The sequence below is a fragment of the Streptococcus sp. 3.1 genome, assembly GCF_016648915.1.
GTDB classification, from domain to species: Bacteria; Bacillota; Bacilli; order Lactobacillales; family Streptococcaceae; genus Streptococcus; species Streptococcus salivarius_E.
Map to the genome: position 1 here is coordinate 1 of NZ_JACLQV010000008.1, position 57671 is coordinate 57671.

Here is a 57671-nt window from a genome sequence, read left to right on the forward strand (position 1 = left end):
GGCTCAATTGATATTTAATGACAGAAATAAATATTTTAGGAAAGATCCATAGTTCAAATGAAAACTAATCACCTATGTTGTTTTCATTAAGAAATTAAGAGATGTTATAGCCATTTCCTAATCAAACATAATTAGATTGTATTTATTATAGATAGAAAACTGGACATATTTAACCACTTATCAAGCGGTCTTGATTCCACTTTTGAAATAGTAAAAAATGAAAAAATACTATTATGATAGAAATAACAAATATAATCATAAGTGGAGTGATATCTATTTTTTGTTGGTTGAATAGTGTATCTGATACTCTCAAAAACCATGCCCATGGGATTAGAAACCATACCTTATCACCGAGACTCGTTTCACAAAACGCAGCAATAATGACTCCCATCATTGAAATACCTAGTGCCACACCTGTGCTAAATAAATAACTAATAATCTGATTAAGCATATATGCTATATAGGCCAAAATGATATAAAATAAACTAATCAAAATAAGTAATCTTAGAGATACAACTATACCAATAGTTTTCAACAAAAAGATAAATATAGTAATTGAAACTATTAAAACTATACAATAACATAACCACAAAAATACCAATTCAGCAAAAAATGGCTTATAATTCGATTGTGAATACCCCAACAAATATTTAAATTTCCCAGATGATTCCTCCAAATTTTTTAGTTGAATATTCACAATACTAGAAGCAAAAGGAAGAAGTACTCCTACTATTTGAAAGTAAGAAAATAATACCGTCCTGCTTTGTAACCCTCCACGTTGATTCCAATATAGGAACAAAAGTAGTGGAAATAATAATGCGGCTAAAATGTGTACTAGCAAATAAGAAGTGTTTTTTATTTTTAAAAAACTAGAGCATATATATAATTTCATGACTATTTCACCTGTCTTTTGAAAGAGATAGCAGATAGTTCGACCAATAAAATGAAAAAAGTAATCCCTAAGAAAAATGAAACGAAAATCAGTGAATAATCAGGAATATATTCAGATCCAATAGGTATACCATTTATTCTCATTTTTGTCATTGGTTCAAGCAGCTTCAATGACCAATCATAAGGAAACAAATACCATGTATCTAAGAGAGAAAAACTTGTACCAATAATTAGTGGTGATATTGTATTAATAATCATAGCAAAATACAAATTAGTTTTTCTTGATAGCCATAAAATAAATGGAATTTGCCATAATGTTGTCAACCAAATCAATAAAATAGTTAATAGCATCCTACATATACTAATAAGACTTGGTGTGGGTAAAATTAAACCCATTAAGATAAGTATTAGGCTTAAAATCACACTAATTATTAAGTTTAAAAAAGCTACCAATATGATTCTTGCGTATTCTACCTTTTTTAAATTAACATTCCTTGATAAATAAACAGAATACTTATTTGAATCTAATTCCAACTTATTTAACAAAGCTGAATTTACAGCTATAATTACATTAATCCAAATAACCCCCCACTGATTCACGGTAGTTTCTGCAGTTAGACTTAATACTTCCTTACCACCCAATGATGAAAACAATAAAGAAAGAATAACACAAATGAAAGGGAAAATAAAAATTAACTTAAAAATACTCGTATTCTTTATTTTAATTAAATTTGATAAAAAAACTTGTTTCATAATCTCCTCCCTTTTTCATATATAATTTGATTATTAAATAACTCCTCAAGATTCTCAGAACCATCATATTCCTTCTCCAGTACAATCTTTCCTTCATAAATAAAACCAATAAAATCAGCTAGATGTTCGACCTCTGAAAGAATATGACTTGAAATCATGACTGTCATCCCATCTGATTTAAATGACTCTATAATTTCCCTTAATTCTTGAATTCCAATAGGATCCAAGCCGTTGGTAGGCTCGTCCAATATAAGTAATTTAGGTGAATTTATTAAAGCGATAGCTATTCCTAACCTTTGCTTCATCCCTAGAGAAAATTGCTTTACTGGTCTCCTATCAATGTTTCCTAAACCTACTTTATTTAATAGCGGAAGTATTGTACTATTTGAAATACCAAGCATTGTTGTAACTACTTTCATATTATCGTATGCGCTCAAATTCTTGTAAAGTGGTGGTTCTTCAATAATACTTCCAATTTTCTGCAAATCTCGACGTGACCATTCTCTACCTTCAAAAGTGATAGAACCACTGGTTTTATTAATTAAACCAGTCAAAATTTTCATAATAGTTGATTTTCCAGCACCATTTGGACCTATTAAAGCATATACTTTTCCCTTAGGAATATTCATATTGACATTATCTAGTACCGTTCTCTTACCATAAGATTTTCTTAAGTTTTGTATTTTTAACATATTGATTACTCCTATTCTATATACTGTTGGGCATTTAGATATTTCCTCTCTTATTTATATGTCCGATATATTTACGATGTCATTATTTCATCTTAAGTTCAGAATCTGTTCAGAAAAAAAGCATTTGGACAGAAAATTTCTTACAATTTTCTGTCCAAATGCTTTAAATTATATCTATTTCTTCTTAATGGATAAAATTGCACTTGCTCCCCCTCTTGCTGGGTTTACCAACTGAAGGTGCCCTCCATGCTTAATAGCAACACCATTAACAAAAGCTAATCCAATTCCGTAATGCTTATTTCCTCTACTATTATCTTCTGTGTAAAACAATTTAGTGCCATTTTTCAAAGTACTATCATTAAACTGGGGACCATTGTTCCATACTTCAAAATAAATGAGAGTTCCCGATTCAGATAATATGAGCTCTATTTTCTTATTTGAAGAGGGTGTAAATCTAATTGCATTAACTAGAAGATTGGATATTGCCCGTATCAAATTTTCTTCTTCTCCATAAAAAGAACTGCTTACAAGGTAATTCCCAATAGAAAATTCAACATCGTTTATATTCAAAAGATCATCAACCTCAAAATGTAACTCACTTAGCAGTTCTTCAACAACTATCAACTTTGCTCCTCTATCTTCTGAAAGCATCCGAGTATAGGAAATCAATGAGTCGAAATAGCTCTCAAAAACAGAAATACTATTATCCATTGAAAGAACATAACTTTGTTGACTAGTTGTTAAGGACGTTAATTCTAATAACTCAAGGTTCCCTTTTAAAACAGTTAAAGGTGTCTTTATATCATGAGAGAGAGCAGATATTTGAAATGATAAATCTTGTTTCTCTAATTTTTCTCGATCAATCAAATTTTTCAAACCATCTCCCTTTGTATATAGGGTTGCCAGGATATCATCAAATTCCGTTATTTTAGAAAAGTTTTCTTGTTTAGATAATCTTTCTATCCCCATTTTATTTGCTATTTTCTTTATTTCTTTAAAATTCGAAGAAATTTCTTTCACAAACCTTGTTGAAGCAACCACAATACTAGTTATTATTCCTAACCCTAGAAAATAAAAAGTCAACATATTATATGGAACATCCCTAAACTTAGGATTAGAAAATTCTGGCATCTCATTATATCTGATAACAATACTATAATCACCATTGTTATAAAAGTCATAATGCACTGTATCCAAAATTAAGTTATCTTTTTCTTCTACAACTTTTCTGAATAAAGAAAATTCTTTAGGTATGTATTTCCCCTTAATGATTTTATTTACCTTATTATCTAAAATAACATAATCTAATCCCAAAGATTCCGCATAGTTTGTCAGTTGTTTTATTGTTTTTTTATCTTCAAAATGATATTCCTCTCCAATATTATGGGACGTCACTATATTTAGCCTTAAGAAAGAAAATGAAATTATATAGATTATTAGAATTGTAATAAAAAAACCAGCACAAACTTCAAAAACTACTAACCAAACTCTTTTTTTTATTGAATATTTTTTAGACATCCCACTTATAACCAATTCCACGTACTGTTTTTATTGGATTAATTCCAAAGCTTGCAAATTTCATTCTAATTTGATAAATATACTCTGAAATGGAGTGAAATAATGCTGACGCCTCCTCGTCATAGACCTGTTCATATATCTCTTCTTTTGTAAATACTTTATGGGGATAACGAGATAATAATTCCAAAATATCATATTCCCTAGAAGTTAAAGTTAAAGGGATCTTATCGATGTATAGCATACGTTCCTCTAGATAAATTTCTAGAGGAGGAAAGCTCCTTTTATCTTTTTCAATCTTTAACCTTGCTCTTTCTTCTCTCTTCAAATGAGAATTAACCTTAGCTATAAATTGTTTCAAACTAAACGGTTTAACAATAAAATCATCTCCTCCTACGGTTAAAGCTTGGATAATTTCATCGTCATGAGATAAGGCACTAACAAAAATAATTGGAGAGCATACCTCTTCACGAATTTTATAACAAAATTCTATTCCATTTATATTAGGCATCAGAATATCTAATAGAATTAAATCATACCCCTTAAATTTATCAAAAACTATTGGTACTTGTATTTCTTGTAAAGTTGTGACTTGATAATTCTCAATCTCTAAAGCTGTCTTTATAAGTTTTAGAATTTCTTCGTCATCATCAATGGCTAAAATCTTATTCATCATTACTCCTATAATACTATAAGTAACACACAAATTAGTGAGTAACAGCAAAAATTCGATATAAAAGATAAAAACGATTTTCTTTTATATTGTACCATAATTACTTTTTTAATACCTTATTTTTAGAATTTTCAATTAAATATTTCTCAATACCGTTATCAAATTTCTATTATAATATTGGTAAAGTTATAATGTCATGAATCTAATGGCTTTTTCTGATTGTCACATAAATCATCAATAATATATGACCAACCACTTTATCATCATACTTTCAAATAACTATCCAAGAAGGCACATATCTTGTATATAAGAGGACTCTACTATTTAATTAGTGAGCATTTTTACGATACCAAATTTCTCTCAGTTCCAATTAAACAAGTACAATGTTTTAGAATATAATTACTGACTGGAATTAATGAAGGTGCTGTCAAATATTCCCAAGGTTATGCAAGCCCTGTTTTGATGCTATCAATAATTATGTGTAAAAACTCAAGCAGATTAAACTGTACCCCAAAAGTTAGACAGAAAAAATTAATTTTTGAGGGTGTTTTTTATGATGAAAATATCCTATCAACAGTTCAATCAATCATAACTATCCCCATCTTTCATGTAAATATAAGGGTCTATGGTACAATGATAGTGATATACAAGGAGGTATGCCATGACTCTTGATGTAAATGAAGAAGAATTAACAATTTTAGGAATTTCTTTTGATAATTATTCAGATTTTGATGCCGTTTGGTATGCTATTGGATCTTCAATGATTGAAAATTATGAGCCTACTGTTCAGGATGTAATTGATTTAAAAACTTATGTCACCAATAGACGAAAGGAATTGAACATTGGTTAAGAATCAATATGAAGGATATAAGTACATTGACCCTAATAACCAATATACCTATCCAGATTCTACGGTCTTAGTCAATAAACAAAATATTACAAATATCGAAGAAGCTTACCGAAATGAACACTTATTCGTTACTAGAAGGCTTGCAGACTTGCGTTTAGAGCCCATTCAAGTTTATTCCATGAGCGATATTCTAGCCATTCACAACTATTTATTTCAAGATGTTTACGCTTGGGCTGGATAATATCGTAAGGTAAATATCTCTAAAAGCGGTAATCCTTTTATGCCAATACAGTCATTTAATACAGCTGAAACTCATATGATGATTCATTCCTATCATCAAACTGCCAACTCCAAAGATGAAATCATTATGCATTTAACAGGAATTCTTGATAATCTTAATTATTTTCATCCCTTTCGAGAGGGTAATGGACGAACTCAACGAGAGGTTATTCGTGCTTTAGCTCTATCAAAAGGTTACTCTGCACAGATACGAGTGGAACAAGACGATGAAGTTTATAATCTCTATATGGACGGGACAGTCCATGAAGACTTAGAAAAGTTAAAAGAATTATTGATCAGAATACTGAGTAAATTGTGAGTTACTTTACTATCTTTCAGTACTACCTTGCCTCTCAAATTAATTCTATATGAACATATGTAATATATTTCTGCCTGAGTTTATAAATCAGGGCCACCCTTTCTCATATAGGGCTAAAGTAAAGACAAACATTCTTTTGATGTTTGTTTTTTTGGCTCTTTTCTACCAAAAAACACCACCCTCAAAAGAGAGTGATGTTACAACTCTTAAGCAATGTCCACATAGCGTCTTGCACCACTATAGGTTACATAAGACAACCAAGTATGGCCATCAGCTGTTAGGACCTTGTCATAGCGAACGGACATGCCTTTATCATAGTAGGCTAACTCTGGGCTAGCAACACTTGGTTGTGCCTTGATAGAGCTAGGTTTGGTAAAGGTATAGGTGCCAGTTGCTGCTAGGCTTGGGCTTTTTGGTTGAGCAACTGCTGTTGCCTTACCATCAATAGCAATGTAACGACGGTTGCCTCCATGGCTAACATAAGAGAGCCATGTACGACCATCTGCAGTCACCAATCTGTCATAGTTAACGGACATACCAGCATCATAGTAGGCCAACTCTGGACTTGCAACACTTGGTTCTGCTTTAATGCTAGAGCGTTCCTTGAAAGTATAGGTACCAGAAGATGGTGTACTTGGTTGAACTGGTTGTTCTACTGGTTTAGTCACACTTGTTGGTGCGATAGCCACATAGAAACGATGTCCTGAATAGCTGAGATAAGAAAGCCATGTATAGCCATCATTATTGACAACCTTGTCATAGTTGACTGACATACCAGCATCGTAGTAGCTAACATCTGGGTTGGCTACCAAAGGTTGAGTCTTAATGCCAGAACGAGCAGTAAAGGTGTATGAACCTGAAGCTGTAAGGTTGTGGCGGGTTGCATTTTGAACTGGAACAGTTGTGCTAGTGCCTCCGATACCTACCATCTTACCATCTTGGACATAATAGAGATGGACAATGTATTCGCCTGCTTCAGCCTTATGGTCACTAACATTGATACGAACCTTGTAGCTACCATCACTTTGTCTGTTAGCTTGGTGCCATACAAGATCGTCTTGGCCGTCTTTAGCTGTCCATACTGGAACACTTACGCTTTGGATAGCCTTGTCACCACCAGAAACATTAGTGATATGAACGTCAAAACCAAGGTTAGAGAGATTTTCAATATTGATAGTACCGCTTGGTTTGCTTTCTTGTTGAGCAAGTTTAGACACGGCTACATAACGGCGGTTGCCATTGTAGCTGAGGTAAGAAAGCCATTGGTAACCATCACCACTGACAATCTTGTCGTAGTTGACTGACATGCCAGCATCGTAGTAGGCCAACTCTGGACTTGCCACACGAGGTTCTGCCTTAATGCCAGTACGAGCGGTAAAGGTGTATGAACCTGAAGCTGGAAGATTGTGGCGAGTTGCATTTTGAACTGGAACAGTTGTGCTAGTGCCTCCGATACCTACCATCTTACCATCTTGGACATAATAGAGATGGACAATGTATTCGCCTGCTTCAGCCTTATGGTCACTAACATTGATACGAACCTTGTAGCTACCATCACTTTGTCTGTTAGCTTGGTGCCATACAAGATCGTCTTGGCCGTCTTTAGCTGTCCATACTGGAACACTTACGCTTTGGATAGCCTTGTCACCACCAGAAACATTAGTGATATGAACGTCAAAACCAAGGTTAGAGAGATTTTCAATATTGATAGTACCGCTTGGTTTGCTTTCTTGTTGAGCAAGTTTAGCCACGGCTACATAACGGCGGTTGCCATTGTAGCTGAGGTAAGAAAGCCATTCATAACCATCACCACTGACAATCTTGTCATAGTTGACTGACATGCCTGCATCGTAGTAAGCCAACTCTGGACTTGCCACACGAGGTTCTGCCTTAATGCCAGTGCGTTCTTTGAAGGTGTAAGTTCCTGAGTCAGGAAGGCTATAGCTAGTTGTTGTATGAGTTTCTTCAACCTTGGCAGGAACTGTGTAAGTTGTGCCACCCACACCAACTAATTTACCATTAGTTTCAACATAGTAAAGATGAACATTATAGAGGCCACGTTCATTCTTGTGGTCAGTTAGACTGACGTTAACCTTGTAGTTACCATTGTTAAGACGAGTCGCATTGTACCAGATAATGTCATCTTGACCATTCTTTTCAGACCAGATTGGAACAGACACTCCGAGGACACCGTTTTGATCTGATACATTACTGATAACCACGCTAAAGTCACCATTGTTATGACTTTCAATAGAAATGTCGCCTCTTGGTTTAGCTACAGCCTCTGCAACAGCACCTAGGTCGACATAACGACGAGTACCACTGTACGAAGTGTAAGAAATCCAACGGTGGTTGTCCGCAAGCAAAGATCTATCGTAGTTGACTGACATGCCTGGATCAAAATTGAACTCAGTCTTGGCAGTCAAGCTAGGTTGGTTCTTCACATCTGCAGGTTTAGTGAAGTAATAAGTACCACGTTCAGGGATGGTTTCATCTCTAGTCGCTTCAGTGTTGCTACTAGTATTTTCAGCCTTCAATGCTGCGATATCAGCGTAGTAGCGTTCATAGTCATAACCAATATAAGAAATCCATTGATGATTGTCTCTCTTCAAGACCTTATCATAGATAACATGGTCGCCTGCACTAAAGACAAATGTAGGTTTGATATCCATGACTGGAGCTGTACGAATTTCAGTTGTGCGACGGAAATAATAGGTACCGTTTGATGGGATATCAAGAGAACCATCAGCAGTCACAGGACCATCTACACCTGGCTGACTAGCATTAGTTAAGACAGTACGAAGACTAGTATCGACAGCTTCACGGTCAGTAACTCTAGCTTCTGCTACTTCTGAAGTTGCTGAACGGTTAATCTCACTAACTACTTCAGAGCTAGCTACTGATGACACTTCATAACGTGGACTAGCCACCTCTGAGCTCGCAACAGAAGCGACAGCAGATGCAGATTGAGCAACCTCTGCTGGTACTTCCAAAGAAGCAGCCTCGCTGACCACTACACTACTAGCTTCAGAGGAAGCAACTTCACTGCTGGCAAGCTTAGGTCTTGGCGCTTCAGATCTTGAAGCTGGTTCATTGAGAACCTCGGTAACAGCTTCTGAAGTTGCTTGGTCAATTTGGGGTGCTTCAGAATTATTTACAGTAACTTCATAGTCCGTGATAGAACCTGTGCTATTGGCTTGTTCCTGAGCCAAAGCATGCCCACCAAGCATCAAGCTCGCACCAATCAAGACTGATGCAGCTCCAAAAGAATATTTACGAATTGAGTAACGTTGACGTTCCTTAAAAACATATGCCTTTCTCATTTTGATCACTCTCACTTTCTAGGCTGTTTCATAAAATAATGGAACCGTTTTTACGCCTATAGTATACTTCTTTTAAAAATATTTTACAAGTATTTCATTAATATTACTAAACTTTATTTTGTAGAAAATTGATCGATAATTTTTTCGATAACTATTACCTATTATAATGAAGAAAAGTCCTTAGATATATCTAAGGACTTTTCAAACATCTAATTTCTTGACACATTAAGCAAATCTGAACAGATTAATCAATTTATTCTGAGTTAAATTGACTATAGATATCATTCTAGTCTAAGTCTGATTCATCATAGATGTATTCCTCTAAATGTTCAGTCACTGTAATCTCATCACAGGAGCTAACATTTTGAAAATCCTTAATGTAAACAATTTTATATTGATTTGGTAGAAGTAATGGAAAGGCAAATGGCTTACCATTCTTACACACGCGAAACATCTGAAAGTTATCTGTTACATTACTAATAAAGACAAACGGAAACAAATGAGGACTGGGAGAATTCAAATAGTGATAGGTACCCTTTAAGGTGCCACTAGTACTTCTCACTTCTCCATGTTCTTTTTGAGACATTTTTAAAGTGTGCTCCTTCTACTACTTGTGATTTCCTTTTCTTAAGTACTGAGGGACAATACCATCAATCTACTTTATTGTAAACATGCATCCGACCATATATCGCATCAGAACCAAAACGAATCTGTCCGTTACTATCAAAGAAAATTGGGTCACTGGTTGGTCCATCATTATGAGCAAAACCTGCTACATAACCGCCATCTTGAGCAAAACCATTAAAGAGCTGACTACTTGTATCACTATAACCACTTTCAGCGCCAACACGAGTTACACTACCGGATGGGGATACTGTAATTGTATCTCCTAAGTCATTTTGATAGGTACCAGCAACACTAGAGAAATCACCATTAGCCATTGCCGTAGCATCAACTACTGTGGTAGCTGGTGTTTGTTCCGCTGAAGCAGCTGGTTGTTCTGTAGGAGTTCCTTGATTTACTCCAGCTGTTTCTTCATTAGGATTTGTTGGGGCAACTTCTTGTTGAGCAGATCCAGCAACATTTCCGGCTGATGGTTGTGAAGCCTTTTCTCCAGAGGTTTCTTTTGAGACTTCTTCTGAACTAGAAGATTTTGTCTTTTTCTCAGACTTCTTCGCTTTTTCTTTTGAGGATGGTTTTGTCGATTTCACTTTCTGACTAACCTTACTAGAGCTCGATGTTAATGTGGCTTCCTTCTTGTTATTACCACATGCACCAAGTAATAGAACGGAAGTTAAAGCGAGTGCGGTTAAAGTTGTGAAACGTTTTGTAGTAGGCTTCATAATAATTCTCCTTAATTAATAGCAATATAACGGCGATTTCCACTATAACTGAGATAAGAAATCCAAGTGTGTCCCTCATTAGTCAATACTCTATCATAATTAACCGTATTACCAGCGTCATAATAAGCTAATTCAGGGCTTGACATACTAGGTTCTGACTTTATACTGACTCGTTGTGTGAAACGATAAACACCACTTGATGGGATAGTATAGGTATCCTGATTCTTTTGCACATTAACAGTAGTCCCACCAACACCAACAAGTTTACCGCTATTTTCAACATAATACAAGTGAACATTATAAACTCCTGTTGAATTTTTATGATCACTTACGTTTACATGTTGACGATATGTTCCATCAGATTGACGAGTAGCAGTGTACCAAATAATATCATCTTGTCCATCAATTTCAGACCATGTTGGGAGCGATACTTTTTGAACTCCGTTAACGTCTGAAACATTGGAAACGATAATATCAAATGTTCCTGTCTCAGAATCATTATTTACAATTCTTATAGTACCCGTTGGACTACTAGTCACATTTACAATTTCACGAATAGGGATATAACGACGATTTCCAGCGTAAGATAGATAAGAAATCCACTCATGACCATCTGCAATCAATTTACGATCATAGTTTACACTTTGACCTGCGTCATAGTACGCAAGTTCTGGGCTTGACATTTTAGGTTCTGATTTTATACTAGCACGTCCTTTGAAATAATAGACACCACTTTCTGGAACTTCTTGGTCTACTGAAGGTGATGGGTGATTTGAAGAATCGTCCACCACTCTATTAATATCCTTAAAGTGAATAAATCCTGTTACAGTATTTTTATTAACTACCTGTCTATGATAAATATGATCATCATGCCAGTTATACTCTTCTAATTCAATGTAATCCCCCATGACATTAGATACCCATGCAACATGTTGATATTGATTATCATACCAAGCCACTGAACCCAATGCTGGAGTATTATCTACCCTGTAACCTTCACTACGTGCTCGATATCCCCATTTTCCTGCGTCACCATAAGCATAAGGAATTGTAAATCCATTTACTGTACTTAGGCGATAAGCTACAAATGATGTACATTCCCTAACATATTGTCCCCAATCATCTGCATCTACCCAAATTCTACCATTCTTGAATCTTTGAGGGTAGTCATCACCACGTGCGATTGAACCACCACCTGCTGAAAACAAAACAACATCTCCAGATGAAACATTATTAACATTTGTTGAATGAATGTACTTACCATCTTTTTTGGTGGCTCGAATCCGTGTTTCATCATTAACAATGGAGGTCTTTGGCTTGTCAATATTCGCAGCAGCATACCCAACTGTTTTCTTGCCTTCTGGGTTAGTAGGATCTACTTGTTCAATTGTATCAGCTTGTTTATCCTCAGCAACCACTTTGGGTGTCTCTTTTTCATCCTTTGTCTCTAACACAGGTGTAGTACTGTTTTCTGAGACTTTATTACTTGTGTCTAACTCGGAAATACTTAACTCAGATTTTTCGATTGTATCAGATTTTACTTCATCCCTCGTTTCATTTGGGCTTCCTAAAGGAACTTCTGGAGTATTAACTTGTACTACTTCTGTAGATTTTCCAATTTCTGTATTTGTAGAAGCCACTGCAGCATCTGATTTTTCTGTAACAAGACTTGATGGGGCGACAGCGCTCGCTTCTGTCACTTGATCGGCAGATACTGATACTCCCATAAAGAAAAATCCTATTAGAACAGATGCTACACCAATAGAATATTTTCGAATTGAAAAGCGGGCTAGTTTGTTATTTGAGTATTTCATAATAAATCTCCTTTGTGTATTTTAAATAAATTTTATGACAAGTGTAAATTCCTAAAATCCCCAAAGAAAATAATGCACTCAAATTTCTATTCTTCAATTCGCTTTATGAATATAATATACTGCATTTTAGAAAAAAAGAACAGGACACGTATGTCCTGCTCTATTCTTTCATGGCATCTCTCATTTTCTCTGACATGATGTCAGCTAAAGAGGTATCTCCTAATAATCTAGCCAAGATTATCCCTTCTTGATAAGCCTTTTTAGCCTCAAAAATATCATTCTTTACAACATATAGATACTGTCCCTCTAGCATTCTCAAAATTGGTTTTTTCTGATAATCTTGAGTTTCCTCCATAATGTGATGCAGTTGATTGAATGCTACTTCCGATAAATGAAACTTTTTTCGTTCATATTCAACTATTGGAACCATTAATAAGGCATCCCTAAGTAAAAATAGATACTCCGTGGGAATACTATCATAACTATTTATAAGATTCCTACAAATGGTATAAAAGGTCCCTTCACTAAACCCATCTGACCGCATACTATCACCATCTCCTAACGAGATTTGATATAGTTCTATAAGTAGTAGGTCATTGATAGTGTATACCCTTTTCTCACATAATGAAGGTAAACTCTTCTCCAATATGCTCATGCCAAATTTTTGGTGTGTCTTTGAAGTATATGAGTAAAGTTTTGACTGTAAAATATCAACGACCCTCTGTTCATCAACTGGCAAATCATCATAATAGATATCAATAATTTTACCCAGCTTTTCGTCTAGTTTCATTAGGTTATTTGGCTTATCTAGACTAGTCGCATGCATCAATTGATATTTGAGATTGAGGTATTCTACCGGCAACTTTGAGCCTATAGCTCTCTCTCCAAGCAATTCCGATAAAGATATATTCAGACGTCTTGCCAAGTGCTCTAAGGTCTCTAATTTAGGTTGAGACTTCCCTGTTTCTATACGTGTCAATTGCCGTACTGATAAAACCTCATCCCCTTCACAAAATTTTTCTTTAGTGAATCCTTGTGCTAATCTCAACTCTCTTAACCGATGACCAAAGTCTTGTCCAAACATCGCTAGCTCCCTTTTACTTGAAACTATTATAATTTTTATGATTTGTAATAGTATACCACCCAGTATTCACTATTTCAATTATGAAACGAAAATAATCATTACTTTCAATACCACTTACAAAGAAAAAAAGATAGGATTTTCATCCTATCTTTTCAAGTTACTTTTATTGTATCACATCTTAGAGCTGTTCTGCTACTGCTGAAAGAAGATCTTGGATACCATTGGCATCGCTACCACCGGCCATGGCCATATCTGGTTTACCACCACCACGACCTGATACGATTGGTGCGAGAACCTTGATAACATTACCTGCGTGAACATCTTTAGACTTGCTTGCTACAAGAACATTAACTTTTTCGCCAATGTGAGCTGCAAGGACAAGGACGTCAGAGTAGTCTGCTTGTTTCCATTGGTCCGCGAAGGTACGAAGGGCACCTGCATCAGAAACTTCTACTTGGCTAGCAATGTAACGAACACCGTTAGCTTCTTTAACATCTTTGAAGACGTCACCAGCTGCAGCTGCAGCTGCCTTTTCTTTAAGCGCAGCATTTTCTTTTTGAAGGGCATGCAATTGCTCTTGAAGGCTAGCAACCTTGTTAGGCACTTCTTTCAATTGTGGTGCTTTAAGTGTTGCTGCGATTGCTTTGAGGGCATCTTCTTCTTCACGGTAAGCAAGGTAAGCTTCACGTGATGTCACTGCCAAGATACGACGTGTTCCTGAACCGATACCTTCTTCTTTGACAATCTTGAACATACCGATTTCAGCAGTGTTGGCAACGTGCGTACCACCACAAAGCTCAACAGAGTAATCACCGATTGAAACGACACGAACATTCTTACCATATTTTTCACCAAAAAGGGCCATAGCTCCCATTGATTTAGCAGTGTCAATGTCTGTTTCAATAGTTGTTACTGGAGTGGCTTTCCAGATTTCTTCGTTGACTTGTTCTTCGATAGCACGCAATTCTTCTGGAGTTACAGCCTCAAAGTGAGTGAAGTCGAAACGCAAGAATTCTTGTTCATTAAGAGAACCAGCTTGAACAGCATGATCACCAACGATATTATGAAGGGCAGCATGCAAGAGGTGAGTCGCTGTGTGGTTCTTCATAACACGGTGACGACGTGTGTGGTCAATTTCAAGTTTGTAGTTAGCACCTACAACAAGTTCACCTTCAACCTCAACAGTGTGAAGGGCTTGTCCATTTGGTGCACGTTGAACATCAACCACACGCGCAACAACAGTACCAGCTGCATCTGAGATCGTACCGTGGTCTGCTACTTGTCCACCCATTTCAGCATAGAATGGTGTTTGTTCAAAGACAAGGAGTGCTTGACCAGAGTTAACACTATCATGACGAGCATCATCAGCAACGATAACGCTCAAACGGCTTTCAGCTGTTTCAGCTTCATACAAGAACTCAGATGGTTCAGTGATGTTGGCGAGGGTTTCATTTTGCATACCCATAGAACCACCTTTAACCACGCTAGCACGCGCACGTTCTTGTTGTTCTTTCATGGCAGCTTTAAAACCTTCATGGTCAATCTTGAAGCCTTCATCTTCAGCCAACTCTTCTGTCAATTCCACTGGGAATCCATAAGTATCGTAAAGTTTAAAGATGTCTTTACCTTCAAGCGTATCTTTACCAGATTTCTTAAGGTTAGCAAGAAGCTCGTCAAGCATGCTTGAACCTGCATCGATGGTACGTGCAAAGGTTTCTTCTTCACGTTTAACGATTTTTTCGATAAAGTCTTTCTTCTCAAGAACTTCTGGGTAATAGCTTTCCATGATTTGACCAACAGTTGGAACAAGTTTGTACAAGAAAGCATCAGAAATGCCGAGACGACGGCCGTGCATTACGGCACGACGGAGAAGACGACGAAGGACATAACCACGACCTTCATTACCTGGAAGGGCACCATCACCAATGGCAAATGCCAATGAACGGATGTGGTCAGCAATAACCTTGAAGCTCATTGTGTCACCATCTGGATCATAAGTTTTACCAGACATTTTTTCGATTTCACGAATGATAGGCATGAAGAGGTCTGTTTCAAAGTTTGTTTTAGCCCCTTGCATCACGGCTACAAGACGTTCAAGACCTGCGCCCGTATCAATGTTTTTATTAGGAAGTTCCTTGTATTCTGAACGTGGAACAGCTGGGTCTGCATTGAATTGTGACAAAACGATGTTCCAAATTTCAATGTAACGGTCGTTTTCAATATCTTCTTCAAGCAAACGGATACCAATATTGTCAGGGTCAAAGTCTTCGCCACGGTCAAAGAAGATTTCAGTATCTGGTCCTGAAGGTCCAGCACCGATTTCCCAGAAGTTATCTTCAATTGGAATCAAATGACTAGGTTCAACACCACAAGCAATCCAGCGGTTGTATGAATCTTTATCATCTGGATAGTAAGTCATGTAAAGTTTGTCTTTTGGAAAATCAAACCACTCTGGGCTTGTCAAAAGCTCATAACCCCATTCGATAGCTTCATCACGGAAGTAATCACCAACTGAGAAGTTACCAAGCATTTCAAACATAGTGTGGTGACGAGCTGTCTTACCAACGTTTTCGATATCGTTGGTACGGATAGCTTTTTGTGAGTTAGTGATACGTGGATTTTCAGGAATTACTGAGCCATCAAAGTATTTTTTCAAAGTGGCAACCCCTGAGTTAATCCAAAGAAGGGTTGGATCGTTAACTGGAACCAAGTTAGCTGATGGTTCAACAGCGTGACCTTTTGATTTCCAGAAATCAAGCCACATTTGACGAATTTGTGCTGAAGTAAGTTGTTTCATTGTTTCTCCTTAATCAATTGTTTCTTATTTTGAGCTATTCTCGAGCATTTCCACATAGTCAATAGCGACACATAGGGAAATGGCTAAATCGGCATAAGTATTTTCATAAACGGTAACAGTATAGGTCGATGTTAGATGGAAGAGTTCCTTTTGAATCCTAGCAACTACCTGATCTTGACTATTAAGCAGTTGAAAATCCAGGTCCCAAATATTCCCCTCTATTCGCAAGTCAAGATTATCGACATCATACTTATCACGAAGAAAGGTTAATTTTTTACGAATGTAAAAACTCGAACCATCCTGTAAATCCACCGTAAATTTGGGTAAGAGACTAATAGGCTCCTTGGTGATATGACTGATCTCACGACCATCCTCGCCAAAAATCGTAAAGGTCTTTGGAATCTTAAAAAAGGATCCTTCGACCTGGTAGGCAACTCTACCTTGATCATCCTTGATATCAAATCGTTCACCGCCCAATCGAAACTTCTGTTTGACAAAATAGGTTTTCATACGCCACCTCCAATAATGTCATACATTGCATTCAGAAAATACCCAAAGAATAAAAGACAAGACCACTAAACGAAGGGCGACGTGAACCGCGGTACCACCTTCATTCAATGAACTTGTCATTCTTATTTGTCTTTAATTGTAAACTTTGAGTAGCAAGTAATCAGATTCGTCCGTGGCTCGCAGCGACCGCCATTTTTCTGTATCAGAAGCAATGATTACCAATCTCAAAGGGAAGGCTAAAAATGTCATGATATTAGAACTTTCAGCCACTCTCCATTTTAACGTGTTTTAGGTCTTAGGTCAAGCTGATAATAGCATTATCAACTCTATCTTGTGATTTATTTGCTAGAGCTTGATGATGAACTTGATGAAGCCCCAGAACCAGTCACATACTGGTCAAGAATTGCGCTGAAGGCCTTGTCTACAACTTTAACATTGTATTTCTTAAGGACCTTAGCAATCACTGAGTTAGTGAAGTTAGTATCAGCTTTCTTACCATTGATGATAACCTTAGTCAAATCATCCTTATAGTTTTTCCAATCTGCATTTTTCTCAGCTTTTGAAACAGTTTTGACGATATAGTAAGTTGCAGCACCAGTTGAACTGTTTGAAACGGTCACTACGTCAGAAACGGCATTAGCATCTTGTTTGAAGGCTGCTGTCAAAACATCTGCTGGGAAGTCTTGAGAAGCTGAGTTAACTGTCTTAGAAGCCACTTCCAAGCTGTTATCTTTAGCAACTTGTGAGAAGTCTGCTCCTTCTGCTTTAGCTTCAGAGTCTACCTTATCTGCCACTGCTTTATCAGTAGTTGAAACTACTTGTACCTCTGTATTTGGTGTGTAGTTATCATAGGCGGCCTTGTAATTTGCTTCAGTCAAATCTTTTTGTGCGGCTTGGTTAACAGCATACTCAACCAATTTTTGTGTACGGATTTGAGTACGGTATGACTCTTCTGTTTGACCATAGGCTGCAAGTACTTGTGAGAATTGATCTCCGTATTGTTCTGAAGCTTGCTTATAAGCTTTGTCTACGTCTTCTTTGCTGACTTTGCTACCATATTCTTTTTCAAGAGCCTTTTGCAAAGTTGCACTCAAAACACTTTGTTGTGTTTGGCTGCTACCTTTAAGTGAATCAAAGACATCACCGACAGTAACAGTATCACCTTTCATAGATACCAAAGTTGTTTCTTCAGTCGTTTTGTTACCTAGAGAAACATACATAGCACCTGCACCAACGAGAGCTGAAACAGCTACAAGGGCAAGACCTCCGAGGAAGCGGCCACCTGAGCTTGGTTTACCAGCATCACGTGTCTTTTTCGTTTTAGCACGTTTAGCTTTTTCTTTCGCTTTTTCACTAGCGAGGGCGATGCTTTCCTCTTCTTCTTTTTGGCGATCAAGATGCTCTTGTTCTGCGTCTTTGTCTGCTACAACCTCTTCAACAGTTTCTTCTGTCGACTCAAGGTTTTCATTTTCTTTAGCCATTCTATCTACTCCTTAAATTGTCAATATCTTTGTTATTATACCACACTTACTTAAATAATGCTTAATCTGGCAAGATAATATTTTCAGAATTTTTCCGAAGCATAAGAAGTCCGTCACTCATAGGGACCAAACTAGCAGTCAAACCAGGGTTATCTAAGGTCGCATCAAAAAGACGATGCAAACCACGGTAAATCGTACGCTGACCACGACGAACCTCCATGATGTCTTTGGCAATATCCCCCCCTTGGAAGATATCATCAAAGACAATGACACCACCTACCTTGAGACGTTTTAGGATTTCAGGCAGAAAGACGATATATTTAGACTTGGCTGAGTCCATAAAAACAAAATCATAATCAGTGTCCAAATCTTGCAAAACTTCTGCTGCATCACCTTCGACCAAGGTAATTTGTTTGCGGCTGTCATACTTGGCTAGATTTTCCTTGGCAAAGCCAATCATTTCTTCATTACGATCAACCGTTGTAATCTGAGCATCAGGCGCATATTCAGCCATAAGAAGGGCTGAAAAACCAATAGCCGTTCCTACCTCAAGGATTTTCTTAGGCTGCAAGGTCTGTAACAAAAATCGGAAATAAGCAACAACTTCGTGCTGGATAATTGGAATATTTTCCTTACGAGCAAAGGCCTCCAGCTCAGCCAAATGCCCTTTATTTTCCTGAAGATGCGTTCGCATGTAATCCACGATATCCTTGTTTACTACTGGGCGACGCATGTTGTGATTTGCGTTTTTACTATATGATTTAACCATGTGTTTTATTATATAAAAAATCCCTAGCGAGTGCTAGAGATTTTTCTTATCTATAACTCAAATCCTCATCATTAGACTACTTGACGAATAACCCTCTTTTTCAAGAGGTAAGCAATAACTAAAGCTACCACGTAAAGAGCAATAAAAACAAGCAAGGTCATCTGGTAAGATTTTGTCAATTCATAGGTTACCGACAGGAGCATTGGTCCCACTAAGGCTGCCATAGCCCAGGCAGTCAGAATATAACCATGAAGGGTAGCCAATTCCTTTGCCCCAAAGATATCGCTAAGGTAGGGAGGAATCAAGGAGAATCCTGCCCCGTAGCAAGTCATCAGAACAGCCATCGCAACCACAAAGACAAGTGGAACTTGCAGGACAATTAGGAGGATAGCCATAACGATATTAACCGCAAAGAGGAGGATAAAGGTCTTCGGACGCCCAATATAATCCGACAAGCCTGCCCACAGAAGGCGACCAAAACCATTAAAGATTCCCATAACACCGACAACAACTGCTGCTGATTCCGCTGACATCCCAACCATATCTTGAGCCATTGGAGAAATAGCAGAGACAAGGGCTAAGCCACATGAGATATTGATAAACAAGATAAGCCATAACCAGTAGAAAGTTGACGATTTCAGAGCTTCATTAGCCGTAACCCCTTTGCTCAAATCAGCAGCCTGTCGGTTTGGACTCTCGTCAGCCAACAGTTGTGCTTCCTCTACACTTGGTCGTTTAATGAATTGTGAGACAAAAAGCATCACAATAAAATAAACAACTCCCAAGATATAAAAGGTCTGCTCAACACCACGTGCCTGAATCAGATATTGGGCAATAGGGCTAGTCAAGAGCGATGCGAAGCCAAAGCCCATAATGGCAAGACCAGTCGCAAGCCCACGCTTGTCAGGAAACCACTTAATGATGGTTGAAACAGGCGTAATATACCCCACACCCAGTCCTAGACCACCAAGAATACCGTAACCAAGATAAAGTATCCACAGCTCTCCCTGAGCAATGGCAACTCCTGTTAGAATGTTACCTCCGGCATAGAGAACAGCCGACATACTCCCAGTCACTCTAGGACCAAATTTTTCAACCAAACGTCCCATGAAGGCTGCAGAAAGACCAAGACAAAAGATGGCCAATGAAAAGGCAAAAGAAACTGAAGATTGATCCCAGCCAGTCTGGGCCATAATAGGATTACGATAGATACTCCAAGCATAGGTAGACCCCAACATAAGATGGAGTAAGACACCACACGTTGCTACAAGATAACGATTGGTTGTTTTCACAAAAACCTACTTTCTATTTCTGAACACGGTTCACTTATCAATTATAAAACGTTAGGTTTTTAGTCTATCATGAATATAAACAAGGAGCTATAAATATGCTCATTAGTCATTTTCCGTAGCAATTAGGACTTGCATGCTATAAACGTTCGTTTTTTTAGATGTAAAAAGAACCACTCTTATTCAGAATGATTCTTTCATATAGTATAGTAACTTCTTTTTAAGAAAGGTGAACACCTTTTTCAACCAAGGCTTCCAATTCAACGAGACGGTCTTCAAAAACTTTGAAGGCAGCATCCAAGTAGTCGGTATTGGTCATATCAACACCAGCTTTCTTGATAACTTCCAAAGGATAATCTGAGCTTCCCGCCTTAAGGTAAGTAAGGTAAGCTTCTTTATCCTCCTTAGTACCGTGAACAATTTTTTCAGCCAAGTAGCTTGCTGCTGCAAACCCTGTAGCGTATTGGTAGACATAGTAATTCATGTAGAAATGCGGAATACGTTCCCACTCAAACTGAATTTCGTAGTTATCTTCAGCTTTAAGGTTATAGTATTTCTCATTGAGGTCTGCGTAAAGTTTATTCATGAAGTCGGCTGTCAAGATTTGACCAGATGCATCTGCTTCATGGATAGCATGCTCAAACTCAGCAAATTGGGTTTGACGGAAGACAGTTCCCTTGAAACCATCCAAATAGTGGTTAAGAATAGCAAAACGTGTCTTGTCATCTTTAACCTCTTTAAGAAGCGTTTCTGTCAAGATATTTTCATTAGTTGTAGACGCAATTTCCGCCAAGAAGATTGGGTAATCTCCATAAACATATGGTTGTGTCTGACGTGTGAACGTTGAATGCAAGCTGTGGCCAGTCTCGTGAACCAAGGTAAAGAGATTGTCCAGAGTATCTTGCCAGTTCAAAAGCATGAAAGCATTTGTATCATAGGCACCACCTGAGTAGGCACCTGAGCGTTTTCCTTTGTTAGGGTGAACGTCAATCCAACGTTCCGTAAAGGCTGCATGAACCCCTTTACTATACTCTTCACCAAAGATTGCCAAGACTTCTTCTGCTTTCTTGAGGGATTCTTCATAAGTAAGAGCAGTTTCAGTCTCAGAAAGTGGTGTGTAGACGTCATACATCTTAAGCTCGTCAAGCCCCAAGACCTTCTTACGCAAATCAAGGTAACGGTGCAAAAGTGGCAAATGCTTATTCACTGATTCCAAGAGTGAGTCATAAACACTCTCTGGAATAAAATTGGCCGCAAGTGCTGCATGACGTGCCGAATTATAGTGACGAACTTTGGCTTGGTAATTGTGAACCTTAACAACGCCTTGAAGTGTTTGTGCATAGGTATGTTGGAACTGCTCGTAAGTACCGTACATCGCTTCATAAGCACCCTTACGAATATCACGGTCCTTAGCTTCCATGAGGGTGATAAAGTTACCATGTGTCAACTCAACCACATCCCCTTGGCCATCTGATACCCATGGGAAGAGGATATCAGCATTATCCAAGACATTAAAGGTATCCGTTGGACCGTTGAAAATATCACCGGCTGCTGCCAAGAGCTCTTCCGCTTCTTGAGAAAGAACGTGGTCCTTGTTTGCCAAGAGGCGTTCGAAATAGTGGTCATAAAGTCCAAGCCCTGGTTCCTCTGTTTTGAAGGCTGTTAACTTTTCAGCATCCAAGGCCATAAATTCAGGCTCAAAGTAAGCAAAGGCTTCACTCAACTGTGAATAAAGGTTTGAGGCCTTTGCTTGGTACTCTTGATACAGACCTACTGTTGTGTCTTGGTCATTTTTCATTGACGCATAGACATAGATTTTCTCCAAGCGACGCATAAGGCTCATATAAAGTTCTGTTGCCTCAAGCAAGTTCTTAGCAGAATCCAAGAGATGACCTGCATAAGCACTAGCCTTCTTCAAATCCTGAACAGTGCTTTCATATTCGGTTTCCCAATCTGCATCTGTCGCGAAAATGGTCGTCAAATCCCATGTGTATTTTTCTTCTAAATGAGTACGATTGTCTGACATAATATTCTCCTTAATTGTGTCTATTCTTTTCTATTTTAGCATAAAAGGTGGGAGGGTAGAGAGTTTGTCGATAAGAAAAATGCCTTTTTCGATAATATTTCTTAAAAAGCTTTTCAAAACCTTCAAGTGACTGTCTAATTTGTACAAAACCCTGCCTAGATTCAGGAAATCTTACTTGTGGGAAAAAATCCTGATCAGACAGGCATAATAAATTCATTCCCTTAAGATAGGCTTCCTCCTGTCTTCTCATCCACCTTGGATTTTTCCCCATTAATTCTCGTTGAATTACATGTGAGACTTTCTTTCGCTGAGTCACTTGATAGGTCTCAACCTTTTCTGCTTGATAAGGATAACGTAGAACTGTCATCAGATTTTCGGTTAAAGGCCAGGTCTTAGTTAAGTAATAGACTTTCCCAAAAATATCCTCATAGATGAGATACTTAAGTCTAATTTCCTCTTTCTTCCAATCAAGCTCCCATAGATGAAATCCTATCTTAGCCGTAAAATAGAAAAAGTCCCGCTGTAAGTCTGTTAAACGCCGTCCCAACCATAGGTCTTCCCCCAAAAGCCAACGCACTTCATAACCTGCTTGCTGATAGGCGCGTGTCCTCTCTCTCAAACGTTGCTGAGATAACCGAGAACACTGAACTTCTAGAGCCAGGGAATCGCCAACAAATAAATCTGCAATTTGCCCCATCTCAGACAAAACCTTTTCAATACTTACTTTTTCACCATGATTAACCAAAGATTTATACAAAGCTGCCTTAAGGGATAAATGTTGGGCCGATTCATTCTCCGAGAAGAACTGACAATCTTGCAAAGACTTATGAGCAAAATGTGGACACATTACCTGGCCATGTTTCAGAAGGACAACTCCCTGGCAACCAGGACAGCTATAGGATTCCTTACGTTGCAAACTGGTTTCTAGAGCTGAAACGAGCTTCCCCTCCTGATTTTTTGCAATTAACATGACTCTCTCCTTTGTGCACTCTCTTACTTATTCGTAAAAGAATTCACAAAATAAAAAAACATCTAGATTACTCTAGATGCGTCCCCCATTCAAACTGAAACTTGCTCCCTGCTGTATGGAAACTTAGGTTTATAGGTGTATTGCTTACCTTGGGATACAAGTGCCGCTCAGTCCATTTGATCTCTTTTCAACAATCTCAATTCTTCAAGGAAAATCCCCCAATTTTCCTAGGAATCAGGATTTTGAAAACAGTTTCTATCCCACATAACCATTAAAAATAGCTAATGTAGCATAGACAGATGCTCTCACAAACATCTGGTCAAATTCCGTCACTGAAGCATCATCCCAATATGCTTATCACCCTTTTGTTCCGCAATCCCAATAAAAGCTTAATCCTTGAGTTGATAATGAGATAAAACAATTTTTAGACTTTTACAAGTTAAAGTCTTTATTTACTAACATTGAACCACCATTTCCCTAGGTGCAGTTCAATACCAACAAACGCAAAACCGTGTTGGTCCAAAATGGTTTCTAGTTAAGAGTATCTTGTGATTGATAGTCAGTCAATCTGAAGAACTTTCCCTCTAGCTTCTTTACGCAGAACGTCGCACTGCTTACAAGATACTATTTTCTAGAAGAGTATTGGCTAAAAATGCCACTCTCAAAACATACCACCTATCAGTCATTAGGTTTAGTCCACCTTCTGATAGGTATATTAGCAGTTACTGCTTTATTTTCTTTCCCTCTTCGCTTTTGACGATTAGTCTCTACCGATTCTGCTGTTTTTGAATCTGTCGTTTGCTCTACACGGATTAAAAATACCGCTAGCTCCCGCTACGATGATGCTGATGTTTTAAATCGATTAATCTAATTTTTTGCTGTTTAAATCTTCTCTTTTTTAAATCATCACAATGAAACATTGGAATTTGATAACTTAGAATTCCAGATTCCAAGCTAGTCCTTTTTGACTAGGGAGTCACCCTGCCAAAAAACAAACTCTTCCTAACACAATCTATTATACTGTATTATAATTTTTTGTCAATTAATTTATTTCATATTTTTTGAAAATAATATTTACACCCTTATTTTACACATAGTTAACTATAGAGAAAAGCTTATAATATAGGCTTTAGTTGCGATTTTGAAAAAATTAGAAAATGTATATCTATTTTTCTTTTTTCAGTCTAAATCAAGTAATTCCAGTAAATGTCAGAAAATTTCATCTTTATTATTTCTGGTTAACTTGATTTTCCAAACTAAAAAAACTAGGAAATTTTCCTAGCTTTTTTATGTATTATCTTAGTGTTTACGTTTGTAAGTTGAGATACCGAACAAGGCCAAAGCTGATGTCACCATAGCTGCACCTGCTGCTGCAGAAGCTACTGTTGATTTTTCACCAGTAGCTGGAAGAGCTGGAGCTTCTTCTTTTACAGGTACTGATGTTGGTGTTACAGGTTTACCTGGTGTAGGTTCTGTTGGAGTTGTTGGTACTTGAGGTTTTGGTTTCTCAGTTGTTTCTTCAACAGATACAAAGTTTTTGTGGTAAGTAACTTTTGCTGAAACAGTGTTTGGAAGAACTGGTTTGTTTGGTTCTTCTGGCAATTCAGGAACAACTACTGTTGAGTTAGTTGCGAACCAGTAAGCAGTTGGAACGTTAAGGTTATTTACGCTTACGATGAAGTCCATTGGTTCACCCTTGAAGATTGTTGCAGCAGCACCATAGTAGGCATTCTTCGTACGAGGTGTTCCGTCTGGGTTAATCGCATCCCAACCTTCATCTGTAACTTCACCAGTTGTTGGATCCACTGTTGGGTCACTGTTAAAGCGTGAACCGTTAGCCACAAATTCGTTATCGTTTGTTGCATAAGCATAACCATCTTCATGCAAAGTGATAGATGAACCAGGAATTTGAACGTATTCATTACCATTCAAACCAACTTTTTCAATGTGGTTTCCAAGCTCAGTGTTCCAGTGGTTAAGTGAAGAGATACTCAAAACTGATCCGTTCTTAGACAAATCAAGTGGTGTCACTGATGACTCAGAATCAAAGAAGTTCAAGTTCATCTTAACGTGAAGTTTTTTGTTAGTGTCGTCAGTTTGTGAACCAATGAAAAGTGTCTTAGTTGGATCGTGGTACAACTTAACAATGGCTGAACCATCTGTACTTGGTGTTTCTACCAAAGTGTAAGTTGCAACAATTTTCTTAACTGGAGTACCATTGAATGATGTTCCGTTTAGGTTGTTGTATGTTACAGTCAATGTTTGACCTGTAGCCATCTTCAACCATACATCTTCAGTGTATTCACCGTCAGCATTGATAGTGTATTGTGTACCGTTAGCTGCACTAAAGTCACTTGGAATGTAACGAGATGTGTTGAATTGTTCAAGGATTTCATCTACTGAGTGACCTGATTGGATTGTTTTATCCAAGTAGTCAACAGAACCTGCTGAGTTTTCAACAGTCATAGTAGCATCAGATTCTGTTTTATAGATCAAGCCAGTAGCATTTTCAGCCAAGCCTTTTGTCAAAAGACGAGCTGTTGTTCCACCAGTGTACTCTTTGTATGATTTTTCCCAAGCAGCATAAGCAAGAACGTCTTGGTAGTATTTATCCAATTGTGTCTTGTAATCTGCAAGTTTTTGTTTATATTCTGAAACCGCAGTTGTCAAAGCTGTTGTTTGAACTTTGTTGTCATTGTTAGCAGCTTCGACGCTAGTGTGTTTAACACCTGCTTCTTCTGTAGCTGTGAATCCCCCTGTTGCAACAACATTTGCTTTAGCAGATGTAAGAGCTGCATCAGCTTCTTCACGAGTCAATTTATTTTCAGAAACAACTGTATTTGAAGCTTCTTGAGCATCTTTAGCTGCTTGTTCTTGGACAGCTTTAACATCAGCAGAATCTTTTGATGCTGCTGCAGTCGTTGTTGCAGCTTCAACAGCGTTATCGAAGTCAGGATTTGAAACTTCAGCAATAGCTTTAGTTGTTGTTTTTACAGTAGTATCTGTTTCAGTAGTAGTTTTTTCTTCTGTTCCAGGTACTGTAGTAACAACTGCTGCATCACCTGTTGTTTTAACAAGGTTAGCACTTGATTCTGCAGCCGTATTTGATACGGTTGCATCAGTATCAGTAGTTGCTGTTACATCTTTAGCTTCATCCGCAGCTGCTACGCTTGTAGCCGCGAGTCCTGCAAGCAATACGCTTGAATACAATGTTGTTTTAAATGGATTGACTTTCATTTACACTTTCTCCTTCTTGGTTAACATTTTATTAACCTATTTTCTTCACCGTTTAATATACTACCGTGATTTTCAAAATTTGGCAATAGCTTTCTGAAAAAAATATTATATATTTGCTACATGTTTTTAAAATTTGACACACTTTTGTTATAATTTAATCATTTCTTTACAATTAATTATAATTCGTAAGGATTTTACAGAGTTTTCACTTATTACTTTCTTACAGCCGTTCATTTTTTTCTCATAATAAACTGTTTCAACGATAGAATAGGCTTTCTATTAGAAGCAGGTCATCAAGAACCGGCCTCTTCATAACTAAAAACACATAAAAAACACCTTCAAGTCCTTGACTTTAGTCGTTTTTCGTCGTATGCTTGAAAAAAATGTTAAGAAAGTTGGGGGACTTTTCAATGACAAAAAAAGAAACTAGGACACTGATCCTTTTTGGGGTTAGTATTATTTTTGCGAACCTTGTACTTCGTTTGCTTCTTAAGCCACTGCCAGAGGAGATAGCCTTTCTCATAAAGACACTAGGCCTAGGGTGTGGCTACTATTTCCTAGTCCATAAGCGACTAGGATTAAAAATAAAATCAACTAAAAAGATCAGTTGGTCTGAAACCTTAAGTGTATGTTGGTTGGTTCTTTTAGCAGATTTCTTCTATCTTTCTGCGGGTGCTTTTGGTATCATTAAGGCACCTCACATGATAGGAACTGCCTTGACTATTGCCTTAGGGGCTGGTTTTTTCGAGGAATATGTTTCTCGCGGACTCTTCCTTAAAATCGCCTTCCAAGATGGTGTTAAATCTTCAAAACAGGTTTTAGGTGTCGTTCTCCTATCTGCCTTATCCTTTGGGTTGGCTCATCTTGTAAATCTCACTCATCAACCCTTGAATGCTACTCTGTTTCAGGTTTATTATGCGACAGCTATAGGTATATTCTATGCGGCTATTTACTTACGTACTGGTAGCCTGTGGTGGACTATTATTCTGCACTTTTTGATTGATTTTGGCAGTGTCCTTATCTCGCAATCAACACAGGCTGCACCAGCTACAAGTATCTGGAATTTCATTTTCTGGCTACCTTTAATTGCCCTTGGACTCTTCCTTATTCGTCCTAAAAAATTGAAAGCCATTAGATATCTTAATGACTAATATTTCAAACTGCATCCCATAAGTTAGATTTTCAGTGTCTAACCTGTGGATGCAGTTTTTTCATTTATCAGAACTGCTTTCTTACGACTTATCTCAATTTCCATAATTACTCCTAAAACGATTTAATCATAGAAATTTCATATCAGGTCTTCATCTATTCCTATCAGAATTTTGCTGATTTTAGACTTCTCATTTTGTTATAATATGACCTACAATCATATTTTTCAAAGGGGATGCTTATGAATTTTCAACAATGTCGCTATGTTCAGACTATCGCTGAAACAGGGTCTTTTAGTAAGGCTGCTAAAAAACTCTTTTTGACTCAGCCTAATCTCTCAGCATCCATCCGTGACTTAGAGGAAGAACTTGGTGTCCAACTCTTTGAACGTTCCAATACAGGAGCTAAACTAACTGATGACGGTCATGATTTTCTCAAATACGCCAAACGTATTCTTGGAGAGTTAGATCTCCTAGAAGGACGTTACCGTAAATCATTCAAGAAATCATTCACTGTTGCCAGTCACCACTACGATTTCTTATCACTTCCAATGGCTCACATTGCCCAACGTTTTCGTAGTGATTATCAAGAATTTCAACTGATTGAAACAACGACTAGGAAGATTCTCAAAAGCGTTGAGAGCTTCGAAAGTGACCTGGGGATTATTTATCTAGATGAAGACAATGACCATATCCTTGAACGCAGTTTCCAACACATGGATCTGACTTTCACCCCACTTGGAGAGTTTGAAACTAAGATTTTCTTAGGTCGCCAACATCCCCTAGCTCACAAAAAATCCCTCAATCTCAAAGATTTAGAGGGATACCCACAGGTCCGCTTTCGTCAAGAAAGCTCTGGAATCCATTTTGACGAAGATCCTCTCGAGGTTCTGCCTGACCAACAAGTAATTTACAGTAATGACCGAGGCAGTGTTATGAATCTGCTCTGTGCCTCAGATAGTTACGCTTCTGGTCTCGGTATTGTTAATAGTTTCATTAAGGACCAAATTGTTTTACTTCCACTAAAGAACAGTCCAAAGCACACCTTGGGTTTTGTGACCAATAATAAACAGAAACAATACGCAATTATTCAAGCATTTATCGAGGAAATTCAGGATAGCTTACTACCCCACCACTAAGGAGAAGAAAATGGAATTTCAAACACTTAATAATGGCATCAAAATACCCGTACTTGGTTTTGGTGTCTGGCAAATTTTCGATCAAAAAGAATGTCAAAAAGCCGTTGAAGACGCTCTTTCTGTAGGCTATCGATTGATTGATACTGCTAGCCTTTATCGAAATGAGGAAGCCGTGGGACGTGCCATTAAGGCATCTGGTATCCCTCGCGAGGATATTTTCCTGACTAGTAAGGCCTGGATTAGCCAGCTTGGCTACGAAGATACCAAATTAGCCCTAAAAGAAACACTTCGCAAACTAGATACTGACTATCTTGATTTATATTTGATTCATCAACCTTTTGGCGACTTACATGGTGCCTGGCGTGCTATGATTGAGCTTAAGCATGAAGAACTTATTAGAGCCATTGGTGTTTCTAACTTCTCAACAGGGCGTTTGGCGGATTTTGCCTTGCAAACACCGGTCATTCCAGCAGTCAATCAAATCGAGTTGCATCCCTATAAACAACACAAACTGATCCAGAAAGCCGATAAGGAATTTGGTACCCTAACGCAAGCCTGGGCTCCTTTTCATAGAGGAGAGGATGGTATTTTTCAGGACCCAACTCTAACTGCTATTGCTGAAAAACATGGCAAGACAGTTGCCCAGGTCATTCTCAGATGGCAAACCCAACAAGGGATTTTGACCATTCCTAAAAGTACCCATATCGAACGGATGAAGGAAAACTTTAATAGCTTCGACTTTCACCTTGACCAAGCAGACCTTGACGCTATCAGTAAACTAGACCGATACCCAAATGCTTATGGACCTGATGAAAGTGTGGAACGCATTAAACATTTATTGAAATATAGTGTATAAAAAAAACGAGTTCGACTGAACTCGTTTTCTTATACAACAAGTCCTCTTAAGACTTTCCTTAAGAGTAGATGATTTCCGGTTTTAAGGAAGCAAAACTTTCGATCACTCAACAAAGATCTGTTTCAAGCGCTTTACTCACAACTGAAGATTAGTAAAAAACAGTTTCCCAATTCAAAAAATTGAAAAACTATTTTTTATGATATTTTACCCAATCACACTTCCGTTTGGAACCGATGGATCTACTGTCAAGACAGTGAGTTTTCCGTCATGTTCTGCGGAAAGAATCATACCTTGGCTGACATATTTTTTCATCATCTTACGTGGTTTGAGATTAGCCACGACTTGAAGTTTCTTGCCGACCAACTCTTGTTCGTTTGGATAGAATTTAGCGATACCTGAGAGAATTTGACGATCTTCACCGTCACCAGCGTCAAGACGGAAGCGAAGCAATTTGTCTGAACCTTCGACTTTTTCTACTTCTTTAACTTCAGCGACACGGATTTCAACCTTGTCAAAGTCATCAAATTTGATTTGGTCTTTTTCAGACTTAAGTTCAACCTCTTCTGGGTTCCATTCCTTCTCTTGAGGTTTGCCTGCGTTCATTTGAGATTGGATGTAGGCAATCTCTTCATCCATGTCCAGACGTGGAAAGATTGGAGTTCCTTTTGAAACGACTGTCACATTCTCTGGGAAGCCTGAAAGTTCAAGATTTTCAAGGTCAAATGTTACTGGCAAACCAAGTTGTTCCATGATGGCATTTGAAGTTGTCATCATAAATGGTTGGATGAGGTGGGCTACCACACGAAGACTAGCTGCCAAGTGAGCCATGACCGCTGCCAATTGTTCCTTGTCACCATCTTCTTTTGCAAGGACCCATGGAGCTGTTTCATCAATATACTTATTGGTACGTGAAATGATATTCCAAACGGCGTCCAAGGCACGTGGGAAATCTACAGCGTTCATTTGTTTGTGGAACTCTTCGATATTTTCAGCCACAACCTTAGCCAAATCAGCATCAAAGTCTGTAACGTTCTCAACATAGGCAGGCACTTGACCACCGAAATACTTGTTAATCATGGCAACTGTACGGTTGAGGAGGTTTCCAAGGTCGTTAGCCAATTCGTAGTTAATACGAGCCACGTAGTCTTCTGGTGTGAAGGTGCCATCTGAACCGACTGGAAGACTACGCATGAGGTAGTAACGGAGTGGATCAAGACCAAAACGCTCTACCAACATTTCTGGATAAATCACGTTTCCTTTAGACTTAGACATCTTACCATCTTTCATGACGAACCAACCGTGGGCAACAAGACGTGTAGGCAATGGCAAATCAAGAGCCATAAGGATGATTGGCCAGTAGATTGAGTGGAAACGAAGGATATCCTTACCAATCATGTGGATGATTTCGTGGTTTTCATCATTTTGCCAGAATAAATCAAAGTTACCATGCTCATCCTGACCATAACCAAGGGCAGTGATATAGTTGATAAGAGCATCAATCCACACATAAACCACGTGTTTTGGATCTGATGGTACTTTTACTCCCCAGGTAAAGGTTGTACGTGACACAGCCAAGTCTTCCAAGCCTGGCTCGATGAAGTTTTTAAGCATTTCATTCATACGACCATCAGGTTGGATAAATTCTGGATGTTCTTTAAAGAAGGCAGTCAAACGGTCTGCGTAGTTACTAAGTTTAAAGAAATATGATTCTTCAGAAACAAGCTCTACTTCATGTCCTGATGGAGCTACCCCGCCAATGACATTACCTTCTTCATCACGGTAAACTTCTGCCAACTGACTTTCAGTGAAAAATTCTTCATCTGAAACTGAATACCATCCTGAGTATTCACCAAGGTAGATATCTCCTTGTTCCAAGAGACGCTCGAAAACTTGAGCAACAACTTTTTCATGGTAATCATCAGTCGTACGGATGAATTTATCGTATGAGATATCCAAAAGTTGCCAGAGGTCCTTAACACCAACAGCCATACCGTCCACATACTCTTGTGGTGTGATTCCTGCTTCTTCAGCCTTTTGTTGAATCTTTTGGCCGTGTTCATCAAGCCCAGTAAGGTAGAAGACATCATAGTTCATCATACGTTTGTAACGTGCCAAGACGTCACAAGCAATAGTTGTATAAGCAGAACCAATATGCAATTTACCAGATGGGTAGTAGATAGGTGTTGTGATGTAGAATGTTTTTGTCATTTTAATTTCCTTTCATATGTTAACAAATGGGCTAACACTGATGATATAACATCTTATTATAGCACGTTTTGGACACTAAAAAAACCAGCTAAGCTGGTTTTAAACATTACTAGTTTTGAAAGAGCTTTTTATCCGCTCTAACATCACGTTCATAGTCATAATCTAATTTCTTCACGTCATCCTCTGATAGGCGTTTGAAACTTCTTTCTTCTGTAAGTTTGCCTTTCTTATTATAAGTAGTGACAATCAATTTATTACCCTTAACCTTGTATCGAACGGTTTCTTCAAGAGATTCTTTGTAGGATTTAACGTAAATCTTTTTACTTTCATCGTTATCAGCCTGAGTTCGATATTCACTTATTTTGTATTGATTATCTACTGCCTGGTCAATGACTTTCGAATATTCAGATAGTGACATGTTTGGTTTAAGCGTTCTAGACCAAGCATCTGGACGGTATGCTTCGTCAGTATCATAGTCTGTAAAGTCAACCAGATTGTTCCCGCCAGCTAAGGTATAAAAATAAAATTTAACATTGTTACCTTTGACTTTAACAAAATCATGAGCCTCTAGGCCACTTTCCTTGAAAGATTCCATACCATCAACCATTTTCTTCTTATCTTTATGGTAAAAGCGATAAGTTTCAAGTAGATAGGTTCCTTCAGGTATTTTACCGCTTTGCAGGTGCATAAATGCATAGCCACCAAATGAAAGTGCCACTAGGACAATCGCCCCCACTACAGAAGCAATAATAATTTTAGCTTTCTTAGACAAGCCTGTCTTAGCAGGAGCAACTTGTGAAACGGCTTGTGTCACTTGGTCACTCAACTGAGCTTGCTGTGGATTAACACCCTCGTCCTTAGCCTCTTGAGAAATAAATTCCCCATTAGCTTTTGCTTGTTGGATTTCTTCCTCTGTCGGCTTACGATTATTGATTGTTTCGAAATAATCTAACCACTCTTTTTCGTTCATAAAAGTCCCCTTTTTCATTGATACTTCCATTCTAACAGAAAAAAGACTCCAAGGCTATTTGATTATTTCCATATAAAGAAAAGCGATACCAGAATGGAGTTTTGGCTCTCCTTCTCGTACCACTTTACTCATTTACATCATTGGGTGATTAGATTTTATCACTAGATTTTTTACTACTTTTACTATCGTCAGAGCCTGATTTAGAACCACTACCATAGTCATCGCTATTACCATAGCCATAGTCATTACCATAACCATAGCCATAATTGTAGCCATAACCATAATCATAGTAATCCTTGAAGTCATCATATTGATCACTATAAGTCTTCAAATCTTTCTTATAATCTTTGATGGCATCCTTATAGTCATCCCAGCGCTCCTCAGCGTCTCCCTTACTCATACGTTTATAAGTAATACGTGACTGAAGCTTCCCTTTTTTATCATAAGTAGTCAGAGTGTATTCATCGCCATGCTTGACATAGGTACGTTTTTCCTTCAAGGTATCTTTATATTCTCTTGTTGTTTTTTTAACGACTTTGTCAGCTTCCTCTTTGGTATAAAACGAATAGTCTTTTCTCATCTTTTTCATGAAGTCTTTTGTGACATCTTCGACTTGATCCGCATCTAAAACTTGACTCTCTGTTCTATTCCACGGATCAAATACCTGAGGAACATCTGTCTCATAGTCCATCAAACTAACATATGATTTATTGTCACTCTCTACTAAATTGTAGGTTCTAGATTGATTATTCTTTACAACTACAAAAGACTGCAAGTCCAAACCTTCGTCCTTGTATTCATCTATGCCATCAACCATTTTATCTTTGTCTTCATCATAACGAGAGAAAGAAACTACTTCATAGGTTCCATCTACAATTTTTCCTGACTGATAACGCCATAATGAATAGCCACCAACAGAAAGTAAAATCACTGCCACAGCACCCAAGACTGACGCCAAAATAATCTTAGTTTTCTTAGACATACCTTTTTTAGCAGGTACGACTTGTTGGAAGGTTGCTGTTGTTTGTGCAAACTGAGGCTGCTGTGTCATCGTTATCACAGGTTCAGCTGGCTTAATCGGTCTTTGCTCCGTCGCCTGTCCATTTGAGCCAAAGACGTTAGGGTTAGGTCGTTCAAGGATAAACTCGCCTGCTGCTTGAGCTTGAGCTAACTCTGCGGGAGTTGGTTTGCGACCGTTGACTAATTCAAAGTACTCAATCCACTCTTGCTGGTTCATAATAATCTCCTTTTTTATTGGTCTACCGTTCTATTGTACCAAAATAAATGGTGAAATAGTATTTGACAATTATCATAAAGACTGTAAGGTTTTTTAATAAAACATTAGGCTATGATTCTTGATAGTAAAGAGGCGCTTGCACGATAAGTGGATCAGCGCCAGATGAGATAATCCCCATCATGCCTTGAATAATTATAATACTTCAAGGCATACTCATAATCCCTATCATAACCACTTTTGACCCCTTTGGCTTCCTCTGAGCTCAATCGTTTAAAAGTTCTACGCGACTCAATATGTCCATCATTAGTATAAACAGTCAGAACGAGACCATTAGGGCGCTTTTCATAAGTTCTTTTTTGCTTCAACATTTTTTTATAATCATCTACACACCTTTGGACAGATACTTCCTTTACGTTTGAGTACTCCTCTCCCTTTTTAGAAATCTTATCAATATGAGAAATCACTAGAGCTTTATATTCAGAAACTGTTAAATCCTGTTTCAAAGTCCCTGTACGTGGGTCAAAAGTCTGTGGGAGCTTTTCATCGTGCTCAAATGGTGAGACAAAAGATTCCCCATCTCCCACAAAAACATAATAAAATTGAGATTTCATATTCTCAACAACTATAAAATCCTCATATAAGCTATCATTATTCTCTCCCCGCTCAGTCCTATTTATCAATTCATTGGAATATGCCGATTTATCCTCGTATTTTATCATCTGATAGGTACCATCTGGAATATAGTTCTCTTGATACTTCCAAAATCTTCCCTCTCCTATGGCTATCAAGACTGTCGCAACAAGTCCAAGCAATACAATGATAGCAATCTTCCATTTTTTTGCCTTAATCATACCTCTCCCCTTCATATTAGCCTACTCTTTAATACTATTTTACCAAAAATAGAGAGGAAATCTGTGACTTGACTACCAAAGAAAAAGAGGTTGAGAACTCATACTCTCAAACCTCTTTTCAGCTATTTACTTTTTAAGATCCTCAGCACCAATGACTGGGTATTCGGTCAATCCTGATACTACTTCTTTAGCCTGGTCTGATTCTTCTGATTTTTTCTCAAGATCAAACTTAGGTGCATCTTTTTCATAAGCATTAATGATATCAGCTACTACTGGGTGACGTACGACATCACTAGCAGAGAAGTGAACAAAATCAATAGCCTTGATTCCCTTTAATTTCTCCATGGCATCAATCAGGCCTGATTTAACACGACGTGGCAAGTCAATCTGACTCATGTCCCCATTGACAATCATCTTAGAATTAAAACCAAGACGAGTCAAGAACATTTTCATTTGCATGATGGTTGTATTTTGTGCTTCATCAAGGATAACAAAGGCATCCTCTAGGGTACGACCACGCATATAAGCGAGGGGGGCAATCTCAATAATTTCACGTTCCATAAGTCGGGTCGTCTGCTCCTTGCCGAGAATTTGATAAAGGGCATCATAAACAGGCCGAAGGTAAGGATCCACCTTTTCCTTGAGATCACCAGGCAAGAAACCAAGGCTCTCACCCGCCTCAACTGCTGGACGTGTCAAAACTATACGTTTAACTTGACCACGTTTAAGAGCTGTAACCGCAAGGGTAACCGCCAAAAAAGTCTTCCCTGTACCAGCTGGACCAATCCCAAAGACCACATCATGGTTTTTAATGCTATCAACATAAACCTTTTGCCCCAAGGTCTTCACTCGGATTGGTTTGCCACTATGGTCTTTAATAATTTCTTCTTCGTAAAGGGCAACAAATTTGTCAATCGAACCATCTTGAGCCATGGTTAAGGCTGCAACAACATCTGAGGTGTTGACTAACATTCCACGCTCCACCAAAACAAGGAGGGCTTGAATGGTCAAACGAGCCAATTCAACACTTTCCTCGTCATCTCCAAGGATCTGCACACGCTCTGTTCGAGCATGAATGATAACATTTAGGTTTTCTTCAATAAGTTTTAGATGGCGCTCATTGGTCCCAAAAAGTGACAAGACATCATCTGGGTGATTTAGGGTAATTTCAACAGAATACTCTTGCAAATAGAGTTCCTCTTTCTTTCGTCTTTTTCTCCATTATATCAAAAAAATCACGCCAGGCGTGACTTTTTATTATTCTGACTTATTCATTAAATGACACGTGAACATGGTCATAGTGGTTTTCAGTAACGCTACCACGGTCTGGCATTTGGTTCCATGTGTTAGCTGGTCCGTAGATATTATCTACTGGTGCGTAGAATTGTTGTCTGTAGATGACATATGAAATACCTGCATTTGAGATATTGTCTACAGCATATTGAGCGACTTGATTACCAACTTCTGAACCAACTGGTACCATAACGTCAACGGCAAGTCCTTTACCATGGTCTTGTGGGTCACCTTCACGGTAACCACCGATGTCAGTAAGACCGAATTGTGCTGCTACATCTTGACGGAAAGCTTCAGCTTGTGGTTGAAGGTGTGGATCCGTTGGAAGTGTATTTGTTGATGCGGGTTGTGCTGCTGGTGCCTCTGAAGCCGCTGGTGCCTCTGATGCCACTTCTGATGTTGCTGCTGGTTCTACCGCTGGCTGTTCTGCTGGTGCTTCTGAAGCAGCTGGTGCCTCTGAAGCAGCTTCTGATGTTGCTGCTGGTTGCTCTGCTGGTGCTTCTGAAGTCGCTGGTGCTTCTGAAGACGCTTCTGATGTTGCTGCTGGTTCTGCCGCTGGAGCTTCTTCTTTTACTTCAGGTTGTGCTGGTGTTTCAGCAGCTGGAGTAGTTTCTGCTTCAGGTGTAGCCTCTGCTGACGCAGTGACATGATCAATAGCATCAGCAACTGGTTGTTCAGTTTCTGCGTATGCTGGTGCTTCTGATGCTGAAGCGATAGCTTCTGTTACTTCTGAAACAGCTTGAGTTGATTCTTCTGTAGCAGGTGCTTGAGTAGCTGTTGTGCTTACTGTTTCAACTGGAGCTGTCAAGTCCGCTGCAACTACAGATTGACCATTGACAGTCACTTCGTTAGTTGTCAAATTAGCTTCTGCAACTACAGGTGTAGTTGATGTTTCTGAAGCTGGAGCTTCAACTTTAACAGAGACAGCTTGATTATCAGCATTGTAAGTTGCTGTCAAGACTGTTCCAGGGTAAATCAAATCAATGTTTGTGATTTGATTGATGTTAGCCAAAACATTCACATCGATACCCATTGCTTCAGCGATACTTCCCAAAGTATCACCGTATTGAACTGTATAAGTTTGTTGGTTGTCACTTACAGCGATGTCTGCTTTGATTTGATCTACTGAACGAGCTGCCCAGTTTGAAGTTTCATCGGCATGTACGTGACTTGCAGCAAAAAGTGAAAGTGCTGCGGTCGAGTAAAGAAGTGCCTTTGTTGTTTTAGATTTTGATAACATGTATAATTCATTCCTTTTTTAACAATTTTAACATCTACAATGATACCACACTTTTTGTCAAAAAAGGGGTGATTTACTGCACTTTAAAGCAATTACTAACTAGTTGTAACAAGCCTAATTTATTGAAAAACAGCTGAGATATTTGTAAAAAATTGTAACAATTCATCTAGCTCAAATGGTAACTGCTTTTAAAAGAAAATGCTAAGAGTCTTTTTGCTTATCCTAGACTTAGTCGCTATTAATGAGCAAGATAGTCTTCCCAAATCTGATCAAACTGACCAAGATTAAATGAGAAACTAGCTTGATCTTCCAGGTAGCGACTGACTTCTTCGAAGTCATCTGTATGTTTAGGAAAGGTTGAATCTTCAAAAGCCAAGTCAGCCAAGATTGCTACTGGTTCATTTGATTTGGGATTACGCTGGGCCATGAGCCAAGTATAAAAGGATTTTCTCATACCTTCTCCTAACCGATTAATTCAGTTCCAAACTGATCTTGTTTGATTTTTTTTGCCTTCATCAGACCACCTAAAGCTTTCTTAAATTGTCCCTTAGAAATGCCGAAGGTTGCCTTGATATCCGCTGGTGATGACTTGTCATTAAGTGTCATAAAGCCACCATTGCTCTCTAAATAGGTCAAAATCATCTGTGAATCATTTCCGAGCATTTCAAAAGAACGTGGTTTAAGAGAAAGATTGAGGGTACGGTCAACTTCTCTGAACCCAATCACACGCGCTTCAAGGACCTGACCTAAGCGTGGCTCCGCATAACGTTCTGATGGATGGATGAAACCAAGCATGTTATTCTCTGGTAGATAAACAAAGGTTCCTGAGAGTTTGAGACGGTAGGCAATGGCTGGCCATTTTTGGTTTTGCATATTATCGTAAGCAGGACCAGCCATACGTTGGAAGACCTCAGGTTCGGCAGGAAGTCCCCAAATACGATCCTTTTTATCAACATCGAGTTTGATATAGAGTTTGTCACCTTTCTTAGGCCAAAGCTCTTTGAGTTCAGGTAAAACATCTAAAGAGACTACGATTTCCTTATCTGGAATTCCTACGTCTACAAAAACACCCAAATCCTTGCGGACTTCAGTAACTTCTCCCCAATCATAGGAATCACGAGTGGCTTTGATTTCTTTTTGCGTTAGACGTGATTTTTGCTTGCTGTCTGTGTAGGCGAAACCTGTCACCATGTCACCAATAGCGTGCTCCCCTTCTTCTTTAGACAAGGCAAAAGTTACACCGTCCTTTTGAACAAAGTAAAATTTGTCATTTTCATCAGCTACTAGTGCAGTAATGATTGTTCCAAGTAATGTATTCATCTTTTTTCCTCTAAAAAGAGAGTCGGACAAGGAAGCTAACATAGTCCATGCTCTTTTGCTTCTGTCCCACTCTCCTTATTTTTCTATTGATTAAACAGTAAGGAGTTCTTTTTCCTTTTCTGCTGTCATGCTGTCAATCTTCTTAACAGCATCATCAGTTGCTTTTTGGATATCCTTTTCCAAAGCTTTCAATTGATCTTCTGTGATTTCTTTGTCTTTTTCTTGCTTCTTAGCTTCATCCATAGCATCACGGCGGATGTTACGGATAGCAATTTTAGCATTTTCGCCGACTTTTTTCACTTCTTTAGCCAACTCTTTACGTGTTTCTTCTGTAAGTGCTGGGATAACCAAGCGTACAACAGAACCGTCGTTAGCTGGGTTAATACCAAGGTCAGATTCGTTGATAGCACGTTCGATATCAGCAATTGAGCCTTTATCAAATGGTGAAATCAAAAGGACACGTGCTTCAGGAACGGTGATTGAAGCCAATTGGTTAAGTGGTGTTGGAGCACCATAGTATTCTACAGTGATGCGGTCAAGAAGTGATGCATTGGCACGACCTGCACGGATAGATCCAAATTCACGGGCCAATGACTCATGTGAGTGGGCGAAACGTTCTTTTGCTTTTTCAATAATTGCGTTTGTCATAAATTCTCTCTTTCTTATTTGTGTGATTCTGCTTTGTTAGATACAGTTGTTCCAATTTGTTCACCAAAGATAACACGTTTGATGTTTCCTGGTTCGTTCATATTGAAGACAACAAGGTCAATGTCATTATCCATTGAAAGGGTAGAAGCTGTGGCATCCATGATTTTCAAACCACGTTTAATAACTTCCACGTGTGTCAACTCGTCAAACTTAACGGCATCAGCGTTTTTACGAGGGTCGTCATTGTAGACACCATCAACACCGTTTTTAGCCATAAGAATAGCATCAGCTTCAATCTCAGCTGCACGAAGAGCCGCTGTTGTATCTGTTGAGAAGTACGGTGAACCAATACCTGCTGCAAAGATAACAATACGACCTTTTTCAAGGTGACGAAGGGCACGACCACGAATATAAGGCTCTGCCACAGATTTCATATCAATCGCTGTCTGAACACGTGTATCAACACCGAGTTGTTTCAAACTATCTGCCATAACAAGGGCATTCATAGTTGTTCCAAGCATACCAGTATAGTCTGCTTGAACACGATCCATTCCTGCTTCAGCTGCAGGTTCCCCACGCCAAAGGTTACCACCACCGATAACTAGAGCAATTTGAATACCTGAATCCGCTACCTCAGCAATTTCTTTAGCCATAGCTTGGACAGTTGGAAGATCAATCCCAACACCTCGTTCACCAGCTAGAGCTTCACCTGAAAGCTTAATGAGGACACGTTTGTATTTTGGTTCTGCCATGATTTCTCCCTATTAACTATTTTGTTTTATGATTTAATTCTTAGCTGAGATTCATCTTTCCTAAGTCGTCAATTACCATCCTTTTAAGGTGGTTAAGGGGCTTATTCAAGCAACTCCTTTTTATGATTAGGATAGGAAAATGTTCTCTTTTTTTGCAAAGAAAACACTAAATCTTCATCCTTACTATTTTATCATAAATTAGGGTTTTCACCTAGTCAAATATTTAAAAAATATCCTTACAAGATAACTGTAAAGGTGATGGTGTCATTTTTATAAGAGGCAAAGATACGCCCCTTAAATAATTTGACCATACTTTGAGCCATGGAAAGGCCAATGCCAAAACCTTTGTGTTCTTTGTTATTATGGGATTCTTCAATACGATAAAAACGCTCAAAAAACTTGCTATAGTCAACAGCCTTACCTTCTTTATAGGTGTTTGACACTTCTAAACGAGCCCGTTTTCGCGTTCTTCCAATCTGACGAAGTCTTACCGTAACTGTCCCTTCTGGATCACAATACTTGTTAGCATTATCCACAAGGAGAGTTACAAGTTCAAAGAGAGACTTCTCCTCAGCCTTTACATGGATATCTGGGGCGATATCCATAACGAAGGATTTGCCATCTCGGACGACAGGTCCCTTAAAGTCCTCGGCTGCATCCTCTGTAATATAGGAAAAATCCACATCTTGAAGAACAATGTCCGGCTGCTCTTCCAGACGAGATAGAGCCACAAGAGAATTGATTAGATTGGTCAAACGTGCCACCTGGTCATTAGTTGACTTGGTCCATTCATTCTCCCCTGTCATGAGTTCCTGTAACTCCGTATTAGCAGAAATAATAGCTAATGGGGTTTTCAATTCATGACCAGCATTGGTGATAAAACGTCGTTGCTTTTCGTAGTTTCGAATGAAGGGACGAATGACGATTCCTGATAAGGCACTGACAATGACGACAAAAAAGATAAACCCAAACAGTGATAAGAGGATAGAAAGACTGAGCAGGGCTTGGGAAGAATTGTAATAAGAGGTCGTGTCCAGGAAGACCACCAGAATCTTATCTTTGCTGACTTTGCTAACCTGATAACTGAGATTAATATTTTTATCTCTAATTGTTCCAAGAGTATTCGTCATACGGCTAGCTGCAAGTGCATAGCTAACAGCTTCTTCATCATCTATTAAAGAAGTATGGCTGGTATCCTGACTGACCACTTTATCACCAGATAAGGTCACACTGAAAAAACGAAAACTATCCGATGGAATTTCATGCCCTTGATTGGTCTCAATTTTTTTAGTTTTTCCGAAACTACCATTATTTTCTGTAAGCGTGTTGAGAACCTTACTAATTTCCTGTTCTGTTTGAAAGGACCTCACAGTATTGATGATTCCCACTGTAAAAACCAAGATAAAGAGAATAGCCAAGGAAGCAATCGTAATAAATTGAAGTCGTAAACGTCTAAACATGAACTACTCCTCTCTAATTGGCAAAAAGGCAAAAGTCACCACCCTTTTCACCAAGAATGCTGATATCAGCCTGGATGGCTTGCAATTTCTGACGCAAATAGGAAATATAGACCCAGACAATCGATTCGTCCACATCTTCCTCATCATCCCAGATGGTCTTAAAAAGGTGCTCAGTCGTTAATTTCTTGGCAGGATTGAGCATGAAGTGAGCCATTAACTTGGTCTCTCTGCTCGAAAGTCTAATGGCGTTACCAGCTACCAACTCCTGTTCCTCCTGATCCAAACGTACAGAACCAAGTGTCAAAATTTTGGCAGTGAAGCTCTCACTCACACGACGCTCTAATGAGCGCAGACGTGCCAAAAGCTCCTTAAGGGAAATAGGCTTGGTCAAGTAATCGTCTGCCCCAGCATCAAGCCCGGTCACGCGATCATCAATTTCAGCCATAGCTGTCAACATAATGACATGCGTCCTGTTCCCAGAGGAGCGAATCTCTTCCAGGGCCTCAATACCTGTTTTGATAGGCATCATAATATCCATAATCATTACTTGATAGGCATTCTGTGCAGCTAAATCAACAGCCTCTTGCCCATTAAATGCTTGATCTACCTCATAACCTTGATGCTCTAGGGCTGCCTTATAAACTCGAGAAAGAGCCTCTTCATCCTCAGCTAGTAGAATTTTCAAAGCCATTCTAGTCCCCTCCTTCTTGAATTAAGTTACGGATGGTCTGCATGGTCAAATCACATGAAGCTAATTCATCCGCACAACGCTTAAGCTCACGGGTAATCATTTCTGGATTCTTGATGTCATGCTTGTACTTCATCTGATGCTCCAAACTGGCCCACGAATCCTGAGCGATGGTCCGAAGCTGAACCTCAACAAAATAGGTCCCTCTCTCATTTCCTAGCACATCTGGAAACTCGGTTTCGATTTCCAAAATGAGGTGGTAAGAACGATAGCCATTGGGCTTAGCATTTAAAATGTAATCTTTCTCGTTATAAATAGAAACGCCAGGGATATCCTTGATAACATCAATAGTTTTGTAAATATCATCGACAAAACCACAAATAATTCGAATCCCAATACTGTCACGAATTTCCTTGAGAGCAGATTGGCTGGTTTCAGGCAAATTTTTCCTACGACACTTTTCACGCATAGAATCGCTTTCTTTGATTCGTGAAATAAAATGTTCATAGAGTTTAAAGCCTGTTTCTTTTTTGCTAGTTATATTAGCCGCAATAATCGGGTCTGTTATTTCTTGTAAAATCTTGGGGAGATACTGAGCATATTCCCCATAAATACTTGGAGTTGACATATAAACCTCCTCTAATAGCGTTTCCTAATTATAGCATAGTTAGGCTTAAAAATAAGGAATGAGCCAGACAAGAAGGACTCTAAAGCTAAGAAAAAAATCCAGCCGAAGCCAGATTTATTTTGCTTATCTAAGTTTAATTAACGCAAGGCTATGCATCAAGTGATTTAACAAAAGGCCAGTTGCCTAGTTTGTGTGTTTCATAGGTCAAGACCTTATAACCACATTGCTTGTAGCCATTTTTCTCGTAGAAAGGTACATTGTAATCACGATTGGTAATCAAACCAAGACTGCGACCGCCTGTACTACGTACAAAAGGTTCAACCCCTTCAAGCAAGAAACGACTCCCTATCCCTTTTCTTTGATAATCTGGAGTCACCGCCAACATCATCAAGTACCAGTCGTATTCTGCAGAATCTTCCAGATGTCTTTCGGACTCTTCAACAAAGTTAAAATACTTGAACAACTTGGTGATGCTTATAAAACGGAAAAGCTTGGTCGCCCCATTTTGAAGATAATTAAGCATAGAAATCGTCTGATGCTGTAAAATAGCTGCCGCAACAATGCGACCGTCCTTTTCAGCCACCAAACATGAGTCCCGTTTAATCGCCAAACGCACCAATATTTCCTGCAAGGCTAAGACAAATTCCTTATACTGTTCAGGCTTCTTTAAATTACTGGCAATCATTGAAAGATAGGGGTAATCTTCAAAGGCATCGGCACATACTTGTGCAACTTCCTGAACTTCGTCTAGTCTTGCTTTGCGATATTGCATCATAATCTCCTAATCTGTCTGTTTTTTTCAGTATAACACAAAACGCATGACTGACAGTCATACGTTCTATGGATTTTTGTAAAATCTTATAATTTTATAAGAAAAGTTTAGGCAACTTCTTCTGTAAATTGACTATTATAAAGATCAGCATAGAAACCATCTGCTGCCATGAGCTCATCATGATTGCCCTGTTCAATAATGTTACCATCTTTCATCACAAGGATAAGGTCAGCATTTCGAATGGTTGATAAGCGGTGGGCAATAACAAAGGAAGTTCGCCCTTCCATAAGCTTGTCCATGGCTTTTTGAATCAATTCTTCTGTTCGGGTATCAACCGATGATGTCGCTTCATCCAAGATAAGAAGAGGGGCATCCTTAAGAAGCGCACGTGCAATGGTCAAGAGCTGCTTCTGTCCAACTGATAAGGTCACAGAATCATCCAAATAAGTATCATAACCCTTTGGAAGTGTGGTAATGAAGTGGTGAACACCGACGGCCTTGGCTGCAGCAATAACTTGCTCGTCAGAAATATTCTCTTGGTTGTAAATCAAATTATCACGAATAGTACCTTCAAAGAGCCAAGTGTCCTGAAGCACCATAGAAAATTGGTCATGAACGGTTTCACGCTTCATGTCGTTAGTATCCACACCGTCAATGGTGATACGACCTTGGTCGATGTTATAGAACTTCATAAGCAGGTTAACAATAGTCGTCTTACCAGCACCCGTTGGACCAACGATCGCAATCTTTTGACCTGGTTTAGCAAGAGCTGAAAAGTCATGAATAATAGTCTTTTCAGGAGTATAACCAAAGGAAACATGGTCAAAGACTACTTGACCTTTAGTATCTGTCAACTCAGCTGTCTTAGCTGACTCGTCGTCCATATCTTTTTCTTCCAAAAATTCAAAGATACGACCAATGGCTGCAGTAGCTGATTGGAGTTGTGTAATTCCTTGGGCAATTTGAGAAAGAGGTTGTGAGAAGATACGAACATAGGTCATGAAGGCTACCACATCACCAATAGTCAAGCTACCATCAATAACTTTGATAGCACCTACAAGACAGACCATGACATAACCAAAGTTCCCAATGAAAATCATAAGTGGCATCATAATACCTGAGATAAACTGTGATTGCCACATCGATTTATAGAGTTTATCATTAAGCCCCTTAAAAGCTTGACTACTTTCTTCAGATGCATTGTAACTCGTTACAACTGCTTGACCTGTGTAGATTTCTTCAATATATCCATTAATGTTAGCCAAATTTTCTTGTTGACGTTTGAAAAGGGGTTGTGAGAAACCCATGATGAAGGCTACTAGAACAAATCCTATCAAGACAGAACCAATCGCAGTGAAAGCCATAGTGACATTTGAGTAAAACATCATAATAATGGCTGCGACCAAGAGAACACTTGAAGTAATTAGGGTACCCAGACCTTGACTAAGAGATTGTCCCAAAAGGTCAACGTCATTAGTCACACGAGAGAGGGTGTCCCCTTGAGAATGACTGTCAAAATAATTAAGGGGAACACTATTGATTTTCTTTTGGATAGCTGTACGAAAACGTTGTGAAAAGCGTTGTGTAACCGTCGCAACCGTAAAGCTTTGTAAGTAACCCACAATCGCTGAAATAGCATAGAGAATAGCCAAGGTCATAGCAATACTTGTCACCTTATCCAAATCAATACCTGGAATCGTCCCCATTTTGGTAGGTGTAATACCTTCAGTAATAGTATTGGTAATTTCTTTAAGCTTATCTGGTCCAATAACTGTAATGACTGCTGAAATAATTGCTCCAACAATCGCAAGGACAAAGGGAATTGGGAAACCTTTAATATAGGGTTTTAAGCGTTTATAGGACGATGTTTTTGGCTTATTTTCCATTTTCTAACTCCTCCTTAGACAATTGTGAATAAGCAATTTCTTGGTAAACCTCATTGTTAGCCAAGAGTTCCTTGTGGGTTCCTTGCCCGACTACTTTACCTTGATCAAGTACCAAGATTTGATCAGCATCCATAATAGTAGAGATACGTTGAGCAACAATCAACTTGGTCATATCTTGTGTTTTTTCAGACAATTCTTGACGCAGTTTACGATCGGTCTTATAGTCCAAAGCTGAGAAGGAATCGTCAAAAATCAAGATTTCAGGCTTACGGGCAAGTGCACGCGCAATAGCCAAACGTTGCTTCTGGCCACCTGAGAAGTTAGACCCCACTTGAGCCACTTCTGCCTTAAGTTGGCCTTCTTTATTTTCAACAAAGTCTTTTCCTTGAGCCAATTCGAGAGCTTCCCAAATCTTAGCGTCATCTAGGGGACTATTATTGCTCGTTCCCATTGTCATATTTGACGTGATATTACCTGAGAAAAGCACAGCCTTTTGTGGAATATAACCGACTATATTGTGCAAGGTTTCGTGGTCATAATGTCGTACATCCACACCGTCAACCTTGATAGTTCCTTGCGTGGCATCATAAAATCGTGGGATAAGGTTGACAAGCGTTGATTTACCAGATCCAGTCGAACCAATAAAGGCAACCGTGTCACCCTTTTTAGCTTTGAAGCTAACATGCTCCAAAACAGGCTCTGAAGTTTCAGAATAACGGAAGGAAACATCATCGAATTCGACAGTGCCCACGTCTTTAGGTTTTTCAGAACTATTTTCAGGGTAAGAGACTGAAGATTGGGTATCTAGAACTTCATTGATACGGCCAGCTGCTACAACGGCACGTGGAAGAAGGAAGAAAACGACAATCATCATCATGAATCCCATAACAACCTGCATGGCATAAGACGAATAGACAACCATATCTGAGAAGAGATGGACCTTGTCTTCCATGGCACCAGCAATTTTCGTTGGATCTGTTGGAATCTTAACATCTTCAATCAGATGCGCACCAATCCAATAAATAGCCAGTGTCAAACCGCTGGATACAGCAGTCATTACCGGTGTTAGCAAAGCAAAAGAACGACCGATAAATAGGTTGTTTTGGGTCAAATCAGTATTTGCCTTTTCAAATTTATCCTCTTGATAACTTTCGGCATTGTAGGCACGCACCACACGAATTCCTGTAAGAGATTCACGCGTTACGCTATTCAGTTTATCGGTCAGAGTTTGAATCAAGCGTTGCTTAGGCATAACCATAATTAAGAGGAAAAGCATGAGAATAGCAATCACTGCCACAGCGACAAGCAAGGCAAGGAGCCAATTTCCATTTTTATCGGCAATATTTGTAATCGCCCAAATGGCCATGATAGGCCCCTGTGTAATGACCTGTAGTCCCATGGTCAGTACCATCTGTAATTGGGTAATATCATTTGTCGTGCGGGTCAAAAGACTAGGAATGGAGAATTTCTTAATCTCGGCATCCGAAAAATCTAGAACTTGATGGAAGATATCATCACGAAGACGGGTTGTAAAACTTGCTGCTGTTCTGGCAGCTAGGAAACCAACCACTACTGAGGCCATAAACCCCGCAAAAGACATTAAAAGCATTCGCATCCCTGGGGCATCTGTATTCCAGGCAAAAATATCCGACGCCTTAGTCCCCTTGGTTGATAAGAGGGTCGTAATGTCAGACATATAGTCTGGAATTTTCAAGTTTAGATAGACGTTCAAACAAACAAATATCACAGCTAAGATAATCATGCTTAACTCTTTTGCTGTCAAACGTTTAAAAATTTTAAACATAAGTTACTCCTTATTTTTTTCTAAATTCTTATGAATTTGGTGAAAGACCCGAAAAGCTGTTTCAGCATCCTCTTTCGAAATGCCTTCTAATAACTGTTCATGGATAGCCTCTCGGAAATGTCCAACATCTTGGGCCTTCTTTTTACCCAAGTCTGTCAGATGAACATACTTGTAGCGTTTGTCCTTGTCCGATGTCACCAATTCAACAAAACCATTTTTCTCCATACGTTTGACCAGATTACTAGCCACAGACTTGGAAATAGATAGTCTTTTCTCGATATCTTTGATAAATATTTCTTTATCTTGGTTCTCAAACAAGTACCTGACAGCAAATCCTTGTGGGCCGGCTAAATGTTCAACACCGTGGACCTTCCCTAACTCTTGCACGCGAGATTCCATAGCATTGATGATTTCTCTGAAGTCACTAAAAGGATCTTTTCCATGCATCACAAGTTCCTCCTTAAATAATTCTCATGGAAACTATTTTAGTTCTTATGAGAACTATTGTCAAGAAGAAAAGTTCTTATGAGAACTAAAAAAGAGTGAAAAAGAATATTGCTTTCCACTCTCACTCCCGTAACTGTGATTATTAAGGCTTTGGACTCTAAAACCTAACAACGCTTGAGCTAGGCTATCTAAATAATAATACCCTCCAAATGGTCCAATTCATGTTGAATAATTTGGGCTGGCATGCCAGAAAAACTTAACTGTTTAGGCATCCATTGTTCATCTAAATAAGCTACCTCAATCGACTCATAACGTCTGGTTGGACGACTTCCTTCTAAAGATAAACAAGACTCCTCTGTTTGAAAAGGTGAGGATTTGCTGACTAAAACAGGATTAAACATGACTAGATTAACAAAACCGATATTTACGATAATGACACGCTTTTTAACGCCAATCATATTGGCAGCCATACCCACACAGGCATCCTTATGAAACTCCAATGTATCACGCAAATCTTTAGCCAAATAGAGGTCTTCTTTAGTCGCTTCTGTCGATTTTTGTCCAAGGAAAAAGACATCCTTTACGATAGTTTTTATCATCTATTTACTCCCTTCTCTTATCTAAACTATGAAATGATATATCCTTCTTTTATCGGAACCAAAGGTCTTCATTCCAAATAAATCACCTTGACCTATTATATCAAAAGGCCCACCCTCTAGTAAAACAGACAAAAAAAGAAACCCGCAGGCTCCTTTTTAGTCATCTTTCTTCACTCTATACAAATAACCAATAAAAACCAAAAGACTAATAGTTGAAACACTCATTGCCACTTTAGCAACTGTAGTATAGCTATAGGTCAAAACAACACCATGTTTACCTGGTGGTAAGACTAGATTAGTTGGATTCTTTTCCTTAGCTAAGTAAGTGGTTACTCGCTTCCCATCAATCCTTGCTTCTTGTCCTTTGTAGTAGAAAACTGGCAACGACAAGACCTTAGATTCTTTAGACTCGTTGGTCACCGTAAGTGCTAGCTCGTTGGGAGAACGGCTGATGAATGGCTTGATTTCCTGATTATCCAAGAAGAGGTGTTTGTCAAAGACAAAGCCAAAAGGCACTTCTTTATTGGTATAATCCCCATTTATATTTTTATAAGTTCCCTTGGCCAGCATTTCTCTCATGACTTTTGTATGACTTGGCAATATATTCTTTGCTTTAGTCATCTTATCTTGAACAGTAACAATCTGAAACATATTTAGACAAAGACCTAACAAGACAAGTATTGTCGATGCCTTTATAGAAATATTTTCTAAGATATTCGCCAAAGCTAAACTGAAGAAAAGCAGAGCAAAACTCCATAATCTCCAAGGAAATTGAAGGTTGGACACTGGACTTGCCTGTAAGAACTGCCAAGGAAAACTTTTCAAGGTTAAAAAAGCTAAAATAAGAGAAATAAAAAGGTAAATTCTAGCTTCCCCAACCTTAACAAACCGCTTAGTAAAAATCAGGCTTAGCACTAGGCCCAGGAGGTAGAGAAGATTAACTGATGGAGTCCTTAAATCACTTTTTAGAATCAACTCCCAGTTGTCTGCCAGATTCAAAGCAGTCTTTGATAGGAGCGGTTTAAAAGTCGTTCGTAGAGTGACATACTTGAATTGCTCTATCATAGGAACAAAGAAAGCTAGAGACATACTAAGAGTGACAAGGGTGGCCTTAAGAAAACCTAGGACACGTTCTTTTTTATTATCCCAAATCCAAAAACTAGTTACCACCGCAAAGAAAATCCCAACAGAAGCCAAAAGGACCGATAAGACATGGGAATAAACTAAACCAAGCATCCCAAGAGTCAAGATCCACCATTTCTTGTAATCTCCAAAAGTTATCAAACGAACGCCAACGAAAACTAGAGGTAGAAAAATCATCGCTAGCGTTTCGCCAACGGCTGCCCGGTAATAAGAATTGTGCAAGAAATACCCCGAAAAGAGATAAAAGGTAGAAAATATCATCACCTGTTTATCAGAATATTTCAATAAACGTAATCCGTAAAAACTAAGCAAACAAGTTACAAAGCGAACAAGAAACTGAAAACTCATCCAGGCTACAAAGACCGACTGAGTCAGCTTATAGATTATGAAAATAGGATAATAAGTTAACCAGGGATAGAAGGTATTGATTAATTGTCCGGTCCCTCCATTAGTCGTAAAATTGATAGGACTCTTCCAGACAGTATCCAAAGATAACAGTCGGTTAATGTGAAAGACAATATCATCACCATAAAGCTTGTCCCTAAAAAAGAACATAGGCAGTATTGACACCATACTGATTAAGAAACTTATTAGAATGATTGTCTGATTAGTATACTTCTTCTTTTTTACCCCACAGGGACCCTTTCCAACACTCAAAATTATTCCTCTCGTATTCTAATTCATAAAAATCTGCTCTAGAAAGAGATTTCTTACAAGGTCATTATACCAAAAAAAGCACGGAACTCCTCTTCCTCCTAAGTCTGTCTAAACAAAAAAAGAAACCCGCAGGCTTCTTTTCTTATTTTATCGAGAGGCTTATTAATTAGGTCAAGGCTGTTAATTAAACAATACCTTGAGCTGACATAGCGTCTGCAACTTTAAGGAATCCAGCGATGTTGGCTCCCACAACAAGGTTACCTTCATGACCAAATTCTTTAGCAGCTGCTGCAGCATTTTCGTAGATACCTTTCATGATATCGTAAAGTTTAGCATCAACTTCTTCGAATGTCCATTGTGTACGTCCGCTGTTTTGTGCCATTTCAAGAGCTGATACAGCAACACCACCGGCGTTAGCAGCCTTGGCAGGACCAAATGATACACCAGCTTTAAGGAAGACATCAATAGCTCCCAAAGTTGAAGGCATGTTAGCACCTTCTGAAACAGCCAATACACCATTTGCTACAAGTGTCTCTGCATCTGTTTCATCCAATTCATTTTGAGTTGCACATGGGAATGCCAAGTCAGCTTTGATAGACCAAACTGTCTTTTCACCACCAGCAGGTGTGAAGGTTGCATTTGGACGAGCTTCTGCATATTTAACGATACGTTCACGTTTAACTTCTTTGATTTCTTTCAACAAGTCAACGTCGATTCCATCTGGATCATAAACAAAACCAGATGAGTCAGAACATGTTACAGCTTTAGCACCTAGGCTTTGCAATTTTTCAATAGCGTAGATGGCAACGTTACCAGCACCTGAAACAACTGCTGTTTTACCGTTAAAGTTTTCACCACGTGCATTAAGCATTTGTTCTGCAAAGTAAACAGCACCGTAACCAGTTGCTTCTGTACGAGCAAGTGATCCACCCCAGTTCAAACCTTTACCAGTAAGAACACCTGTGTATTCATTACGAAGACGTTTGTATTGGCCATAGAGGTAACCAATTTCACGTCCACCAACACCGATATCACCTGCAGGTACGTCTGTATCTGCACCAATGTGTTTGCTCAATTCAGTCATGAAGCTTTGGCAGAAACGCATGATTTCGTTATCTGATTTACCTTTAGGATCGAAGTTTGATCCACCTTTACCACCACCGATTGGTTGACCAGTCAATGAGTTTTTAAAGATTTGTTCGAAACCAAGGAATTTAATGATTGATTGGTTTACTGATGGGTGGAAACGAAGACCACCTTTGTAAGGACCAATTGCTGATGAGAATTGTACACGGAAACCACGGTTTACTTGTACTTGTCCTTTATCGTCAACCCATGGCACACGGAATGAAACGATACGTTCTGGTTCAACCAAACGTTCCAAAAGGTTTTCTTCAATATATTTAGGATATTTATCGAAGACAGGAACAAGTGAATCGAAAACTTCTTCAACTGCTTGAAGGAACTCAGCCTCATGGCCATTTTGAGCTTTCACTTTTTCAAAAACGCTAGCAACGTACTCTTTACCTGTTGTCATATCAATGTTTCCTTTCAAATAATTACCTTAGTAATTTAATTACATGAATAGTATAAATTTTCAGAATCTTCTTGTCAAGTATTTTCTGCTATTTTTTTGATTTTTATGTTAGGTTTTATGACATAGCAAGTGATCTATCTTTTTTAAGTTACTCCTAAAAAGTTATCAATTCAACAATGTAAGCGGATTCTATTTTTCTAGTTTTTCTCCAAAATTTTTTAAACTTTTTTTCAACTTTAAGGCTAAAATAACCTAAAAACAATTTAGTAAGTTTACTATTTTACATTTACAAAGATCTCCAACTATGTTATTATGAATTTAGTAATCTTACTAAATCTTGAAAAGGATCGTTTTTTATGAAAAGAAAGCAAGTATCAGGAAAGCACATCGGCATTGTTTTTGGAACTTTCGCTCCAATGCATGTTGGGCACGTTGACCTTATTACCAAGGCAAAACGCGCTAATGACAATGTGCTCGTCATCGTAAGTGGCAGCAACACACAAGAAGATCGGGGGACACGCGCAGGCCTATCACTCAACCGCCGTTTCCGTTATGTTCGAGAAGTTTTCTATGATGATGAATTAGTCGTTGTGGATAAACTGGATGAGGCTGGGATGCCAGCCTATCCCGAGGGATGGGTACCTTGGGTTAATCGTGTCAAAGAGCTTATCTCTAAAAATACGGATAATCCTGAAAAGATTACCTTCTATGTTGGAGAGCCAGAGTACGTGACCGAGCTCAATCGCTATTATCCTCAAGCTCAGGTAGAACTCATCGAACGCTCTATTATCAACATCTCTGCTACCGAGATTCGCGACAATCCAATGGAAAATTGGCGTTTTATCACCAAGCCTTTCCGTCGTCACTTTACTCATAAGGTTCTTGTCGTGGGCTCTGCTAGCGGTGGAAAAACTACTCTTGTTAAAGATTTGGCCCGAACTTACAACGCTCCCTGCTCTCTTGAATATGCTAGGGAGTATCAAGAAAAGTATAATGTACGAGATGACGAGTTAGATACTAACGATTATATTCACCTCCTGACAGATCAATATGCCCAGACCTCTGATATCATTGATAAAGGGCAGCACTCAGGACTTATCTTTGCCGATACCAACTCAACAGTCACAAAAGTTTATATCGACTACTATTTGAAAGAAAATATTTCTAAAGAAGAATTTGATATGTTGGATCGGCTCTATCAGGTAACTCAAGCTCGTGAAAGATGGGATTTGATTTTTATAATTCTGCCAAAATCAAACTATGTGGATGATGGCTTCCGTGACATGACTATGGCTGATAGCCAAACACGTGACTGGTTTACCAAGCATCTCTTAGACCTCCTATCACCATTCAAGGATAAAATCGTTATTTTAGGGGAAAATAGTAATAGTGACAGCTTCTTTGCAGACAACTACCACAATGCCAAAAAAGCAATCAAAGAACGTCTATACATAGAGATTTAAAAGACCAATCCAACGTAATCATCACTTAAAACTTACAATACAAACATGGAGGAAACATATGACTAGAACCTTCGAAAACTCTGGTAGCGAAAAGGAATTTTTGGACATCTATCAGCGAGAGGAAATGGATAAGTACGTTAAGCCCTCAGTGACCGTTGACTCGGTCATCTTCCGCTATTATGAAGGAAGAGTCCAAACCTTACTTATCAAGCGAAAAAACCATCCCTTCATGGGGAAATACGCCTTCAGTGGTGGCTTCGTTCAGGAGCAAGAAGATCTCAATCTAGCTGTCTGTCGCGAAGTACAGGAGGAAACATCCATTACACTCAACCCTGATCATATTGAGCAACTCATTACTGTGGGAACACCTTATCGGGATCCTCGAATGTGGACCATTACAGTGGCTTACCTCTGCTTCATGACCTTCAATGACATTCAAGCGGAAAAGGCTGCCGACGATGCTGCGTCTACGCATTGGTTAGACATTGCCATGGTAGACGGTCAACTGCAACTTGTTGATGGTGATAAGACGCTGTCACATGATGACCTTGCCTTTGACCATTGGGAAATTCTCTTAACAGCTATGGAACGTATCAAGGGGCGACTCGAATACTATCCAACTATCCTTTCCATTATGCCCGAGGAAAACACCTTGACCACCTACCGCCAACTTTTTGGTACCTTCAATGAAGACTACCTCAAGATGGATTCCACAAATTTCTTGCGTCGCTTTAAACACCTCTTCCAAAAAACAGGTCGTCAGGTAGCTACTAGAACCAGAAAGGCTGCCACCTACACATATCATATCAAGCCACTCTAAAGTAAGGTCTTTGTTTGACAATTTGATACTTACATAGTAGTATTAAGAAAATTAATAAGAGGTATCCTATGAAAAGTTTTACATTGATTAGTGGAATTCTCATTACACTCTTGGGTGTCTTTTTCTTCGCTAATCCTACAAATCTTCTTGCCATCGTTGGTTGGCTATTTGCCCTAGTGATGCTAGTATCTGGTGTTTCAAGTCTCATGGTTTATTTTAAACGAGATAACGAAAACCGCTCCTTCTTCCAACTGCTTCAGAGTATCATTTCCATCGTTTTTGGTATTATTCTGCTATCAACATCAGCATGGGTGCTCTCGGGCGTAGCTGTAACCATTATCGCTTGGTGGCTTCTTGTCTCAGCATTTACGCAAGGCTTTCAAGCTTATCGCCAACGTCAATTCGGCTTCTCAGGTCAACCTGCCCTATCAATCGCCTTGATTTGTCTAGTCTTTGGACTCCTGCTCTTTAGTGCTCCGTTTTTCTCAGCCTTTCTTATTGGGCGCTTGGTAGCTTCCTTAATTATCTTCGCGGGGGTCTCTGTCCTCTCCTTTTCGTTCCGCTTGTGGTAGGAAGAAAATAGTCACTACATAAACATAAAAAAGCCTTGCAATTCACATTTGCAGGGCTTTTGTCATACTTTGATTACTAAAGAGCTTATCCTTCTAGCTCACTCAAATACTCATAGCGTTCATACTTTTCAAGCAAGGTTTCGTTAGCAGCATCCAAGTCTCGTTGGAGGGTGGCTAACTGTCCATAATCGCTAGCATTTTCAAGCATGGCTGCTTCAATCTCTTCGATTTTGGCTTCAAGGTCAGCAATCTCATCCTCGATGGTCGCCCACTCTTGTTTTTCAAAGTAGCTCATGCGTTTTTTGTCTTCTTTGACTTTCTCAACTTTAGCGCTAGCTTGCTCTTTTTCCTTCTCTAAGAGGGTTGCTTGCTCTTGGAAGAAGGCTTTTTCATCAAGGTAGTCAGTGTAGTTACCAAAGAACTCTCGCACACCACCCTCTTCAAAGGCTAGAATCTTGTTCGCCACCTTGTCCAAGAAATAGCGGTCGTGACTTACGGTAACGACAGGGCCGCCAAAACCATTGAGGAAGTTTTCCAAAACTGTCAAAGTCGCAATGTCCAAATCATTTGTCGGCTCATCCAAGAGCAGAACGTTAGGCTTTTCAATCAGAATCTTAAGTAGATAAAGACGTTTCTTTTCCCCACCAGAGAGCTTGGAGATCTGTGTTCCATGGGTAGAACGAGGGAAAAGGAATTGCTCTAAGAGCTCTGTGATACTAGTTGTTCCAACCGTTGTCTTAACCTCGTCTGCCACTTCTTGCAAGTAGTTAATGACACGCTTGCTTTCATCCATGTCCTTAATTTGCTGCGAGAAATAACCAATACGTACCGTCTCACCAATATCCAGAACACCAGCTGTGGGCACAAGGTCGCCATTAATCAGATTGAGCAAGGTCGATTTCCCGACACCATTATCCCCAACAATACCGATACGATCACGGTTTTGCATGATAAGATTGAAATCACTGAGAATTTGTTTGCCATCTTCATAAGCAAAATCGACATGCTCAAAGTTAACCACCTTCTTACCAATACGGCTAGTCTCAAAATTAATTTCAAGATCGTCATTATTAACCGTTTGGTGAACCTCACCCTTAAGCTCCTTAAAGCGATTAATACGAGCTTGTTGCTTGGTCGCGCGTGCCTGTGGTTGCGTTCGCATCCATGCCAACTCCTGCTTATAGAGTTGCTTTTTCTTGTGAAGAGCCGCTGCATCTCGTTCATCTTGTTCAGCCTTTAGACGCACATAGTCTTGATAATTTCCCTGGTATTCAATCAGATTAGCCTGGTCTAGCTCAAAGATACGTGTGGCCACATTGTCCAAGAAATAACGGTCGTGGGTAATAAAGAGGACCGTTTTTTTAGAAGACTTGAGAAAATTAGTCAACCAAGCAATAGTATCAATATCCAAATGGTTAGTTGGCTCATCCAAGAGCAAGAGATCTGCATCATTCAAGAGAACCTGAGCCAACTGCACACGGCGACGAAGACCACCTGAGAGGTCCCCGACCTTTTGCGAGAGGTCTGACAATCCCAACTTAGACAAGACTGTCTTAACCTCGCTCTCAATGGACCAAGCATCTAGACTATCCATCTCAGCCATAACCTTCTCCAAGCGAGCCTGATTCTCCTCAGAATATTCTGCCATAAGGGTTTCATATTCTCGAATCAAAGCCATCTCACGAAGGTCTGATGACAAGACAGTTTCAAGCACCGTCTTGCTATCATCAAATTCTGGCTCTTGAGTCAAATAAGCAATCTTATAGCCATTAGCCTTGGTGAAAGGTGACACATCACCATCAAAACCAATACGCTCAGATACAACATCTAGCAAGGTTGTCTTACCTGTCCCATTGACACCAATAATCCCAATACGATCCAAATCATGGATAATGAATGAAATCTCTTTAAAAACCGTCTTATCTCCAACGGACTTGGTTAATTTTTCAACAATAAAATCTGACATCTTACTTCCTTCTTACAAATAACACCGCTACGGATCCTACGCATGCTCTGTAGCGGTGTGTCATTTTTATCACGTCTCTAGACTTATTTCATAGCTTGAACAAAGGCTACAATGGCTTCCTTGTCATTAGCTAGCTTCCCATCAACGATGGTATTTTCTATAGCCTTAAGTGCACGACCAAGGTCTGGACCAGGTTTGAATCCCAGCTCCTTCATCAGTGTGCCACCATTCACAACGATTTCGTGCTTATCATGGATGAGCAACTGGCCATCCAACTCGGCAATACGCTCATAATCGACGTCCAAGCCCTGAGCCCGTCTCAAGGTTTCAGCCTCCTCTAAGAGTTCCTTACCATACTGATAAACATCTTGCTTGGTCACAGCTCTCTCCAAACGGAAATTGAAAATGTCAACCAGGGACTGAACTGTCTTTTGGAAATTAACAGATGTCTTCCATTTTTTAAGAAAAGAGCGTGGATTATCGTGCTTGAGAGCCAGAAGAGTTGCCGCCCAGGCCTGCTCAGAACTTGTAAATCTAAAGTCATCAGCATAATCTGATACAAAAGACTGCCATTTCTCTGCTGTCTCTTGAAAATCTGGAAGATACTGATAAGCCTTAGTTGCTAGAAGTGCCTTGATTCCTTTTTTCCAATGTGGTGCCAAGAGCAACTTATCAAATTCGATGAAACTTCGCTCAATCGAAATCTTTTCCAAAAGAGGAGCATAGCTGGTCATAGCCTCAAAGGTCTTTTCTTCAATATCGAAATCTAAGCTCGCTGCAAAACGTAGGCCCCGCATGATGCGAAGAGCATCCTCGTTAAAGCGTTCCTCAGCCTTACCAACAGCCCTTAAGACACGGTTGTCCAAATCAGCAAGACCATTGAACTTATCAATAATCTCAGCATTTTCATTAAGAGCAAAAGCATTGACTGTAAAATCACGACGCTTAAGAT

At 39.0% G+C, this 57671-nt stretch carries 47 protein-coding genes and 1 pseudogene (1 of these 48 running past the window's edge); 8 read left to right on the top strand and 40 right to left on the bottom strand.

Going from position 1 to position 57671, the window contains the following annotated elements; genetic code table 11:
• Positions 1-169 precede the first annotated feature (169 nt).
• The 5 genes from H7U02_RS05865 to H7U02_RS05885 form a co-directional block, all read right to left on the bottom strand.
• A complete protein-coding gene (locus H7U02_RS05865; protein WP_201042929.1) occupies positions 170-892 on the bottom strand; it encodes a lantibiotic immunity ABC transporter MutG family permease subunit in 723 nt (240 codons plus the stop codon).
• 2 nt (positions 893-894) lie between these two features.
• On the bottom strand, positions 895-1644 hold the full coding sequence (locus tag H7U02_RS05870) for a lantibiotic immunity ABC transporter MutE/EpiE family permease subunit (protein WP_101799808.1): 750 nt from the start codon (positions 1642-1644) through the stop codon (positions 895-897).
• On the bottom strand, positions 1641-2336 hold the full coding sequence (locus H7U02_RS05875; RefSeq protein WP_070578169.1) for a lantibiotic protection ABC transporter ATP-binding protein: 696 nt from the start codon (positions 2334-2336) through the stop codon (positions 1641-1643). The genes H7U02_RS05870 and H7U02_RS05875 overlap by 4 nt, the downstream gene beginning before the upstream one ends.
• A 174-nt stretch (positions 2337-2510) precedes the next feature.
• Complete coding sequence (locus H7U02_RS05880) at positions 2511-3854, bottom strand: sensor histidine kinase (RefSeq protein WP_201042931.1); 1344 nt, start codon at positions 3852-3854, stop codon at positions 2511-2513.
• Complete coding sequence (locus H7U02_RS05885) at positions 3847-4524, bottom strand: response regulator transcription factor (RefSeq protein WP_201042933.1); 678 nt, start codon at positions 4522-4524, stop codon at positions 3847-3849. Before H7U02_RS05885 ends, H7U02_RS05880 begins: the two co-directional genes overlap by 8 nt.
• A 661-nt stretch (positions 4525-5185) precedes the next feature.
• Between H7U02_RS05885 and H7U02_RS05890 the strand changes: the two genes are divergently transcribed.
• On the top strand, positions 5186-5374 hold the full coding sequence (locus H7U02_RS05890) for a hypothetical protein (protein WP_143567393.1): 189 nt from the start codon (positions 5186-5188) through the stop codon (positions 5372-5374).
• Positions 5367-5972 (top strand): annotated as a pseudogene (locus H7U02_RS05895) (Fic/DOC family protein). Before H7U02_RS05890 ends, H7U02_RS05895 begins: the two are co-directional and overlap by 8 nt.
• Before the next feature lie 206 nt (positions 5973-6178).
• Here H7U02_RS05895 and H7U02_RS05900 read toward each other — a convergent pair.
• From H7U02_RS05900 to H7U02_RS05960, 13 genes are all read right to left on the bottom strand, one after another.
• The gene (locus tag H7U02_RS05900; protein ID WP_201042935.1) at positions 6179-9295 is read right to left on the bottom strand and encodes an SH3 domain-containing protein; all 3117 of its coding nucleotides are present in this window, start codon (positions 9293-9295) and stop codon (positions 6179-6181) included.
• 286 nt (positions 9296-9581) lie between these two features.
• Entirely contained in the window at positions 9582-9881 is a 300-nt protein-coding gene (locus H7U02_RS05905; RefSeq protein WP_201042937.1) for a hypothetical protein, read from the bottom strand.
• Between the two features lie 64 nt (positions 9882-9945).
• On the bottom strand, positions 9946-10638 hold the full coding sequence (locus tag H7U02_RS05910) for a DUF6287 domain-containing protein (RefSeq protein ID WP_201042939.1): 693 nt from the start codon (positions 10636-10638) through the stop codon (positions 9946-9948).
• An 11-nt stretch (positions 10639-10649) separates the two neighbouring features.
• On the bottom strand, positions 10650-12452 hold the full coding sequence (locus H7U02_RS05915) for an SH3 domain-containing protein (protein ID WP_201042941.1): 1803 nt from the start codon (positions 12450-12452) through the stop codon (positions 10650-10652).
• Between the two features lie 160 nt (positions 12453-12612).
• On the bottom strand, positions 12613-13536 hold the full coding sequence (locus tag H7U02_RS05920) for a helix-turn-helix domain-containing protein (RefSeq protein WP_201042943.1): 924 nt from the start codon (positions 13534-13536) through the stop codon (positions 12613-12615).
• Between the two features lie 178 nt (positions 13537-13714).
• Positions 13715-16333: an alanine--tRNA ligase gene (gene alaS, locus H7U02_RS05925; protein WP_013990152.1), complete on the bottom strand. Its 2619-nt coding sequence runs from the start codon at positions 16331-16333 to the stop codon at positions 13715-13717.
• A gap of 24 nt (positions 16334-16357) precedes the next feature.
• A complete protein-coding gene (locus H7U02_RS05930; protein WP_037600473.1) occupies positions 16358-16843 on the bottom strand; it encodes an LURP-one-related/scramblase family protein in 486 nt (161 codons plus the stop codon).
• Positions 16844-17181: 338 nt separating this feature from the next.
• On the bottom strand, positions 17182-18324 hold the full coding sequence (locus H7U02_RS05935) for a peptidyl-prolyl cis-trans isomerase (RefSeq protein WP_002890136.1): 1143 nt from the start codon (positions 18322-18324) through the stop codon (positions 17182-17184).
• Between the two features lie 61 nt (positions 18325-18385).
• On the bottom strand, positions 18386-19093 hold the full coding sequence (locus H7U02_RS05940) for an O-methyltransferase (protein ID WP_014633986.1): 708 nt from the start codon (positions 19091-19093) through the stop codon (positions 18386-18388).
• 71 nt (positions 19094-19164) lie between these two features.
• The gene (locus tag H7U02_RS05945; protein ID WP_037600476.1) at positions 19165-20385 is read right to left on the bottom strand and encodes an OFA family MFS transporter; all 1221 of its coding nucleotides are present in this window, start codon (positions 20383-20385) and stop codon (positions 19165-19167) included.
• Positions 20386-20602: 217 nt separating this feature from the next.
• Positions 20603-22408 (bottom strand): oligoendopeptidase F, encoded by a 1806-nt coding sequence (pepF, locus tag H7U02_RS05950; RefSeq protein ID WP_101799650.1) that lies wholly within the window; start codon positions 22406-22408, stop codon positions 20603-20605.
• 10 nt (positions 22409-22418) lie between these two features.
• The gene (locus H7U02_RS05955; protein ID WP_037600481.1) at positions 22419-23378 is read right to left on the bottom strand and encodes a competence protein CoiA; all 960 of its coding nucleotides are present in this window, start codon (positions 23376-23378) and stop codon (positions 22419-22421) included.
• A 1299-nt stretch (positions 23379-24677) separates the two neighbouring features.
• A complete protein-coding gene (locus H7U02_RS05960) occupies positions 24678-26615 on the bottom strand; it encodes a GbpC/Spa domain-containing protein (protein WP_110981062.1) in 1938 nt (645 codons plus the stop codon).
• A gap of 410 nt (positions 26616-27025) precedes the next feature.
• Here H7U02_RS05960 and H7U02_RS05965 point away from each other — a divergent pair, with 410 nt between their 5' ends.
• From H7U02_RS05965 to H7U02_RS05975, 3 genes are all read left to right on the top strand, one after another.
• The gene (locus tag H7U02_RS05965; RefSeq protein WP_201042945.1) at positions 27026-27766 is read left to right on the top strand and encodes a CPBP family intramembrane glutamic endopeptidase; all 741 of its coding nucleotides are present in this window, start codon (positions 27026-27028) and stop codon (positions 27764-27766) included.
• 239 nt (positions 27767-28005) lie between these two features.
• Positions 28006-28902 (top strand): LysR family transcriptional regulator, encoded by an 897-nt coding sequence (locus H7U02_RS05970; protein ID WP_175057081.1) that lies wholly within the window; start codon positions 28006-28008, stop codon positions 28900-28902.
• A 10-nt stretch (positions 28903-28912) separates the two neighbouring features.
• Entirely contained in the window at positions 28913-29758 is an 846-nt protein-coding gene (locus H7U02_RS05975; protein ID WP_084869777.1) for an aldo/keto reductase, read from the top strand.
• Positions 29759-29962: 204 nt separating this feature from the next.
• Here H7U02_RS05975 and metG read toward each other — a convergent pair whose 3' ends face one another.
• The 20 genes from metG to gdhA all read right to left on the bottom strand — a co-directional run bounded on the left by metG (position 29963) and on the right by gdhA (position 51898).
• On the bottom strand, positions 29963-31966 hold the full coding sequence (metG, locus tag H7U02_RS05980) for a methionine--tRNA ligase (RefSeq protein ID WP_110981063.1): 2004 nt from the start codon (positions 31964-31966) through the stop codon (positions 29963-29965).
• Between the two features lie 109 nt (positions 31967-32075).
• Positions 32076-32954, bottom strand: coding sequence for a hypothetical protein (locus tag H7U02_RS05985; protein WP_002885540.1), 879 nt, complete (start codon positions 32952-32954; stop codon positions 32076-32078).
• A gap of 130 nt (positions 32955-33084) precedes the next feature.
• Complete coding sequence (locus H7U02_RS05990) at positions 33085-34173, bottom strand: hypothetical protein (RefSeq protein ID WP_002885565.1); 1089 nt, start codon at positions 34171-34173, stop codon at positions 33085-33087.
• 152 nt (positions 34174-34325) lie between these two features.
• Positions 34326-35024, bottom strand: coding sequence for a hypothetical protein (locus H7U02_RS05995; RefSeq protein ID WP_080611226.1), 699 nt, complete (start codon positions 35022-35024; stop codon positions 34326-34328).
• Between the two features lie 126 nt (positions 35025-35150).
• Positions 35151-36212, bottom strand: coding sequence for a PhoH family protein (locus H7U02_RS06000; RefSeq protein WP_080610282.1), 1062 nt, complete (start codon positions 36210-36212; stop codon positions 35151-35153).
• A 79-nt stretch (positions 36213-36291) separates the two neighbouring features.
• A complete protein-coding gene (locus H7U02_RS06005) occupies positions 36292-37557 on the bottom strand; it encodes a LysM peptidoglycan-binding domain-containing protein (protein WP_110981064.1) in 1266 nt (421 codons plus the stop codon).
• Positions 37558-37795: 238 nt separating this feature from the next.
• Entirely contained in the window at positions 37796-38011 is a 216-nt protein-coding gene (locus tag H7U02_RS06010) for a YozE family protein (protein ID WP_002885591.1), read from the bottom strand.
• An 8-nt stretch (positions 38012-38019) separates the two neighbouring features.
• Positions 38020-38877, bottom strand: coding sequence for an RNA-binding virulence regulatory protein CvfB (gene cvfB, locus H7U02_RS06015; protein ID WP_080610280.1), 858 nt, complete (start codon positions 38875-38877; stop codon positions 38020-38022).
• A 90-nt stretch (positions 38878-38967) separates the two neighbouring features.
• Complete coding sequence (gene frr, locus H7U02_RS06020; RefSeq protein ID WP_002885567.1) at positions 38968-39525, bottom strand: ribosome recycling factor; 558 nt, start codon at positions 39523-39525, stop codon at positions 38968-38970.
• Positions 39526-39539: 14 nt separating this feature from the next.
• Positions 39540-40277 (bottom strand): UMP kinase, encoded by a 738-nt coding sequence (pyrH, locus tag H7U02_RS06025; RefSeq protein ID WP_002885551.1) that lies wholly within the window; start codon positions 40275-40277, stop codon positions 39540-39542.
• 236 nt (positions 40278-40513) lie between these two features.
• Complete coding sequence (locus H7U02_RS06030) at positions 40514-41737, bottom strand: sensor histidine kinase (RefSeq protein ID WP_110981065.1); 1224 nt, start codon at positions 41735-41737, stop codon at positions 40514-40516.
• 13 nt (positions 41738-41750) lie between these two features.
• Positions 41751-42428, bottom strand: coding sequence for a response regulator transcription factor (locus tag H7U02_RS06035; RefSeq protein ID WP_110981066.1), 678 nt, complete (start codon positions 42426-42428; stop codon positions 41751-41753).
• A gap of 1 nt (position 42429) precedes the next feature.
• Positions 42430-43053 carry a GTP pyrophosphokinase family protein gene (locus tag H7U02_RS06040; protein ID WP_110981067.1) on the bottom strand — a complete coding sequence of 208 codons (624 nt, stop codon included), beginning with the start codon at positions 43051-43053 and terminating at the stop codon, positions 42430-42432.
• Positions 43054-43201: 148 nt separating this feature from the next.
• The gene (locus H7U02_RS06045; RefSeq protein ID WP_110981068.1) at positions 43202-43825 is read right to left on the bottom strand and encodes a GNAT family N-acetyltransferase; all 624 of its coding nucleotides are present in this window, start codon (positions 43823-43825) and stop codon (positions 43202-43204) included.
• A gap of 107 nt (positions 43826-43932) precedes the next feature.
• Positions 43933-45711, bottom strand: a complete 1779-nt coding sequence (locus H7U02_RS06050; protein ID WP_110981069.1) for an ABC transporter ATP-binding protein — start codon at positions 45709-45711, stop codon at positions 43933-43935.
• A complete protein-coding gene (locus H7U02_RS06055; RefSeq protein WP_183135721.1) occupies positions 45701-47515 on the bottom strand; it encodes an ABC transporter ATP-binding protein in 1815 nt (604 codons plus the stop codon). Before H7U02_RS06055 ends, H7U02_RS06050 begins: the two co-directional genes overlap by 11 nt.
• A gap of 3 nt (positions 47516-47518) precedes the next feature.
• Positions 47519-47962 (bottom strand): MarR family winged helix-turn-helix transcriptional regulator, encoded by a 444-nt coding sequence (locus H7U02_RS06060; RefSeq protein ID WP_064523740.1) that lies wholly within the window; start codon positions 47960-47962, stop codon positions 47519-47521.
• A 188-nt stretch (positions 47963-48150) separates the two neighbouring features.
• Positions 48151-48561, bottom strand: a complete 411-nt coding sequence (locus H7U02_RS06065) for a peptide deformylase (protein WP_002886693.1) — start codon at positions 48559-48561, stop codon at positions 48151-48153.
• A 156-nt stretch (positions 48562-48717) separates the two neighbouring features.
• Positions 48718-50259 carry a YfhO family protein gene (locus H7U02_RS06070; protein WP_227853284.1) on the bottom strand — a complete coding sequence of 514 codons (1542 nt, stop codon included), beginning with the start codon at positions 50257-50259 and terminating at the stop codon, positions 48718-48720.
• Positions 50260-50545: 286 nt separating this feature from the next.
• A complete protein-coding gene (gene gdhA, locus H7U02_RS06075) occupies positions 50546-51898 on the bottom strand; it encodes an NADP-specific glutamate dehydrogenase (protein ID WP_037597452.1) in 1353 nt (450 codons plus the stop codon).
• 356 nt (positions 51899-52254) lie between these two features.
• On the opposite strand from gdhA, the gene H7U02_RS06080 reads away from it, so the two are divergent.
• The 3 genes from H7U02_RS06080 (at position 52255) to H7U02_RS06090 (ending at position 54753) form a co-directional block, all read left to right on the top strand.
• Positions 52255-53361 carry an AAA family ATPase gene (locus H7U02_RS06080; RefSeq protein ID WP_201042947.1) on the top strand — a complete coding sequence of 369 codons (1107 nt, stop codon included), beginning with the start codon at positions 52255-52257 and terminating at the stop codon, positions 53359-53361.
• A 58-nt stretch (positions 53362-53419) separates the two neighbouring features.
• Positions 53420-54181, top strand: coding sequence for an NUDIX domain-containing protein (locus tag H7U02_RS06085; RefSeq protein ID WP_201042948.1), 762 nt, complete (start codon positions 53420-53422; stop codon positions 54179-54181).
• 68 nt (positions 54182-54249) lie between these two features.
• Positions 54250-54753: an HdeD family acid-resistance protein gene (locus H7U02_RS06090; protein WP_002886681.1), complete on the top strand. Its 504-nt coding sequence runs from the start codon at positions 54250-54252 to the stop codon at positions 54751-54753.
• An 85-nt stretch (positions 54754-54838) separates the two neighbouring features.
• Here the strand turns inward: H7U02_RS06090 and H7U02_RS06095 are convergent, their stop codons facing one another.
• Positions 54839-56719, bottom strand: a complete 1881-nt coding sequence (locus tag H7U02_RS06095) for an ABC-F family ATP-binding cassette domain-containing protein (RefSeq protein WP_201042949.1) — start codon at positions 56717-56719, stop codon at positions 54839-54841.
• 83 nt (positions 56720-56802) lie between these two features.
• On the bottom strand, positions 56803-57671 hold the 3' portion of the coding sequence (locus tag H7U02_RS06100; protein WP_201042950.1) for a CCA tRNA nucleotidyltransferase. The gene runs 334 nt beyond the window's last position; the window shows 869 of its 1203 coding nt (coding positions 335-1203); its start codon lies off the right edge, out of view; its stop codon occupies positions 56803-56805.

Excerpts from the sequence above, each read along its gene's own strand:
- H7U02_RS05865 (WP_201042929.1), bottom strand. The coding sequence starts at position 892 with ATGAAATTATATATATGCTCTAGTTTTTTAAAAATAAAAAACACTTCT.
- H7U02_RS05870 (WP_101799808.1), bottom strand. The coding sequence starts at position 1,644 with ATGAAACAAGTTTTTTTATCAAATTTAATTAAAATAAAGAATACGAGT.
- H7U02_RS05875 (WP_070578169.1), bottom strand. The coding sequence starts at position 2,336 with ATGTTAAAAATACAAAACTTAAGAAAATCTTATGGTAAGAGAACGGTA.
- H7U02_RS05880 (WP_201042931.1), bottom strand. The coding sequence starts at position 3,854 with ATGTCTAAAAAATATTCAATAAAAAAAAGAGTTTGGTTAGTAGTTTTT.
- H7U02_RS05885 (WP_201042933.1), bottom strand. The coding sequence starts at position 4,524 with ATGAATAAGATTTTAGCCATTGATGATGACGAAGAAATTCTAAAACTT.
- H7U02_RS05890 (WP_143567393.1), top strand. The coding sequence starts at position 5,186 with ATGACTCTTGATGTAAATGAAGAAGAATTAACAATTTTAGGAATTTCT.
- H7U02_RS05900 (WP_201042935.1), bottom strand. The coding sequence starts at position 9,295 with ATGAGAAAGGCATATGTTTTTAAGGAACGTCAACGTTACTCAATTCGT.
- H7U02_RS05905 (WP_201042937.1), bottom strand. The coding sequence starts at position 9,881 with ATGTCTCAAAAAGAACATGGAGAAGTGAGAAGTACTAGTGGCACCTTA.
- H7U02_RS05910 (WP_201042939.1), bottom strand. The coding sequence starts at position 10,638 with ATGAAGCCTACTACAAAACGTTTCACAACTTTAACCGCACTCGCTTTA.
- H7U02_RS05915 (WP_201042941.1), bottom strand. The coding sequence starts at position 12,452 with ATGAAATACTCAAATAACAAACTAGCCCGCTTTTCAATTCGAAAATAT.
- H7U02_RS05920 (WP_201042943.1), bottom strand. The coding sequence starts at position 13,536 with ATGTTTGGACAAGACTTTGGTCATCGGTTAAGAGAGTTGAGATTAGCA.
- alaS (WP_013990152.1), bottom strand. The coding sequence starts at position 16,333 with ATGAAACAACTTACTTCAGCACAAATTCGTCAAATGTGGCTTGATTTC.
- H7U02_RS05930 (WP_037600473.1), bottom strand. The coding sequence starts at position 16,843 with ATGAAAACCTATTTTGTCAAACAGAAGTTTCGATTGGGCGGTGAACGA.
- H7U02_RS05935 (WP_002890136.1), bottom strand. The coding sequence starts at position 18,324 with ATGGCTAAAGAAAATGAAAACCTTGAGTCGACAGAAGAAACTGTTGAA.
- H7U02_RS05940 (WP_014633986.1), bottom strand. The coding sequence starts at position 19,093 with ATGGTTAAATCATATAGTAAAAACGCAAATCACAACATGCGTCGCCCA.
- pepF (WP_101799650.1), bottom strand. The coding sequence starts at position 22,408 with ATGTCAGACAATCGTACTCATTTAGAAGAAAAATACACATGGGATTTG.
- H7U02_RS05955 (WP_037600481.1), bottom strand. The coding sequence starts at position 23,378 with ATGTTAATTGCAAAAAATCAGGAGGGGAAGCTCGTTTCAGCTCTAGAA.
- H7U02_RS05960 (WP_110981062.1), bottom strand. The coding sequence starts at position 26,615 with ATGAAAGTCAATCCATTTAAAACAACATTGTATTCAAGCGTATTGCTT.
- H7U02_RS05965 (WP_201042945.1), top strand. The coding sequence starts at position 27,026 with ATGACAAAAAAAGAAACTAGGACACTGATCCTTTTTGGGGTTAGTATT.
- H7U02_RS05970 (WP_175057081.1), top strand. The coding sequence starts at position 28,006 with ATGAATTTTCAACAATGTCGCTATGTTCAGACTATCGCTGAAACAGGG.
- H7U02_RS05975 (WP_084869777.1), top strand. The coding sequence starts at position 28,913 with ATGGAATTTCAAACACTTAATAATGGCATCAAAATACCCGTACTTGGT.
- metG (WP_110981063.1), bottom strand. The coding sequence starts at position 31,966 with ATGACAAAAACATTCTACATCACAACACCTATCTACTACCCATCTGGT.
- H7U02_RS05985 (WP_002885540.1), bottom strand. The coding sequence starts at position 32,954 with ATGAAAAAGGGGACTTTTATGAACGAAAAAGAGTGGTTAGATTATTTC.
- H7U02_RS05990 (WP_002885565.1), bottom strand. The coding sequence starts at position 34,173 with ATGAACCAGCAAGAGTGGATTGAGTACTTTGAATTAGTCAACGGTCGC.
- H7U02_RS05995 (WP_080611226.1), bottom strand. The coding sequence starts at position 35,024 with ATGATTAAGGCAAAAAAATGGAAGATTGCTATCATTGTATTGCTTGGA.
- H7U02_RS06005 (WP_110981064.1), bottom strand. The coding sequence starts at position 37,557 with ATGTTATCAAAATCTAAAACAACAAAGGCACTTCTTTACTCGACCGCA.
- H7U02_RS06010 (WP_002885591.1), bottom strand. The coding sequence starts at position 38,011 with ATGAGAAAATCCTTTTATACTTGGCTCATGGCCCAGCGTAATCCCAAA.
- cvfB (WP_080610280.1), bottom strand. The coding sequence starts at position 38,877 with ATGAATACATTACTTGGAACAATCATTACTGCACTAGTAGCTGATGAA.
- frr (WP_002885567.1), bottom strand. The coding sequence starts at position 39,525 with ATGACAAACGCAATTATTGAAAAAGCAAAAGAACGTTTCGCCCACTCA.
- pyrH (WP_002885551.1), bottom strand. The coding sequence starts at position 40,277 with ATGGCAGAACCAAAATACAAACGTGTCCTCATTAAGCTTTCAGGTGAA.
- H7U02_RS06030 (WP_110981065.1), bottom strand. The coding sequence starts at position 41,737 with ATGTTTAGACGTTTACGACTTCAATTTATTACGATTGCTTCCTTGGCT.
- H7U02_RS06035 (WP_110981066.1), bottom strand. The coding sequence starts at position 42,428 with ATGGCTTTGAAAATTCTACTAGCTGAGGATGAAGAGGCTCTTTCTCGA.
- H7U02_RS06040 (WP_110981067.1), bottom strand. The coding sequence starts at position 43,053 with ATGTCAACTCCAAGTATTTATGGGGAATATGCTCAGTATCTCCCCAAG.
- H7U02_RS06045 (WP_110981068.1), bottom strand. The coding sequence starts at position 43,825 with ATGCAATATCGCAAAGCAAGACTAGACGAAGTTCAGGAAGTTGCACAA.
- H7U02_RS06050 (WP_110981069.1), bottom strand. The coding sequence starts at position 45,711 with ATGGAAAATAAGCCAAAAACATCGTCCTATAAACGCTTAAAACCCTAT.
- H7U02_RS06055 (WP_183135721.1), bottom strand. The coding sequence starts at position 47,515 with ATGTTTAAAATTTTTAAACGTTTGACAGCAAAAGAGTTAAGCATGATT.
- H7U02_RS06060 (WP_064523740.1), bottom strand. The coding sequence starts at position 47,962 with ATGCATGGAAAAGATCCTTTTAGTGACTTCAGAGAAATCATCAATGCT.
- H7U02_RS06065 (WP_002886693.1), bottom strand. The coding sequence starts at position 48,561 with ATGATAAAAACTATCGTAAAGGATGTCTTTTTCCTTGGACAAAAATCG.
- H7U02_RS06070 (WP_227853284.1), bottom strand. The coding sequence starts at position 50,259 with ATGTTCTTTTTTAGGGACAAGCTTTATGGTGATGATATTGTCTTTCAC.
- gdhA (WP_037597452.1), bottom strand. The coding sequence starts at position 51,898 with ATGACAACAGGTAAAGAGTACGTTGCTAGCGTTTTTGAAAAAGTGAAA.
- H7U02_RS06080 (WP_201042947.1), top strand. The coding sequence starts at position 52,255 with ATGAAAAGAAAGCAAGTATCAGGAAAGCACATCGGCATTGTTTTTGGA.
- H7U02_RS06085 (WP_201042948.1), top strand. The coding sequence starts at position 53,420 with ATGACTAGAACCTTCGAAAACTCTGGTAGCGAAAAGGAATTTTTGGAC.
- H7U02_RS06090 (WP_002886681.1), top strand. The coding sequence starts at position 54,250 with ATGAAAAGTTTTACATTGATTAGTGGAATTCTCATTACACTCTTGGGT.
- H7U02_RS06095 (WP_201042949.1), bottom strand. The coding sequence starts at position 56,719 with ATGTCAGATTTTATTGTTGAAAAATTAACCAAGTCCGTTGGAGATAAG.